This window comes from Streptomyces hokutonensis, from assembly GCF_000376565.1.
GTDB lineage: Bacteria > Actinomycetota > Actinomycetes > Streptomycetales > Streptomycetaceae > Streptomyces > Streptomyces hokutonensis.
The window spans coordinates 224,825-280,390 of the sequence record NZ_BARG01000024.1 but is presented as its reverse complement, the minus strand read 5'-3'; the positions used below and the strand labels follow the sequence as shown (position 1 = coordinate 280,390).

At 70.6% G+C, this 55,566-nt stretch carries 53 protein-coding genes and 1 pseudogene (2 of these 54 only partly in view); 22 read left to right on the top strand and 32 right to left on the bottom strand.

The genetic code is table 11. From position 1 onward, the window contains the following. Window positions 1–828, bottom strand: partial view of a FadR/GntR family transcriptional regulator gene (locus SSP08S_RS13265; protein ID WP_019068087.1) — the 5' portion only. Its footprint begins 645 nt before the window's first position; 828 of the gene's 1,473 nt are visible here — the first part of the coding sequence; it begins with the start codon at window positions 826–828; its stop codon lies off the left edge, out of view. 192 nt (window positions 829–1,020) lie between these two features. Here SSP08S_RS13265 and SSP08S_RS13260 point away from each other — a divergent pair, with 192 nt between their 5' ends. The 3 genes from SSP08S_RS13260 to SSP08S_RS13250 all read left to right on the top strand — a co-directional run bounded on the left by SSP08S_RS13260 (window position 1,021) and on the right by SSP08S_RS13250 (window position 4,073). Beyond that, window positions 1,021–2,220: an acyl-CoA dehydrogenase family protein gene (locus SSP08S_RS13260; RefSeq protein ID WP_019068086.1), complete on the top strand. Its 1,200-nt coding sequence runs from the start codon at window positions 1,021–1,023 to the stop codon at window positions 2,218–2,220. Between the two features lie 137 nt (window positions 2,221–2,357). Beyond that, window positions 2,358–3,599 (top strand): cytochrome P450, encoded by a 1,242-nt coding sequence (locus SSP08S_RS13255; protein WP_019068085.1) that lies wholly within the window; start codon window positions 2,358–2,360, stop codon window positions 3,597–3,599. Window positions 3,600–3,662: 63 nt separating this feature from the next. After that, window positions 3,663–4,073, top strand: a complete 411-nt coding sequence (locus tag SSP08S_RS13250) for a nuclear transport factor 2 family protein (protein WP_019068084.1) — start codon at window positions 3,663–3,665, stop codon at window positions 4,071–4,073. 33 nt (window positions 4,074–4,106) lie between these two features. Here SSP08S_RS13250 and SSP08S_RS13245 read toward each other — a convergent pair whose 3' ends face one another. The 9 genes from SSP08S_RS13245 to SSP08S_RS13205 are packed head-to-tail and all read right to left on the bottom strand — an operon-like array spanning window position 4,107 to window position 14,154. Then, entirely contained in the window at window positions 4,107–5,252 is a 1,146-nt protein-coding gene (locus tag SSP08S_RS13245; RefSeq protein ID WP_019068083.1) for a thiolase family protein, read from the bottom strand. 12 nt (window positions 5,253–5,264) lie between these two features. After that, window positions 5,265–6,416 carry a CaiB/BaiF CoA transferase family protein gene (locus SSP08S_RS55260; RefSeq protein WP_043259406.1) on the bottom strand — a complete coding sequence of 384 codons (1,152 nt, stop codon included), beginning with the start codon at window positions 6,414–6,416 and terminating at the stop codon, window positions 5,265–5,267. Between the two features lie 55 nt (window positions 6,417–6,471). Next, the gene (locus SSP08S_RS13235) at window positions 6,472–7,236 is read right to left on the bottom strand and encodes a crotonase/enoyl-CoA hydratase family protein (RefSeq protein WP_019068081.1); all 765 of its coding nucleotides are present in this window, start codon (window positions 7,234–7,236) and stop codon (window positions 6,472–6,474) included. 33 nt (window positions 7,237–7,269) lie between these two features. After that, entirely contained in the window at window positions 7,270–8,520 is a 1,251-nt protein-coding gene (locus SSP08S_RS13230) for an FAS1-like dehydratase domain-containing protein (protein WP_019068080.1), read from the bottom strand. Next, window positions 8,517–10,046, bottom strand: coding sequence for a class I adenylate-forming enzyme family protein (locus SSP08S_RS13225; protein WP_019068079.1), 1,530 nt, complete (start codon window positions 10,044–10,046; stop codon window positions 8,517–8,519). The genes SSP08S_RS13230 and SSP08S_RS13225 overlap by 4 nt, the downstream gene beginning before the upstream one ends. A gap of 29 nt (window positions 10,047–10,075) precedes the next feature. Then, window positions 10,076–11,206 (bottom strand): acyl-CoA dehydrogenase family protein, encoded by a 1,131-nt coding sequence (locus tag SSP08S_RS13220; protein WP_019068078.1) that lies wholly within the window; start codon window positions 11,204–11,206, stop codon window positions 10,076–10,078. Then, window positions 11,197–11,673 carry a VOC family protein gene (locus SSP08S_RS13215; protein WP_026178451.1) on the bottom strand — a complete coding sequence of 159 codons (477 nt, stop codon included), beginning with the start codon at window positions 11,671–11,673 and terminating at the stop codon, window positions 11,197–11,199. Before SSP08S_RS13215 ends, SSP08S_RS13220 begins: the two co-directional genes overlap by 10 nt. Window positions 11,674–11,681: 8 nt before the next feature. After that, a complete protein-coding gene (locus SSP08S_RS13210; RefSeq protein ID WP_019068076.1) occupies window positions 11,682–12,881 on the bottom strand; it encodes a cytochrome P450 in 1,200 nt (399 codons plus the stop codon). Window positions 12,882–12,921: 40 nt separating this feature from the next. Beyond that, window positions 12,922–14,154: a CaiB/BaiF CoA transferase family protein gene (locus tag SSP08S_RS13205; RefSeq protein WP_026178450.1), complete on the bottom strand. Its 1,233-nt coding sequence runs from the start codon at window positions 14,152–14,154 to the stop codon at window positions 12,922–12,924. Window positions 14,155–14,266: 112 nt separating this feature from the next. Between SSP08S_RS13205 and SSP08S_RS13200 the strand changes: the two genes are divergently transcribed. Then, the gene (locus SSP08S_RS13200) at window positions 14,267–15,586 is read left to right on the top strand and encodes an acyl-CoA dehydrogenase family protein (protein ID WP_019068074.1); all 1,320 of its coding nucleotides are present in this window, start codon (window positions 14,267–14,269) and stop codon (window positions 15,584–15,586) included. After that, window positions 15,583–16,362 carry an SDR family NAD(P)-dependent oxidoreductase gene (locus SSP08S_RS13195; protein ID WP_019068073.1) on the top strand — a complete coding sequence of 260 codons (780 nt, stop codon included), beginning with the start codon at window positions 15,583–15,585 and terminating at the stop codon, window positions 16,360–16,362. Before SSP08S_RS13200 ends, SSP08S_RS13195 begins: the two co-directional genes overlap by 4 nt. A 17-nt stretch (window positions 16,363–16,379) precedes the next feature. On the opposite strand, the gene SSP08S_RS13190 is transcribed toward SSP08S_RS13195, so the two are convergent. Then, window positions 16,380–17,135, bottom strand: coding sequence for an SDR family NAD(P)-dependent oxidoreductase (locus SSP08S_RS13190; RefSeq protein WP_019068072.1), 756 nt, complete (start codon window positions 17,133–17,135; stop codon window positions 16,380–16,382). Between the two features lie 114 nt (window positions 17,136–17,249). Between SSP08S_RS13190 and SSP08S_RS13185 the strand changes: the two genes are divergently transcribed. After that, window positions 17,250–17,897 carry a TetR/AcrR family transcriptional regulator gene (locus tag SSP08S_RS13185; RefSeq protein ID WP_019068071.1) on the top strand — a complete coding sequence of 216 codons (648 nt, stop codon included), beginning with the start codon at window positions 17,250–17,252 and terminating at the stop codon, window positions 17,895–17,897. Here SSP08S_RS13185 and SSP08S_RS13180 read toward each other — a convergent pair. Genes SSP08S_RS13180 through SSP08S_RS13170 form a run of 3 tightly spaced genes read right to left on the bottom strand, consistent with a single transcriptional unit; the run spans window position 17,825 to window position 20,703 of the window. After that, complete coding sequence (locus tag SSP08S_RS13180; protein ID WP_019068070.1) at window positions 17,825–18,865, bottom strand: phosphotransferase family protein; 1,041 nt, start codon at window positions 18,863–18,865, stop codon at window positions 17,825–17,827. The genes SSP08S_RS13185 and SSP08S_RS13180 overlap by 73 nt on opposite strands. Then, window positions 18,862–20,376, bottom strand: a complete 1,515-nt coding sequence (locus tag SSP08S_RS13175; RefSeq protein ID WP_019068069.1) for a class I adenylate-forming enzyme family protein — start codon at window positions 20,374–20,376, stop codon at window positions 18,862–18,864. Before SSP08S_RS13175 ends, SSP08S_RS13180 begins: the two co-directional genes overlap by 4 nt. Before the next feature lie 18 nt (window positions 20,377–20,394). Then, window positions 20,395–20,703, bottom strand: coding sequence for a hypothetical protein (locus tag SSP08S_RS13170; protein WP_026178448.1), 309 nt, complete (start codon window positions 20,701–20,703; stop codon window positions 20,395–20,397). Window positions 20,704–20,820: 117 nt separating this feature from the next. On the opposite strand from SSP08S_RS13170, the gene SSP08S_RS13165 reads away from it, so the two are divergent. Together SSP08S_RS13165 and SSP08S_RS13160 are read left to right on the top strand one after the other, a co-directional pair. Further along, on the top strand, window positions 20,821–21,594 hold the full coding sequence (locus SSP08S_RS13165) for an enoyl-CoA hydratase/isomerase family protein (protein ID WP_019068067.1): 774 nt from the start codon (window positions 20,821–20,823) through the stop codon (window positions 21,592–21,594). 73 nt (window positions 21,595–21,667) lie between these two features. Beyond that, on the top strand, window positions 21,668–22,672 hold the full coding sequence (locus SSP08S_RS13160) for an LLM class flavin-dependent oxidoreductase (RefSeq protein ID WP_019068066.1): 1,005 nt from the start codon (window positions 21,668–21,670) through the stop codon (window positions 22,670–22,672). Between the two features lie 80 nt (window positions 22,673–22,752). Here the strand turns inward: SSP08S_RS13160 and SSP08S_RS13155 are convergent, their stop codons facing one another. Further along, window positions 22,753–24,012: an amidohydrolase family protein gene (locus SSP08S_RS13155; protein WP_019068065.1), complete on the bottom strand. Its 1,260-nt coding sequence runs from the start codon at window positions 24,010–24,012 to the stop codon at window positions 22,753–22,755. A gap of 188 nt (window positions 24,013–24,200) precedes the next feature. Between SSP08S_RS13155 and SSP08S_RS13150 the strand changes: the two genes are divergently transcribed. Beyond that, window positions 24,201–25,679 carry an aldehyde dehydrogenase family protein gene (locus SSP08S_RS13150; RefSeq protein WP_019068064.1) on the top strand — a complete coding sequence of 493 codons (1,479 nt, stop codon included), beginning with the start codon at window positions 24,201–24,203 and terminating at the stop codon, window positions 25,677–25,679. 15 nt (window positions 25,680–25,694) lie between these two features. Here the strand turns inward: SSP08S_RS13150 and SSP08S_RS13145 are convergent, their stop codons facing one another. Then, window positions 25,695–26,867, bottom strand: coding sequence for a thiolase family protein (locus tag SSP08S_RS13145; protein ID WP_019068063.1), 1,173 nt, complete (start codon window positions 26,865–26,867; stop codon window positions 25,695–25,697). 130 nt (window positions 26,868–26,997) lie between these two features. On the opposite strand from SSP08S_RS13145, the gene SSP08S_RS13140 reads away from it, so the two are divergent. The 3 genes from SSP08S_RS13140 to SSP08S_RS13130 are packed head-to-tail and all read left to right on the top strand — an operon-like array spanning window position 26,998 to window position 29,715. After that, on the top strand, window positions 26,998–28,122 hold the full coding sequence (locus SSP08S_RS13140; RefSeq protein WP_019068062.1) for an acyl-CoA dehydrogenase family protein: 1,125 nt from the start codon (window positions 26,998–27,000) through the stop codon (window positions 28,120–28,122). 20 nt (window positions 28,123–28,142) lie between these two features. Then, complete coding sequence (locus SSP08S_RS13135; RefSeq protein ID WP_019068061.1) at window positions 28,143–28,907, top strand: SDR family NAD(P)-dependent oxidoreductase; 765 nt, start codon at window positions 28,143–28,145, stop codon at window positions 28,905–28,907. A 34-nt stretch (window positions 28,908–28,941) separates the two neighbouring features. Continuing rightward, the gene (locus SSP08S_RS13130; protein WP_051105894.1) at window positions 28,942–29,715 is read left to right on the top strand and encodes an SDR family NAD(P)-dependent oxidoreductase; all 774 of its coding nucleotides are present in this window, start codon (window positions 28,942–28,944) and stop codon (window positions 29,713–29,715) included. Between the two features lie 31 nt (window positions 29,716–29,746). Here the strand turns inward: SSP08S_RS13130 and SSP08S_RS13125 are convergent, their stop codons facing one another. Next, the gene (locus tag SSP08S_RS13125; protein WP_019068059.1) at window positions 29,747–30,370 is read right to left on the bottom strand and encodes a TetR/AcrR family transcriptional regulator; all 624 of its coding nucleotides are present in this window, start codon (window positions 30,368–30,370) and stop codon (window positions 29,747–29,749) included. A 204-nt stretch (window positions 30,371–30,574) separates the two neighbouring features. On the opposite strand from SSP08S_RS13125, the gene SSP08S_RS13120 reads away from it, so the two are divergent. Both SSP08S_RS13120 and SSP08S_RS13115 read left to right on the top strand, forming a co-directional pair. Continuing rightward, complete coding sequence (locus tag SSP08S_RS13120; protein ID WP_019068058.1) at window positions 30,575–31,765, top strand: alpha/beta hydrolase; 1,191 nt, start codon at window positions 30,575–30,577, stop codon at window positions 31,763–31,765. A 43-nt stretch (window positions 31,766–31,808) separates the two neighbouring features. Beyond that, window positions 31,809–32,459 (top strand): PASTA domain-containing protein, encoded by a 651-nt coding sequence (locus tag SSP08S_RS13115; RefSeq protein ID WP_019068057.1) that lies wholly within the window; start codon window positions 31,809–31,811, stop codon window positions 32,457–32,459. 15 nt (window positions 32,460–32,474) lie between these two features. On the opposite strand, the gene SSP08S_RS13110 is transcribed toward SSP08S_RS13115, so the two are convergent. Beyond that, window positions 32,475–33,143, bottom strand: coding sequence for a TetR/AcrR family transcriptional regulator (locus tag SSP08S_RS13110; RefSeq protein WP_019068056.1), 669 nt, complete (start codon window positions 33,141–33,143; stop codon window positions 32,475–32,477). Window positions 33,144–33,233: 90 nt separating this feature from the next. Between SSP08S_RS13110 and SSP08S_RS13105 the strand changes: the two genes are divergently transcribed. Then, the gene (locus SSP08S_RS13105) at window positions 33,234–33,653 is read left to right on the top strand and encodes a nitroreductase family deazaflavin-dependent oxidoreductase (RefSeq protein ID WP_019068055.1); all 420 of its coding nucleotides are present in this window, start codon (window positions 33,234–33,236) and stop codon (window positions 33,651–33,653) included. Window positions 33,654–33,660: 7 nt separating this feature from the next. Here the strand turns inward: SSP08S_RS13105 and SSP08S_RS13100 are convergent, their stop codons facing one another. The 9 genes from SSP08S_RS13100 to mftA form a co-directional block, all read right to left on the bottom strand. Continuing rightward, the gene (locus SSP08S_RS13100; protein ID WP_019068054.1) at window positions 33,661–34,404 is read right to left on the bottom strand and encodes a hypothetical protein; all 744 of its coding nucleotides are present in this window, start codon (window positions 34,402–34,404) and stop codon (window positions 33,661–33,663) included. A gap of 46 nt (window positions 34,405–34,450) precedes the next feature. Further along, a complete protein-coding gene (locus tag SSP08S_RS13095) occupies window positions 34,451–34,969 on the bottom strand; it encodes a flavin reductase family protein (RefSeq protein ID WP_019068053.1) in 519 nt (172 codons plus the stop codon). Window positions 34,970–35,005: 36 nt separating this feature from the next. Continuing rightward, window positions 35,006–36,187, bottom strand: coding sequence for an acyl-CoA dehydrogenase family protein (locus SSP08S_RS13090; RefSeq protein WP_019068052.1), 1,182 nt, complete (start codon window positions 36,185–36,187; stop codon window positions 35,006–35,008). 120 nt (window positions 36,188–36,307) lie between these two features. Continuing rightward, window positions 36,308–37,693, bottom strand: a complete 1,386-nt coding sequence (mftF, locus tag SSP08S_RS55255; protein ID WP_019068051.1) for a mycofactocin biosynthesis glycosyltransferase MftF — start codon at window positions 37,691–37,693, stop codon at window positions 36,308–36,310. Beyond that, window positions 37,690–38,409, bottom strand: coding sequence for a mycofactocin biosynthesis peptidyl-dipeptidase MftE (mftE, locus tag SSP08S_RS13080; protein ID WP_019068050.1), 720 nt, complete (start codon window positions 38,407–38,409; stop codon window positions 37,690–37,692). Before mftE ends, mftF begins: the two co-directional genes overlap by 4 nt. Next, window positions 38,406–39,620 carry a pre-mycofactocin synthase MftD gene (gene mftD, locus SSP08S_RS13075; RefSeq protein WP_019068049.1) on the bottom strand — a complete coding sequence of 405 codons (1,215 nt, stop codon included), beginning with the start codon at window positions 39,618–39,620 and terminating at the stop codon, window positions 38,406–38,408. The genes mftE and mftD overlap by 4 nt, the downstream gene beginning before the upstream one ends. Before the next feature lie 24 nt (window positions 39,621–39,644). Further along, window positions 39,645–40,853 (bottom strand): mycofactocin radical SAM maturase, encoded by a 1,209-nt coding sequence (mftC, locus tag SSP08S_RS13070; protein WP_019068048.1) that lies wholly within the window; start codon window positions 40,851–40,853, stop codon window positions 39,645–39,647. Continuing rightward, window positions 40,850–41,125: a mycofactocin biosynthesis chaperone MftB gene (gene mftB, locus SSP08S_RS13065; RefSeq protein ID WP_019068047.1), complete on the bottom strand. Its 276-nt coding sequence runs from the start codon at window positions 41,123–41,125 to the stop codon at window positions 40,850–40,852. The genes mftC and mftB overlap by 4 nt, the downstream gene beginning before the upstream one ends. Window positions 41,126–41,134: 9 nt before the next feature. Next, window positions 41,135–41,272: a mycofactocin precursor MftA gene (gene mftA / locus SSP08S_RS13060; protein ID WP_019068046.1), complete on the bottom strand. Its 138-nt coding sequence runs from the start codon at window positions 41,270–41,272 to the stop codon at window positions 41,135–41,137. Window positions 41,273–41,406: 134 nt separating this feature from the next. On the opposite strand from mftA, the gene mftG reads away from it, so the two are divergent. Next, on the top strand, window positions 41,407–42,951 hold the full coding sequence (mftG, locus tag SSP08S_RS13055; protein ID WP_019068045.1) for a mycofactocin dehydrogenase MftG: 1,545 nt from the start codon (window positions 41,407–41,409) through the stop codon (window positions 42,949–42,951). 14 nt (window positions 42,952–42,965) lie between these two features. On the opposite strand, the gene mftR is transcribed toward mftG, so the two are convergent. The 3 genes from mftR to SSP08S_RS13040 all read right to left on the bottom strand — a co-directional run bounded on the left by mftR (window position 42,966) and on the right by SSP08S_RS13040 (window position 45,672). After that, window positions 42,966–43,595: a mycofactocin system transcriptional regulator MftR gene (gene mftR, locus SSP08S_RS13050; RefSeq protein WP_026178445.1), complete on the bottom strand. Its 630-nt coding sequence runs from the start codon at window positions 43,593–43,595 to the stop codon at window positions 42,966–42,968. 8 nt (window positions 43,596–43,603) lie between these two features. Next, complete coding sequence (locus SSP08S_RS13045) at window positions 43,604–45,007, bottom strand: hypothetical protein (protein WP_026178444.1); 1,404 nt, start codon at window positions 45,005–45,007, stop codon at window positions 43,604–43,606. Window positions 45,008–45,249: 242 nt separating this feature from the next. Further along, window positions 45,250–45,672 carry a hypothetical protein gene (locus SSP08S_RS13040; RefSeq protein WP_019068042.1) on the bottom strand — a complete coding sequence of 141 codons (423 nt, stop codon included), beginning with the start codon at window positions 45,670–45,672 and terminating at the stop codon, window positions 45,250–45,252. 127 nt (window positions 45,673–45,799) lie between these two features. Between SSP08S_RS13040 and SSP08S_RS13035 the strand changes: the two genes are divergently transcribed. From SSP08S_RS13035 to SSP08S_RS62840, 3 genes are read left to right on the top strand one after another with little or no spacing between them, the layout of a single operon-like run. Beyond that, window positions 45,800–47,188 carry a hypothetical protein gene (locus SSP08S_RS13035; protein ID WP_019068041.1) on the top strand — a complete coding sequence of 463 codons (1,389 nt, stop codon included), beginning with the start codon at window positions 45,800–45,802 and terminating at the stop codon, window positions 47,186–47,188. Then, a complete protein-coding gene (locus tag SSP08S_RS13030; RefSeq protein WP_019068040.1) occupies window positions 47,188–48,441 on the top strand; it encodes a hypothetical protein in 1,254 nt (417 codons plus the stop codon). Before SSP08S_RS13035 ends, SSP08S_RS13030 begins: the two co-directional genes overlap by 1 nt. Window positions 48,442–48,444: 3 nt before the next feature. Next, window positions 48,445–51,381: a tetratricopeptide repeat protein gene (locus tag SSP08S_RS62840; RefSeq protein WP_019068039.1), complete on the top strand. Its 2,937-nt coding sequence runs from the start codon at window positions 48,445–48,447 to the stop codon at window positions 51,379–51,381. A gap of 21 nt (window positions 51,382–51,402) precedes the next feature. Here the strand turns inward: SSP08S_RS62840 and SSP08S_RS13020 are convergent, their stop codons facing one another. After that, a complete protein-coding gene (locus SSP08S_RS13020; protein WP_019068038.1) occupies window positions 51,403–52,632 on the bottom strand; it encodes a PP2C family protein-serine/threonine phosphatase in 1,230 nt (409 codons plus the stop codon). A 123-nt stretch (window positions 52,633–52,755) separates the two neighbouring features. Here SSP08S_RS13020 and SSP08S_RS13015 point away from each other — a divergent pair, with 123 nt between their 5' ends. The 3 genes and pseudogenes from SSP08S_RS13015 to SSP08S_RS63360 form a co-directional block, all read left to right on the top strand. After that, the gene (locus SSP08S_RS13015) at window positions 52,756–53,310 is read left to right on the top strand and encodes an AAA family ATPase (protein ID WP_019068037.1); all 555 of its coding nucleotides are present in this window, start codon (window positions 52,756–52,758) and stop codon (window positions 53,308–53,310) included. Next, window positions 53,307–54,170, top strand: a complete 864-nt coding sequence (locus SSP08S_RS13010) for a fructosamine kinase family protein (protein WP_019068036.1) — start codon at window positions 53,307–53,309, stop codon at window positions 54,168–54,170. The genes SSP08S_RS13015 and SSP08S_RS13010 overlap by 4 nt, the downstream gene beginning before the upstream one ends. 559 nt (window positions 54,171–54,729) lie before the next feature. Then, a pseudogene (locus SSP08S_RS63360) lies at window positions 54,730–54,846 on the top strand (fructosamine kinase family protein); the annotation flags it as partial. Between the two features lie 34 nt (window positions 54,847–54,880). Here the strand turns inward: SSP08S_RS63360 and SSP08S_RS13000 are convergent. Continuing rightward, on the bottom strand, window positions 54,881–55,566 hold the 3' end of the coding sequence (locus tag SSP08S_RS13000) for an alkaline phosphatase family protein (protein ID WP_019068035.1). It continues 742 nt past the right edge of the window; only the last 686 of its 1,428 coding nucleotides appear in the window; its start codon lies off the right edge, out of view; its stop codon occupies window positions 54,881–54,883.

Below are 55,566 nucleotides of genomic sequence, written 5' to 3'. Positions count from 1 at the left end.
GCGTGCCGCGACCACCTCGGCGAGTTTGGCGCGCGGCCCCTCGACCAGTTCGGGCTCGACGACATTGCCCGCGATCCGCTGTCCGCGCCGCACCCGGTGCTTCTCGATCCAGCCGGCCACCGACTCCAGATGCGCGGTCAACTCCGTCTGCGCGCGGGCCCCGTCGTCGGCGATCACCGCGTCGACGACGGCTTTGTGCGCGCGGTGCGAGGTGTCCTTCGCCGCGTGCATCTCGGTCTTGGAGACACGGCGTGAGGTGTGCGCGTAGCGGGCGGTGAGCCGCGTGAGTACGTCGACGAAGAGGTGCAGGACCGGGTTGCCCGACAGCTGGGCGAGCACGGGGTGGAGGGGGTCCTGTGAGTGGACGCCGGGGTCGTCCCAGTGGTCGAGTTCGGCGTCGAGTGTGGTGCGGAGGGTGTCGATGCCCTGTTCGGTGATGCGGTCGGCGGCGAGTCCGGCCGCGATCGGCTCCAGCAGGAGGCGGGCCTGGAGCAGGTCGGTGACGCTGGTGCCGATGTATTCGAGGTAGATCACCATGGCGCGGGTGGCCGGTCCCGCGTCGGGTGCGCAGACGATCAGGCCGCCGTTCGGGCCGCGTCGCATCCGGGCCACCTGGTGGTGCTCGACGAGCCGTACCGCCTCGCGCAGCACCGCCCGGCTCACGCCGAGTCGCTCCCGCAGGTCCACCTCGGAGCCCAGCGACTCGCCCACCGGCCAGCCCTGGCGGATCACGGTCGCCTCGATACGGCGCGCGGTCTGCGCGGCCAGCTTGCCGACCGGAATGCCGGTCTCGCCGTCGGCGGGCTCGCGGTCGACGGCAGTCGCCATGGCCAACTCCTCTGGGGCGGATATTGCGGATCCCCAGTCTATTCGTCACCTGGGCAGGAGGCGTGCGGTTCGGGTACCTGGAACCTAGATGAGGCCACTTTTTCTGGTCCCGACCCTTGGCAAGTGGGTGATCGACCTGGTTAGAGTAGCCTCATTTCAGGGCCGCGGCATGAGAACAGGGAGCCGACAGCGATGCGTCTGGAGTCCACGCCCGAGCTCGAAGCGTTCCGGAGGAAGGTGCGCGCCTTCGTCGCCGAGCACGCCCCCGGCATCAAGACCCATACGGGAGTGCGCGCACCGGAGCCGGAACTGATGCCGGCGATCCGGGAGTGGACGGCCAAGCTGTACGAGGCGGGTTTCCTCGGCATCGACTGGCCGGCCGAGTACGGCGGCCGACCCGACGCGCATCCGCTGGAACCGTCCGTCGTGGCCGAGGAGATCGCCCGCGCCCGCACCTGGCAGCCGATCGGCGCCGCCTCGCTGGCCTCGGCCGCGTTGCTGGAGTTCGGCACCGACGAGCAGCGGGCGCGTTTCCTGCCCCGTATCCGTTCCTGCGAGGACGTGTGGTGCCAGCTGTTCAGCGAGCCGGAGGCGGGCAGTGATCTGGCCGCACTGCGGACGCGGGCGGTCCGCGAGGGCGAAGGAGAGGACGCGGCGTTCGTCGTGGACGGTCAGAAGGTGTGGACCACCAACGGCCAGCACGCGGACATGGGTTACCTGCTCGCGCGCACGGACCGCGAGGCGCCGAAGCACAAGGGCATCACCGCGTTCGCCCTCGATCTGCGCAGCCCCGGTGTCGATGTCCGGCCACTGCGGGAGATCACCGGCACGACCGACTTCAACGAGGTCTTCCTCGACGGCGTGCGCATCCCGGCCACGAACGTGATCGGGCGCGTGAACGACGGCTGGCGGGTGGCGATGAGCAGCCTCGGCCACGAGCGTTCCGGTGTCGCGGCGCGCGGCGTCGAACTGGTCGCCGTACTCGACGACTTGCTACGTCTCGCCGCGCACACCTCGGTCAACGGCGGGCCCGCGCTGGACGACACCGCGACCCGGCAGGCGATCGGCGAGCTGGCCACGCGGGTGCAGGTGAACGCCGCGCTGATCGGGCTCGCCCAGTCCAGGATGCTGCACGGCACGGAGGGCCCGACCGACTCCCTCCTCGGCAAGATCTTCTTCAGCGAGCTGAATCACGACCTGGTCGACTTCGGCCTCAGCCTCCAGGGCACGGACGGGCTGCTGATCGAGGGCGACGAGGACGCCGTGGCGGACGGCTGGTGGCAGGACGCGCATCTGTACTCGCGGGCGTACACGATCGCGGGCGGGGCGAACGAAGTGCTGCGGACGCAGGTGGCCGAGCGGGGGCTCGAGATGCCGCGGGAGCCTCGCTGACCCACCCCGCCAGCAAATGGACCATCCGGTCAATAAATGGAGTTCGCATTCCCTGAAGGTTTCCGGGAGATTGATTGTACCGATCGGTCGACGTATGGTTCCGTCAGGTGTGGGGCCGACGAGAGGACGACAGAACCATGACCGAGAGCGTGGCCGGAACCGACGTCTCCGAGGAACTGCCGGAGTACCCTTCGTCCCGATCGGGCGAGTGCCCGTTCGCGCCGCCGCCGGGGCTGCTCAAGCTGCACGACTCGGGCAAGGCCCTGGTGCGGGCGAAGACCTGGGACGGTACGACCCCGTGGGTGGTCACGACGCACGCGGCCCAGCGGCAGTTGCTGACCGATCCCCGGCTCAGCGCGAATATCGGCGCGCCCGGATATCCGCACACGACCGAGGCGATGAAGGCGCACGCGGCGCATATCCAGCCGTCGATCAACAACACCGACGGGGCCGAGCACACGCGGTGGCGGCGGATGCTCACGAGTTCGTTCACCCGGCACCGGATGGAGAAGATCCGCCCGGAGATCCAGCGGATCACCGACGACCTCATCGACAAGATGCTGGACGGTCCCAATCCGACCGAGCTGAACGAGGCCCTGTCGCTCCCGCTGCCCTCACTGATGATCTGCGCGCTGCTCGGGGTGCCGTACGAGGATCATGACTTCTTCCAGGAGCACGCGGGCGTGACCAACGCGCGCTTCAAGACCCCGGAGAAGGCGGCGGAGAGCACGGCGACCGTGCGCCGCTACATCGCCGGGCTCATCGAGGGCAAGATGGACAACCCCGGCGAGGACGTCCTCTCCGACCTCGGCGCGCGCATCAAGGCGGGCGAGCTGTCGATGGAAGAGGCGGCCCCTCTCGGGCACATCCTGCTCGTCGCCGGGCACGACACCAGCGCCAACATGATCACGCTGGGCACCGCGCTGCTGCTGCAGAACCCCACTCAACTCGCGGGCCTGCGCGAGCACTCCGACGACGCGAAGTATGTGACGAGCACGGTGGAGGAGCTGCTGCGCTACCTCACCATCCCGCATCTGCTCGCGCGCCGGGCCGTCGTCGAGGACATCGAGATCGACGGTGAGGTCATCCGCGCGGGCGAGGGCGTGATCGCTTCGCTGCCGGCCGCCAACTGGGACCCGCAGGCGTTCCCCGACCCTGAGAAGCTCGACCTCACCCGCGCCGCGGCCCACCACCACGCGTTCGGCTGGGGCCCGCACCAGTGCGTGGGCCAGCAGCTCGCCCGCATCGAACTCCACGTCGTCTTCAGCACGTTGTTCCGCCGGATCCCGACGCTGCAACTCGCCGTGGACGTCTCGGAGTTGAAGTTCAAGGAGGACTCGCAGGCCTACGGCATCTACGAGTTGCCCGTCAGCTGGTGAGAAATGGGAACGGCAACTCCCGCCGGGCGCCCTAATGTTGGGGCGACCATCAAAGGAGCTGCCTTGCCCGTTGCCACCCCGGCCGACGACCGAGCCGAGATCACCGACCTGTTCGCGCACCTGGCCAACCTGCTGGACGAGTGCCGCCACGACGACGCCGGGTCCGTCTTCCACGCCGACGTCGTGGCGCACTCGCCCCGGGGCGACCTGCACGGCCTCGACGAGCTGACCGCCTTCCTCGGGAAGAGCTGGGTCGAGGGGCAGCGCACCCAGCACATGCACGGTGATGTGCTGGTGCGCCTCGACGGCGACCGCGCGACGGCGACCGCCAACCAGCTCGTGCACTTCTACCGTGACGGCGCGGCGCCCCACCGGACCAGCGGTCTGCGCGTCGCGTGCACGGCCGAACGGACCCCGGTGGGCTGGCGGTTCAGCGAGATGCAGGTGACGCTGGCCTGGACGGACGAGAAGTGACGTGACTCAGGGCGTCGCCGTCGGGGCCGATCGTCACGGAAGCAGCTCGATGATCGTGGCGTTGGCCGTTCCGCCGCCCTCGCACATCGTCTGGAGGCCGTAGCGCAGGTTCCGTTGCCGCATCCGGGCGAGCAGCCGGGTCATCAGGATGGCCCCGGAGCCGCCGAGCGGATGACCGACCGCGATCGCTCCGCCCAGCGGGTTGAGCCGCTCGGGGTCGGCGCCGGTCTCGGCCAGCCACGCCAACGGTACTGGTGCGAAAGCCTCGTTGACCTCGAACACCCCGATGTCCTCGATGGACAGGCCGGACCTGCGCAGGACCTTCTCCGTCGCGGGGATCGGCCCCGTCAGCATCATGATCGGGTCCGCGCCGCTGACCGCGCCCGAGTGGTAGCGGGCGATCGGCTTGAGGCCCAACTCCCTTGCCCGTTCGGGAGTTGTGATGAGCAGTGCGGCGGCGCCGTCGGAGATCTGGGAGGCGTTTCCGGCGTGGATCACACCGTCCTCCTTGAACGACGGCTTGAGTTTGGCGAGGGTCTCGACCGAAGTGCCGCGCCGCAGGCCCTCGTCGACGGTGAACTTGGTGCCGTCGACCTCGATGGGCACGGTGTGGTCGTCGAAGACGCCTGAGTCGATCGCCGCTGCCGCCTTGGCGTGCGACTCGGACGCGAACTCGTCCAGGCGGGTGCGGGTGAGGCCCCACCGCTCGGAGATCAGCTCGGCGCCGACTCCCTGGCTGAACTGGAACCCGTCGTAGCGGGCCAGGACGGCGGGTCCGTACGGCTGTCCGGTGGTCCGGTGCGAGCCCAGCGGGACCCTGGTCATGGTCTCCACTCCCCCGGCGACCACGAGGTCGTACTGGCCGGCCATGACGGCGTGTGCGGCGGAGTCGACGGCCTGCTGGCTGGAACCACAGGCCCGGTTGATGGTCACCCCGGGGACGTGCTCGGGCCAGCCCGCGGCCAGTGCCGCGAAGCGGGCGATGTTGCTCGACTGGTCGCCGATCTGGGTGACGCAGCCCCACATCACGTCGTCCACGGTGCCGGGGTCGATGCCGGTGCGTTCCGCGAGCGCGGTCAGTACATGTGCCGACAGGTCGGCCGCGTGCACGGCGGCCAGGGAGCCGTTGCGCTTGCCGATGGGTGTGCGTACGGCGTCGACGATGACGGCCTCGGGCATGGCAGGGTCCTTTCAGTCAGTGGGGAACTGGACGACGGCGCCGCTGTCGACGAGCTCGTCGGCGTCGGCGATCTCCCAGTCCCGGAGGACGGCACGGGTGTCGGCGCCCACGGGTGGGGCGGCGGGGCCGGGGCTGGACGGTGTCGCCGAGAAGCGGGGTGCCGCGGCGGGCTGGACGACGCCCTCCCGGGTGAACAGGCTGCCTCGCGCGGCCAGTTGGGGGTGCGCCGCCGCCTCGGTGAGACCGAGGACGGGTGCGACGCAGGCGTCGGTGCCCTCGAACAGGGCCGCCCACTCGTCGCGGGTGCGCTCGGCGAAGCGTTCGGCCAGCCGGCGGCGCAGCTCCGGCCAGGTCGACCGGTCGTGCTGGAGGTCGGGATCGACGTCGAGCTTCAGCAGCTCGATCAGCCGCCGGTAGAACTTGGCTTCGAGGGCGCCGACGGCCACATGTCCGCCGCCCTTGGTCTCGTAGACGGCGTAGAAGGGCCAGCCGCCGTCGAGTTGGTTGATGCCCCGCTCGTCGGTCCAGGCCCCGCGCCCGAGTTTGCCGAAGGTGCTCGCGAGGAGATGGGCCGTTCCGTCGACGATGGCCGCGTCGACGACCTGGCCAACTCCCGTACGTCCTACGGCATGCAGGGCGGCGAGCACGCCGATCACCAGGTAGCAGCCGCCGCCCCCGAAGTCGCCGACCAGGTTGAGCGGTATCTGCGGGGGTCCCGCCGCGTCGCCGATCGCACCGAGCGCGCCGGTGAGGGCGATGTAGGTGAGGTCGTGTCCGGCGGCTGCGGCGAGCGGTCCGGTCTGGCCCCAGCCGGTCATCCTGCCGTACACCAGGCGGGGGTTGCGGGCCAGGCACTCGTGGGGTCCGATGCCGAGGCGTTCGGTGACGCCGGGGCGGAATCCCTCGATCAGCACATCGGCACGCTCGGCGAGTTGGAGAAGGGCGGCGGGTCCCGCCGGGTGCTTCAGGTCGAGTACGACCGACCGCTTGCCCCGGTTGAGGACGTCCGCGGGTCCGCCCGCGTCGCGCTCGGCCGCCCGCTCGGGCCGGTCCACCCGGACGACCTCCGCGCCGAGGTCGGCGAGGAGCATCCCGGCGAACGGGCCCGGCCCGATGCCACCGAGTTCGACCACCCGACAGCCGGACAGTGGTCCTGCGCTCACAACACCCTCCCTGGCAGCCTGAGTTGAGGATCCCGATACTTCTCCTACGACGCTGTCAGCGTCCCTTCCACACCGGCGGACGCTTCTCGGCGAACGCTGCGGCGCCCTCCCGCGCGTCCTCGGACGAGAACACCGGCGAGGCGATCTCGGCCTGCCGGATCCAGCCCTCCTCCAGCGTCCAGTCGGCCGCGGACTGCGCGATCTGCTTGGTGGCGGCGACGGCGAGCGGGCCGTTCGCCGCGATGGTCTCGGCGAGTTCCAGCGCGCCGGCGAGCGCGCCGCCCTCGTCGGTGAGCCGGTTGACGAGTCCGACCTCGGCCGCGCGTTCGGCGGTGATGGGCTCGCCGGTCAGCAACAGCTCCAACGCGATCGCGTACGGCACTCGTTGGGGCAGGCGCAGTGCCGCACCGGCCCGGGCGACCAGGGACCGTGTCACCTCCGGTACCCCGACCTTCGCCCCGCGCGACGCCACGACGAGGTCGCAGGCGAGCAGCAGCTCGAAGCCGCCGGCCAGCGCCCAGCCCTCGACCGCCGCGATCAGCGGTTTGCGCGGCGGGGTGATGGTGATCCCGCACAGACCCCGGCCCTCGATCGCGGGGCTCTCACCGCGCAGCCACGCCTTGAGGTCCATGCCCGCCGAGAACGTGCCCCCCGCTCCCGTGAGCACGCCGACCCGCAGTTCGCCCGTCTCGTCCAACTCGTCGACGGCGGCGGCGATTCCGGCGCCCACCCCGGCGTCCAGCGCGTTCTTGACCTTGGGACGGTTGATCGTGATGACCTGGACCGCGCCCCGGCGCTCCACCAGCACTTCGTCCGACACCTTGCCTCCTGAGTTCTCGTTCTCGACTGCCGTTCAGTTGACGGCGAACCGCTCCAGTTCGTGGGCGACCATGCCGTCCAGGTCCCGGGCGGGCGGCTCGGGCAGTTCGACGGCCCGCTCCCTGGTCGGCAGCAGCACAACTGCCCTCCCGGGTGTGGTGACTTCACCGCGCTGGTTCTCGCAGCGCACGTCGACGTGCACCTCGCTGCGGCCGTCCACCTGCCGTTTGTCGACGACCGTGCCGCGCACCCAGGTGGTGTCGCCGAGGTAGTTGAACTTGCGGTGTTCGCAGCGCAGTTGCCACAGCCATCCGTCGTCGCCGATCCAGTCGGTGAGGAGATGGCAGAGCCAGGTCTCGCGCATACCGCCGTAGTCGTAGGGGTTGGGGAGGCCGAGTTCGCGGGCCCGCTCGGGTTCCCAGTGCAGGCGCTGCACGGTGTCGGGGACGCCCAGGCGGTTGGGCGGGTAGAGGCCGGGGGCCTTCCGCCGTACGGCCGCCGCGATGCCGAAGGCGCCGGGCGGGGTGAGCTGCATGCCCCAGCCCAGGTGCCAGACGACCACGTCCGTCGTGGTCAACGGGCCTTTCACGCGGGGTTGCAGTGCCTCGCCGACCTCGACGTCCTCCCAGTAGCGGGGTTCGGCGCCGCGCCTGGTCTCGGCGGCGTACGCGGCGTCGATCTCGGCCAACTGCTCAGGCGGGTACGGCTGTTGTTCGAGCGCTTCCTTGGCGCGCTTCTTGGACGTGTGGCGTTCGGCGTTGATCCAGGTGCCGCGCCGCAGAGCGTGCATCTCGCCGCGTCCGTTGGCGTAGAGGTAGTCACGGACGACATGTGCGGTACGCCCGCCGAAGCTGCTGCGCTTGAGCTCCACGCCGACTTGGGTCTGCAACACCCGGCAGCGGTCGCCGAGTTGGAGGGGCGTCCACCACTCGAACTCCATCACCGCCTGATAGGAACCGAGACCCGCGAAGGGGTCGCCCTTGAGCAGCGCCTTGGTGTCCGGGTCCGGTGCCGGGGCCGCGTCCTCTCCCATCGTGTAGAGGAAGGTCGGCGGTGCGACGAGCGCGCCCCAGCGGGTCTTCGCCGCGTAGTCCGGGTCGCAGTACAGGGGGTTGGCGTCGCCGTAGCCGTAGGCGAAGTGGCGCGAACCGTCCCACGTCACCTCGTAGTTGTGCGGGGGGTTTCGCTGCGGCTGGGGGACGCCCAGGCGGCGCCGTGAGCGCTCGACCGCCTCGTCCGTGAGCATGCCGAACTGCTCGGACGGCTTCTGCTCGGTGTCGCTCACCGGTCAACCTCCTTGCTGGAAAGGGCAGTTACTCCACCGGCGGGTTCGGCGAGCCGGGCCCGTACGAGGTCGAGGAGTTCGACGCGGCTCACCTTGCTCGACGGGGTGCGGGGCAGGTGGTCGAGGACGACGATGTGGGCCGGCACTTCGTAGGGGGTGAGGTGGGTGCGGCACAGGGCGGTGAGCCCGGCTGCGTCCGGTGCCGGCTGCCCCGGTTCCAACTCGACGGCTGCAACGGGTACTTCACCGAGCCGCGGGTCGGGCAGCCCGGCGACAGCCGCCTCGCGTACGGCCGGGTGGGTCTCCAGGACGCGCTTGACGGTCTCCGGCTGCACCTTGAAGCCACCGCGGATGATGGCGTCGTCGGCGCGGCCCTCGATCCACACGAACCGGTCGGCGTCGATCCGGGCCAGGTCGCTGGTCTTCATCCAGGTCCGGCCGCCGTGGGTGCTCTGCTCGGTACGGACCTCCAGGCGGCCCGTCCGACCGGGCGGCAGCTCGGTGCCGTCCTCGCCGGTCACCCTCAACTCGACGCCGGCGAAGGCGCGTCCGGCGCTGCCCGCCTTGCGCTGCCACCAGTGTTCGTGCAGCGGGAGGGTCCAGCCTGCGACGGCTCCGGCGAACTCCGTTGCTCCGTAGGTCATCAGGACCGGGATGCCGTAGGTGCGGAAAAAGGCGTCGGCGAGTTCCGGCGGGCAGGGGGCCGTGCCGGAAGTGACCACCTGGAGGGTGGCGAGGCGTTCCTTCGGGATCCGCGCGTCGAGTACGGCGCGGATCGCGGCCGGGACCAGGCTCGCCGCGCGGAGCCGGTGGCGTTCGACGGCGCTCACCCAGGGTTCGACGGCGAACCTGGGCATCAGAAGCATGCGGCGGCCGGTGGCGAGGCAGGCGAGGGCCCGCCACAGTCCGCCGATGTGCACGAGCGGAGTGGCCACGAGGGACGCCGACTCCGACAGGAGCCGGTCGTCCTTGCGTGTCTGTCCGCCGGAGACGAGGGCCTGGTCGAGTTGACCTATACGCAGGTGTACGCGTTTCGGGGGGCCTGTGGTGCCGGAGGTGAGCATCTCGACGGCGATGCCCGGGCCGGCCGGTGCCCCGGCGGGTGCCGTGCCGCCCGCGGGTCGTAGGGACCCGTCGGTGTCCAGCTCAAGGGCCGCGCCCTGTGCGGTCACGGCGTCCAACACGCCCTCGCGGGCGAGGACTTCGGCGCCGGAGACCACGACGGGTGGGGTGCAGCGGGCGATGTCGGCGGCGAGGCGGGCGGCGGGCTGGAGCGGGCTGAGCATGACCAGGCAGCGGCCGGAGGCGATCACCGCGGCGACCACGGCGACATGCTCGGGCCGGTTCTCCAGGACGACTCCGACGCGGGCACCGGCGGGCAGGCCGAGCGCGTCGAGCGCGTCGCCGAGACCCCGCGCGGTCCGCTGGACCTGTCCCCAGGTCCACCAGTTCCGGTCGTACTCGATCGCCTCGGCAGCCGCGGGCGCTTCCGCCAGCAGGCGGGACAGGCGGTCGCGAATTCCCACGTGATGAACCTTTCGACAGGACGTCGGTCTCAGATTCCGACCAGGTCGGCCAACCGGCTCCGGTGCGCCGTCGGGCCGCCGAACAAGTGCTCCGACGACTTGGCGCGCTTCAGATAGAGGTGGGCGTCGTGCTCCCACGTGTAGCCGATACCGCCGTGGATCTGGATGTTCTCCTTGGCCGCGTGGGCGAAGGCCTGCGCACAGCACGCGGCGGCCAGGGCGGCGGACACCGGCAGCTCGGCGGGCGCCAACTGCTCGGCAGACAGCGGTAGTTCAGAAGCAGCGACGGCCGACGCGTGGTAGGCCGCCGACCGGGCGCCCTCCACGGCGACCAGCAGGTCGGCGCACTTGTGCTTGATCGCCTGGAACGAACCGATGGGACGCCCGAACTGGACCCGGACCTTCGCGTACGCCACGGCCGCGTCGAGGCACGCCTGTGCCCCGCCGACCTGTTCGGCGGCGAGCGCCACCGCCACGAGGTCGAGCACGGTACGCAGATACGCCGTGGCGTCCCCGCCCGGGCCGACCCGCAGCGCGGGCGCGCCGTCGAGGTCGACGCGGGCCAGCCGCCGGGTCGGGTCCAGGGTCTCCAGCCGGGTGCGGGTCACTCCGGGGGCGTCGCCGTCGACGGCGAAGAGCCCAAGTCCCGTGCCGGCACGGGCCATTACGAGAATGAGGTCGGCGGTGTGGCCGTCGACGACGAACATCTTGGCGCCGGAGAGCGTCCCGTTCTCGGCCGAGGTCTCGATGTCCTCCAGCCGCCATGAGCCGCGCTCCTCCGCGAGGGCCAGGGTGGCCGTCAGCGTTCCGTCGGCGATCGCGGGCAGCCAGCGTGCCTTCGCCGCCTCATCGCCCGAAGCCGTGAGGGCTTGGCCGGCGAGTGCCACGGTCGCGAAGTACGGCGACGGCAGCAGCACCCGTCCGGTCTCCTCCAGTACGATCCCCAACTCGACCGGGCCGCCGCCGGATCCGCCGTACTCCTCGGGCAACGCGAGGCCGTGCAGGCCGAGTTGGTCGGCCATCTGTCGCCAGAGCCCGGGATCGTGCCCTTCGGCGGAGTCCATCGCGCGGCGTACCGCGGCGCTCGGCGCCTTGTCGGTGAGGAGGCGCCGTAGTGTCGTACGGAGTTCCTCCTGCTCCTCGGTGAACGTCAGTGCCACGTCGGTGCCTTGGCGCGGAGGTAGGCGTCGAAGTCCGGGATGAGAGTGCGGTCCACGATCTCGATGCGCAGGCCGTACGGGTCGCGGTGGTAGGCGAAGAGTGCCGGGGTGCCGTCGACCAGCGCGCAGGCCTCCAGCGGGAAGCCCGCCTCCTCCAGTTGCTTGGAGGTTGTCTGGAGGTCGTCGCAGAAGTAGCCGAGGTGGTGGACGGACAGGTGCGGGGCCGGGGTCCAGGGTGTTCCCGGGATCTCCTGGACGAGTTCGAGGTGCGGGGCGTCCAGCGAGTACGCGTAGCGCAGCGGGAGCACGCGCTCGCCGTCGGCCGTCCGGACCGGCAGGTCGGCTGCCATCGTCTCGGTCCAGCGGTGGCCCGCGAGTTCGGCCAGCCGGGTCTTCCACGTCTCGATGTCGGGAACCACAATTCCCGTGTGGTACAGGTCCGTTGGGCTGAGTGGGTGCGTCGTCATGGTGTCGTTCACCACTCCAGCCGGAGCTGCTTGATGCCGTACATGTTGCCGTGCTGTTCGAGGTCCTGGCCGGGAGTGATCTCGTAGTCGGGGATGCGCCGGTGCCATTCCTCGACGGCGACGTTGAGTTCGAGGCGGGCGAGGTGGGAGCCCAGGCAGCGGTGGGGTCCCGAGCCGAACGCGATGTGGTTGGTGGTCCTGCGCCGGAGGTCCACTTCGAGGGGCCGGTCGAAGCGCTCGGGGTCGCGGTTGCTGACCGCGAGCGGAAGCATCACCATCTCCCCCGCCCTGACCGGGCAGCCGCCGATCTCGACGTCCTGGGTCGCCTTGCGGGCGGGGACGACGAAGGAGTAGACGCGGAGGATCTCCTCGACCGCCGTGGGGATCAGCGACGGGTCGTCGACGATCGCCCTGCGCTGTTCCGGGTGCGTGGCGAAGTGGTAGAGGGCCCAGCCGATGGAGATGGGGACGGTGTCGAAGCCGGCCTGGAACAGCAGGATGCAGAACGCGTGCATGTCCCGGTCGCTGATCAGCTCGCCGTCGATCGTCCAGGTCATGGCGCGGGACAGCAGGTCGTCGCGGGGTGCCTCGCGGCGGATCGCGATCTGCTGCTCGAAGTACTCCGACACGGCGTTCATGGCGCTCAACTGCCGTTCGCCGTGCGGGTCTTCGCCGTGGGACAGATGCAGCAGGTCGTGGATCCAGTCGAGGAACTGCGGGAGGTCCTGCTCGGGCAGGCCCATCAGGCGCATGAAGATCAGGGTCGGGAAGCGGCGGGCGAACGAGTCGAGGACGTCGGCGGAGCCGCTGTCCTTCAGCTCGTCGATCAGACCGGACGCGACCTCGCGGATCTCCGGTTCCCGGGCGGCGACGGTCTTGGGCGAGAAGGCGCTGCCCAACAGGCGCCGCCACGCGGTGTGTTGGGGCGGGTCGAGCATCTCCGGGATCCACAGGAACCTGGGGTCCGGATCGAGCGCCGTCACGGACTGGTTGGAGAAGGTCCGCCAGTCCTGCAGCGCCTGCTGGACCGCCTCGCCCTCGGTGACGACCCAATATCCGCGCGCGATGGTGCTGCGGAATCCGGAGTGGGTGCGGGCGATCTCGTCCCAGCGTTCCTGATGGCTGAGGACCGGGCCGCCGAGCCGGTTGTCGAAGTGGTAGGCGGGGACGCCCTGGTGGGTCCCGTCGGGTTCGAGTGTCGCGCTCATCACGGCTCCTTCCGTACGGTCTTCGCGTGGTGCACGACGGTCATGTCGCCGCGCCGTCGATCTTCAGCGCGATCAGTTCCTCGTCGGAGAGACCGAGTGAGCGCAGGACCTCGTCGGTGTGTTCCGCGAACTGCGGTGCCCGGGTGAGGTCGACCGGGGTCTCGTCGAACTGGACCGGGCTGGCGACGAGTTCACGGTCGACGCCGTCCGCGTCCACGACGGAGGCGATGAGTCCGTTGGCGCGCAGCGAGGGGTCCTGGCCGACCTCCCAGGCGTTCTGCACCACCGACCACTGGCCCTCGCCGCGGGAGAGGATGTCGATCCATTCCGCGAAGGGGCGGGACGCGATGAGTTCGGCGACGATGCCGGCCGCCTCCCCCGCGTTCGCCATCAACTTCTCGGTGCTGTCGAAGCGTTCGTCGGTGGCGAGTTCGCCGCGTCCGGCGAGCTTGCAGAACTCGGCCCAGTAGCGGCCGGGTTGGAGCATCGACAGCTCGATCCAGCGTCCGTCCGAGGTCAGATACGCCCCGATGAGGGGGTTGGTACGCGAGCCGTGCCGGGGCTGGACGTTCGGCGGCAGCGGGCCGCCGTTCATCAGCGCCATGTTGACCGTGAACTGGGTCGCCCAGGCGCCGACGCCCAGCAACGACACGTCCACCACGGACGGTTCGCCGGTGGTCGCGCGGGAGTAGAGGGCGGCGGCGATGCCGCCGGCGATCGTCATGCCGCCCATCGCGTCGCCGTAGGCACCGGCGGGCATCCGGATCATCCGGTCCGCGCCCGGTGGTGTGACACCGGCGGCGCTGCCGCCGCGCGCCCAGAAGGCCGTGGAGTCGTAGCCGCCCTTCGTGGCCTCGTCGCCGCGCTGGCCGAATCCGCTGCCGCGTACGTAGATGATGTCCGGGTTGATGGCCCGGATGTCCTCCACTTCGATGCGCAGTTTCGCGCGCGCCTCGGGCAGGAAGTTGGTCAGGAACACATCGCTGCGGCGGACCAGTTCCTCGAACGCCTTGCGGGCCGACGGTTTCTCCAGGGCGAGTCCGACACTGCGTTTGCCCCGGTTGGGTCCCTCGACGATCGGGAAGAACGACGACCCCTCGCTGGTGGCGTCGTAGCCGAGGACACGGACCAACCCCCTCTGTCCGTCGCCGCGTTCGGCGTGTTCGATCTTGATCACATCGGCGCCCCAGTCGGCGAGCACGGCACCCGCCGCCGGGACGAAGGTGAACTGGGCTACTTCGAGAACGCGTACGCCCTCCATCGGCCTGCGCATCGACCAACTCCTCATACTCATCTGCCGTCACGCACTCCGAGTATGGACCGAACCTCGCTAAAAAGTATACTGTTTTGCTGTCGCCGACCAACCCGCACCTTCCGGAGGGCCGATGCTGGACTTCTCGATCGAACCCGAGTTCCAGGCCAAACTGGACTGGGCGACGGCCTTCGTACGGGAGGAGGTCGAGCCGCTCGACCTCCTCTTCCCGCACGGCGGCGACCCGTACGACACGCGCAACGAGAAGGCCCGCGCGATCCTCAAGCCGCTCCAGGAGCAGGTCCGCGCCCAGGGCCTGTGGGCCTGCCACCTCGGCGCGGAACTCGGCGGCGCGGGCTACGGCCAGGTGAAGCTCGCGTACCTCAACGAGATCCTCGGCCGCTCCTACTGGGCGCCGACGGTGTTCGGCACCGCCGCACCGGACACCGGCAACGCGGAGATCCTGGCCATGTTCGGCACCGAGGAGCAGAAGGCGCGCTATCTCCAGCCCCTGCTCGACGGGGACATCGTCTCCACCTTCTCGATGACGGAACCGCAGGCCGGAGCCGATCCGAAGGAGTTCGTGTGCCGGGCGCGGCGCGAGGGGGACGAGTGGGTGATCGACGGGGAGAAGTGGTTCTCCTCCAACGCCCGGTACGCCGCCTTCCTCATCGTCATGGCCGTCACCGACCCGGAAGCGCCCCCGCACGCCCGGATGTCGATGTTCATCGTCCCGGCCGAGACACCCGGCATCGAGATCAAGCGCAATGTCGGCACCATGGACGAGCGCGACTCCCTCGACGAGGGCATCCACGCCTATATCCGCTACGACCAGGTGCGGGTCCCGCTCGACGCCATGCTCGGCGGTCCCGGCGAGGGCTTCAAGGTCGCCCAGGCCCGGCTCGGCGGGGGGCGTGTGCACCACGCGATGCGTACGGTCGGCAAGTGCACGCGCGCTTTCGACATGATGTGCGAGCGCGCGCTGTCCCGTCGTACTCAGGGCACTCTTCTTGCCGAGAAGCAGGCCGTGCAGCAGTTCATCGCGGACTCGTGGGTGGAGTTGCAGCAGTTCCGACTGCTGGTGCTGCACACCGCCTGGATCATCGACACCCAGCCGCACGGCGCGGCCCGCACCCAGATCGCGATGTGCAAGGTGCAGACGGCGAAGGTGCTGCACGACGTCATCCAGCGCGCCCTGCATCTGCACGGTTCGCTCGGCACCACCAACGAACTCCCGCTCGCCAAATGGTGGATGGCCGCCCCGAACCTCGCGCTCGCCGACGGCCCCACGGAAGTTCACCGCACCACGATCGCCAAGCAGCTGCTCAAGAACCGCCGTCCGGCCGAGGGTCTGTTCCCCAGCGAGCACATCCCGCCGAAGCTGGAGGCCGCCCGCAAGCGGTACGCCCACATCGTCGAGGACGACAGCCTCAGCGGCCGGGTGCAGGCATGAGCGAGGCACGCGACACCAAGTCCCTTGCTCCGGCGGACCTGTTCGACCTGTCCGGCAAGGTCGCGCTCGTCACGGGCGGCAGCCGGGGTCTGGGGCTCGCGATGGTGCGCGCCTTCGCCACCGCGGGTGCCGACGTCGTGATCGCCAGCCGCAAGCTCGACGCGTGCGAGACGGCGGCGGCCGAGGTCCGCGCCCTGGGCCGCCGCGCGCTGCCCGTCGCCGCCCACGTCGGGCACTGGGACGACCTGGCCCGCCTCGCCGACGCGGCCTACGAGGAGTTCGGCCGGGTCGACGTCCTCGTCAACAACGCCGGCATGTCACCCCTCGCCCCCTCCTCGGCCGACACCAGCGAGGAACTCTTCGACAAGGTGATCGGCGTCAACTTCAAGGGCCCGTTCCGGCTCGCCTCGCTGGTCGGACAGCGGATGGCCGACTCGGAGAACGGGGGCTCGATCATCAACGTCTCGTCGTCCGGTGCGCTGATGCCACAACCGCGCTTCGGCCCGTACGCCGGTGCCAAGGCCGCACTCAACGCGCTCACAACGGTCTTCGCGCTCGAATACGGCCCGACCGTGCGCGTCAACACGATCTCGGCCGGGCCGTTCCTCACCGACATCTCCAAGGCCTGGGCCCCGGAGAAACGGCAGACGACACGCAGCGCGATCGGACGCCCCGGACAGCCCGAGGAGATCGTCAGCACCGCGCTGTACCTCGCGAGCGACGCGTCGAGCTATACGACGGGGGCGCTGATCCGGGTGGACGGCGGGCTGTACTGACCACCAAAGGCATGGTCCTACACCGCCGTGAATCCGCCGTCGACGGTGAGCGTGGCGCCGTGGATCTGGGACGCCTCGTCGCTCGCGAGGAACACGACGGCGGAGGCCACCTCGGCCGGAGTACCGGCACGGCCGGAGGGCATGCGCGCGATGAACGGGGTCAGGCGCTCCCCCATCGCCGCAGCCTTCTCAGTCAGAGTCGGCCCGGGAGCAACCGTGTTGACCCGGACGCCGTGCGGTCCGTACTCCCCGGCCCACGACGTGGTGAGCGAGTGCACGGCGGCCTTGGTCATGTTGTAGAGCGCCGAATGCGCGCTGCCCCGCAGGCCGGCGATGGAGCCCAGGTTGACCACGGCGCCGTTGCCGCGTTCGGCCATGGGCGGTGCGAGCAGGCCGGTCAGGAGGAACACCGACCGCACGCTCACGGCCAGCGCCTCGTCGATGGTCTCCTGCGCGACCTCTGCGGTGGGGGCGGGCGTGAGCAGCATCGCCGCGTTGTTGACGAGCACGTCGATCCGCCCGCCGGCCGCGGTGAGCGCGTCGCCGGCGAAACGGTCGATCGCATCGGCGCCCGCGGACAGGTCCCCCTTGACGAAGGCCGCCGCACCGCCGTCCTTCTCGATGCGTGCCACCACCTCGCCGCCGCGCCGCTCGTCGCGTCCGCTGACGACGACGAACGCTCCCTCGGCGGCGAGGGCCACCGCGACGGCGACGCCGATACCGTTGGTGGAGCCGGTGACCAGGGCTTTCCGCCCGGCAAGTCGCTTGGTCATGATGCTGTGCCTCTCCGAGTCCGATCCGCCGGAAGCTGATCCAACCGGCTGGGAACGGCAAAGTTGCCACTCAGAAAATGGACCCGCAAGTCCAGAAAGTGGCACAGTGATGGCATGGCACCACGACTGACACCGAAGGGCGCGGCCACCCGGCAACGCATCGTCGAGGGAGCCGCGGCGGAGATCCGCGCACGCGGTGTGACCGAGACGACCCTGGACGACATCCGCGCCCGTACGTCCACCAGCAAGAGCCAGCTCTTCCACTACTTCCCCGGCGGCAAGGAGGAGCTCCTCCTTGCCGTGGCCCAGCACGAGGCGGACTGGGTCCTGTCCGACCAGCAGCCCCACCTCAACGCGCTCACCTCGTGGCGGGCCTGGCACGACTGGCGGGACGCGGTCGTCGAGCGCTATCGCCGGCAGGGACAGAAGTGCCCGCTCAACACGCTCATGTCCCAGCTGACCCCCGCCTCACCCGGCGTGCAGGCCGTCACCGGACAGCTCGTCGCCTCGTGGCAGTCCAAGCTCGCCATCGGCATCCGGGCCATGCAGGACCAGGGCGAGACCCCGGCGGAGCTCGACGCGGACCAGGCCGCGGCGGCCCTGCTGGCCGGTATCCAGGGCGGTGTACTGATCATGATGTCCACCGGCTCACTGGCACATCTCGAAGCGGCCCTCGATCTGGGCATCCGTCAACTTCGAGCTGTGCGCAGCAGTTCGGCCGCCTCGTCCAGCAACACCGGGAGCGCGGGCAGCATCCGCTGATGCATGGCGTTCAACTGCCCTGACTTACGGCCCCTTTTGATCAGCAGGGCGGTCGCCGCCGACTCCTTGTACTTGGTGAGCGCCTCGAACCACGCCAGGTCGTGCAGCGGTTCGCCGCGCAACTCCTCGTAGGCGTCGACCAGTTCGGCCTTGCTCGGCATGCCGGTCGGCTCGTCCGACGCGGCGGCGGGGTGGCGGGCCTCGTCGGTGAAGAAGGTCAGCCAGGTCATGTCGACGCGGGGGTCGCCGAGCGACCAGATCTCCCAGTCGATGATCGCCGTGATCGCCCCGTCCGCGCACAGTGTGTTGCCGAGCCGGTAGTCGCCGTGGGTGAACACCGGTGTCATCGCGGCGGGCGCGGTGGCGTGCAGCCGGTCGGCGACCGCCTCGTGCCCGGCGCGCAGGTCGTCGGGGACGGTGCCGAACGCCCGGGTCCAGCGGTCGATCTCGGCGTGGAGCGACACGGCCGGCTCCGCCGCGAGCGCCGTCCTCGCCGGATCCACCCGGTGCAGGTCGGCCAGCATCCTGGCCGCGTCCAGGGCACGGGACCGCACCTCCCCCGGCGCGAGCGTGCCGCGCGGCACCAGCACCGGCTCGACGCACTCCCCCGGCACCAACTCCATGGCCACGAAGGGCTGGACGTCCGGGGGCTTGCCCGCGTCGCAGAACAACACCTTCGGCACCCGCACGCCCGGCTGTCCGGCCAGGGCCGCCATGAGCCGCGCCTGGCGCAGCACGTCCCGGTTGCGGACCGGGGGCAGGCCGGGCGGGGCCACCTTGAGGACGACACGTTCGTAGCCGTCCGGGACACCCGACAGATGGGCGACGTACGTCAGGCTCGACGTGCCGCCAGTGAGCGGTTCAACGCCGTCGACAGTGGCGCCGGGGGTCCAGCCGCCGACGACGGAGGCCGTACGGTCCGTCAACTCCCGGAGCACCGCAGGGCTGTTGGTGGCGACGACGCTCATGTCTGCCCCTTCGTCCCGTTCTCGGGCGCGGTGAGTGCCGCCACGATGTCGCGGCGCACCAGTTTGCCGGTCACCGTGCGCGGGAGTTCGGCCCAGTACGTGATGCGCTCCGGGGTCTTCGAGCCGCGCAGGGTGCCGCGCACGGCGGCGCGCAGCGCTCCGGCGTCGACCTGTGCGCCGTCGCGGGGTACGACCACGGCCTCGATGCGCTGGCCCCACTCCTCGTCGGGGACACCGACCACGACGGCGTCGAGCACGTCGGGGTGGCGCAGCAGAACGTCCTCTATCTCGGCGGGGGCGATGTTCTCCGCGCCGCGGATGATCGTGTCGTCGGTCCTGCCCTCGATGTGGAGGTAGCCGTCGGCGTCGAGGCGGCCCCGGTCGCGGGTGTGGAAGAAGCCGCGCTCGTCGACGGCGGAGCCCTGACCGACGTACTCCCCCGAGACCTGTTCGCCGCGCACCCAGATCTGCCCGGTCTCCCCGGCGTCGAGGGGTTCGCCGGTCACGTCACGGACCTCGATCTCGATGCCCGGCACCGGCAGTCCGGCCGAGCCGAGCCGCGCCCGTACGGCGGGGTCGGCACTGGCGACGGCCGCGCGGTGTTCGGCCGGGCCGAGCACGGAGATGGTGGACGAAGTCTCCGTCAGGCCATAGGCGTTGACGAAGTCCACGTGCGGCCAGGAGCGCAGCGCCGTCTCGATCACGCGCACGGGCATCCTGGCGCCACCGTAGGCGAGTGAGCGCATTGAGGGTACTGATCGGTCCAGGCCGTCCGTGTCCATGATGCGGGCGAGCATGGTGGGGACAACCATGGCGTGGGTGATCCGCTGTTCCCGGACGAGCGCGAGCCAGGCCTCAGGGGTGAACTGGTCGAGGGTGAGGGTGCGTCGGCCCGCGTAGAGGTTCGTCAGCACATTGGAGACGGCGGCTATGTGGTACGGCGGCACACTCGTCAGCGCTGATTCGGCGGGGTCCGCCGCGGCGAACTCCACGGTGCCGAGCACATAGGACACCAGGTTGTGGTGGCGCAGGACCACACCCTTCGGGGCCGAGGTGGTGCCGCTGGTGTAGATCAGTACGGCAGGGGTGTCGGGCGCCGGTGCCGGTTCGGGATCGGCGTCGGCGTTCGCGGCCGCCTCCGCGAGCCATTCGGCCGGGCTGCGTACCGGCAGTCCGGCGCGGCGCGGGGCCGCGTCCTGGTCGGGGGCGGCGATGACCAGGGCGCGCGGGTGGTTCGCGAGCAGGGCGTCCAACTGCTCTTCGCCCAGGCGGTAGTTGACCGGGACCAGCGGGACTCCGGCGTGGGCCGCGGCGAACTGGGCGACGGCGAAGGCGGGGCCGTTGGTGGCCAGGTACACGAGCGCGTCGGCGCCGGCCGCACGGATCAACCGGGCCCCGCCGACGGCCAGTTCGCGCAGTCGTACGGGGGTGAGCCCGTCCTGTGCGCGTCCGATCACGATCCGGTCGCCGAAGCCCTCGGCGGCCATGTCCAGGATCATCGACACGTTCATCGGCGCGCTTCCCTCTTCTCAGTCCGAGGCCGGGAGCGGCTTCGCGGTCTTCACCGGCAGCGGGACGCCGTTCACCGCGAGGGTGCCCGGTCCCTGTTTCGTGCAGAGGAGTTCGAGGCCGAGGTCCTCGTCGGCGTAGCGCTTGCCGAGCAGTGAACCGCCCAACCGGTCCGGGTCCGGGGTGCCGGCGGGGGCCCCGGTCGCGGGCCCCTCGGCCATCGCGGCACCGCCGCAGGTGATGTCCAGCTCGCTGTCGGGGCAGCGCACGACCACCACCGCCGTCGTGTCCACCGTGCTGGCGAGCATCTGTCCCACTCGTGGCCTCATCGCAGGTTCCTCCGCGGATCTTGTTGCCGTTCCGGGCTCCCGAAGACCAGAAAAAAGTATACTACTTACCTCGATCGCGTCGAGATGACGAACCGAGTCGACGAACGGAGTCGCCGGATGGAGCTCAAGACCGTCCTGTTCGAGGTGACCGACCATGTCGCCACCATCACCCTGAACCGACCTCAGGCCATGAACAGCTTCAATCAGGAGATGCTGGAGGAGTTCGCGCTCATCTGGCGGACCGTGAAGGCCGACGACGACGTGCGTGTCGTCGTGCTGCGCGGCTCCGGCGACCGGGCGTTCAGCACCGGCATGGACGTCAAGGAGGGCATCGACCGGCACTCCAACGTCTGGTCGCAGACCGATCCCGGTGAGTTCCTGTCGCCGAAGCTCAACCAGGTGTGGAAACCGCTGGTCTGCGCGGTGCACGGGATGGCAGCCGGTGGCGCCTTCTACTGGCTCAACGAGGCCGACATCCTGATCTGTTCGGACGACGCGACCTTCTTCGACCCGCATGTCAGTTACGGACTCACCGCCGCCCTCGAACCCATCGGGCTGGCCCGCCGCATCCCGCTCGGCGAGACCCTGCGCATCGCGCTGCTCGGCCTGGACGAGCGGGTGTCGGCGGCGCGCGCTCTCCAAATCGGCCTGGTCAGCGAGGTGTTGCCGGGCGGACAGCTCTGGGACCGGGCGGACGAGATCGCGCGCATCATCGCCGCCAAACCGCCGGCCGCGATCCAGGGCACGGTCCGCGCGATCTGGGAGTCCCTGGACTCGACCCGCACCCAGGCCCTGCGCACCGGACTGTCGTACACGCAGATCGGAAATCCCGTCGGAAAGGCCGAGGTGGACCGCACCGCGGTGCCCCGGGGACGGTGGACACTGCGCTGACACTCCCCTACTCTCCATAAAACAGTATCCTTTTTTATGAAGTCTTACGAGGTTCCATGAAGGGCTGGCTCTGATGCGATTCGGCATGCCCTGGCCGGGCCGAGAGGTGGCGCACGAGGCCGAGGAGGCCGGTGCGGGCGCCTTCTGCGCCGGCGAGTTCGTCGACCACGACGCCTACCTCACCCTCGCCGAGATCGTCGCGAACTCCGAACACGCCCTGGCGGGGCCCGCCATCGCCTACGCCTTCGCCCGCACCCCGTACGCGCACGCCACCGCGTTGCGCCAGCTCCACGCCCAGGCGCCGGGTCGGCTCTTCCTCGGCCTGGGCAGCGCCGCGTTCCGCATCAACCGCGACTGGCTCGACGTACCGGCAGACCGTCCGGTGGACCGGATCGCGGAGACCGTCGGCGCCGTCCGCGCCTGGCTGCACGCGGAGAACGGCGAGAAGGTCCACTACTCCGGCGAGTTCTATTCGCTGGACGCCGATGTCCGCGCCCCGGTGCTCGGCCGGCTCGACATCCCTGTGCTGCTCGCCGCGTTCAACACGCGCATGGCCGCCACGGCGGGCCGGGTGGCCGACGGCGTCATCGGGCACGGGCTGTTCACCCGCTCCTGGTGGAACGACGTCGTGCGGCCCTCCGTCGGGCGCGGCACCGCCACCGCCGGACGCACCGAACGGCCGCTGGAACACGGCTGGGTCATCACGGCGGTGGACGACTCCGCGCCCGAACGCGCGGTGGCCGACGCCCGCCGGATGATCGCCTTCTACCTCACGGTGAAGACGTACGACCCGTTCGTCGCCCACCACGGCTGGGAGGCCCCGGTGGCCCAGTTGCGCAAGGCGTTCCGGGCCGGGGACACGGACGCGATGGCCGCCGCCGTCACCGACGAGATGCTGACCTCGATCGCGGTGTGCGGGACGACGGCCGACGCGAAGGACATGCTCGCCGCTCGCGCCGGTTCGCTCCCTCGTGACGTCGGCTATTTCGCACCGCCCAGCTTCCTGGTGAGCCGGCGGCGCCGGGCCGCGTACGCCCGCGCCTCCCTCGCCCTGATCGGCGAGCTGCCCACCGCGTGACAGGAGAAGCGGCGGACGGCACCCTCGGACCGCCCGCCGCTGTCATCGCGTTTCAGTGCCCTGAAACGCCGTTCCGATGGTCAGGCGCTCTCGGTGACCGGCGCCAGCTTCCTGCTCTTGTCGAAGTGCACGACGTCAGCAAGGGTGCCGCCCAGGATGGCCGCGCGGTCCTCGTCGTTCACGCCCTCGAAGTTCTCGGCGATGCACTCGGCGCTGCTGCGGAAGGTGCCCTCCGCGTGCGGGTAGTCGTTGCCCCACATGACCGTGGACAGGCCGGTGATGTGGCGTGCCTTGACCGCCGTGGGGTCGTCCGCGAACTGCACATGGATCTGGCGCTGGACGTACTCGGTGGGCTTGAGCGGGTAGGGCCACTTGTCGTTGATCGCGAACAGCCTGCCCATGGAGGGCTGTTCGGTCGCCGGACGGTTGTCGTCCCAGAAGCCGAGCCACCAGTCGGGGTCCTGGCCGGTGCCCGTCTTCCAGGCCTTGTCCATGTAACCCATGAAGGACACCAGCCAGCCGGCGGTGTACTCGATCAGGTTGAAGTGCAGGTCGGGGAAGCGCTCGCAGACCCCGCCGCCGACCAGGCTGGCGATGATGCCCTGCGGACCGGCCACACCGGCGCCGGCCGCGAAGCCCATGGTGCGGCCCGCCACCATGTCGTCGGTCAGGTTGCCCTTGCCCATGTTCATGGACGTCATCAGGCCCCGGACGGTCTGCGCCGTCCCGGAGATCTGCTCCTTGACCTTCACGCCACCGGTGGCCACGTGGATGAAGACCGGCAGGCCGTGCGCCTGGGCGGCGGACCAGATCGGGTCGTACTCCCGCGCGTAGTACGGCAGCGGCGGAATCTCCGGGAGCAGGATCGCGCCGAGTCCCAGCCTCGCGATCCGCTCGATCTCCGCCACGGCCGCGGGGACGTCCGTGATCGGGATCGCGGCCGTGGGGCGCAGCCGGTCCTTGTAGGGGAGGTACCTCTCGACGAGGTAGTCGTTCCACACGCGCGCGTGGGCCATCGACAGCTCGTGGTCGTCGGTGAACAGGACGAACAGCGAGAGGTTGGGGAACATCACCGAGGCATCGACGCCGTCGAAGTTCATGTCCCGGATGATGTGGTCGGGATCGCCGTCCGGGGTCTCCCCGCCTGTCTGGCGATACTTGGAGATGGTCCAGCCGTCGAACCCGATGGTGTGGAGCTTCTTGAACTCCGTGTGCCCGCCCGGGACGATCGGCTCGTCGAGGGTGAACTCCTCTTCCCACAGGGCGCGTTCGCGGAGCTCCTTGGGCAGGCGGGTCTTGAACAGATCGACCGGCTCGATGATGTGCGAATCGCCGGACACGACAAATTCCTTGAACACAGGCGGTACCTCTTTTCGAACTCCGTCGTTCGTAGCCAGAAGGCCGACCCCCAGATATCTGCGAAGTTAGCTGTACCGACCGGTCGAGTCAATAAAACTCGCACACTCCTGACCCGCTCTCCTTAATTCAGTACACTCAACACGGGACACACTTGATGAGGAGACGGCACATGACGACGACGTACTCGTTCTCTTCGCGGCTCTACATCGACGGACGGCACACCGACGGCACGTCGGACGCGCGGATCGTCGTACGCAATCCGGCGACGGAGGAGACCCTCGCCGAGGTGCCGGACGCCTCGCTCGGGGATGTGCGGCGGGCGGTCGAGGCGGCGCGGCGGGCCTTCGACGAGGGGCCGTGGCCGCGGATGAGGCCGGCCGAGCGGGGCGCCGTACTGCTGCGCATGGCCGAGGAGTTGGAGCGGCGGCTGCCGGAGCTGGTCGCCGTGAACATGGCCGAGGCGGGTTCGGTGCGCGGGCTGGCGGAGACGCTGCAGACCCGGGTGCCGGTGGCTCATCTGCGGGACATGGCCGAGCGGGTGATCCCGGGCTTCGCGTGGGAGCGTCCGATGGATCCCACGATCGCGCCGGGCGCCGGCATCTTCCAAGGGGTGCTGCGCCGCGAGGCGTTCGGGGTGTGCGCGCTGATCTCGGCGTACAACTTCCCCTTCTTCCTCAGCATGATGAAGGTGATCCCCGCCCTCGCAGCGGGCTGCACGGTCGTCCTGAAGCCGGCGCCGCAGACCCCGCTCGACTCGCTGCTGCTCGGCGACTTCGCGGACGCGGCCGGGCTGCCGCCGGGGGTGCTGAACATCGTGACCGGCGATGTGGAGGCGGGCCGGGAGCTGACCACGCACCCGATGGTGGACCTCGTCAGCTTCACCGGGTCGGACACGGTGGGCCGCACGGTGTACGCCCAGGCCGCGGCCTCCATGAAGAAGGTCGTGCTGGAGCTCGGCGGCAAGTCGGCCAACATCGTGCGCGCCAACGGCGACCTCGACGGCGCCGTCCGCTCCGCGTTCTCCGGCATGACCACCCATGCGGGACAGGGCTGTTCGCTGCTGACCCGCACTCTGGTGCACGAGTCCGTCCACGACGAGTTCGTCGACCGGCTGAGCGCGGCCCTCGCCGGGGTCAGGGTCGGTGACCCCGCCGACGCGGCCACCACGATGGGGCCGCTCATCAGCGCCGCCCAGCGGGACAAGGTGGAGAAGCTGATCCGGGTCGGCGAGGAGGAGGGCGCCCGGATCGTGTGCGGTGGCAAGCGGCCGATCGGACTCGACCGGGGCTACTTCGTGGAGCCGACGCTCTTCGCCGCCGTGGACAACGCGATGACCGTCGCCCGGACCGAGTTCTTCGGACCGGTCGGCGTCGTCATCCCGTTCCGCACCGACGAGGAGGCGGTACACATCGCCAACGACAGTCCCTACGGTCTGGGCGGTGCCGTGTGGAGCGCCGACACCGTGGCCGCGTACGACCTGGCGACCCGGCTGCGCACCGGCGGGGTCACGATCAACGGCGGCAGTGCCGGGGTGAGTCCGCGGTCCGCGTTCGGCGGTTACAAGCAGAGCGGACTCGGCCGGGAGTGGGGCGAGTTCGGGCTCGACGAGTATCTGCAGACGAAGACGGTGAGCTGGGCGGCCCGCTGACCCGTGCTCAGCGCGTCACGCGGTGAGCACCATCGCCGATCCAATGCCGCCGCCCGCGCACATCGCGGCGACCGCCGTGCCCCCGCCACGGCGGCGCAGCTCGTGCGCGAGCGTGACGACCATGCGGGCACCGGTGGTCGCGATCGGATGGCCGAGGCTGCACCCGCTGCCGAAGGGGTTCACCCGTTCGGGGTCCAGGCCCAGTTCACGGGTGGCGGCGACGGCGACCGCGGCGAAGGCCTCGTTGATCTCGAACAGGTCGACGTCCTCGATCCGTAGCCCGGCCCGGTCAAGTGCCTTGCGGATGGCGGCGATCGGGGCCAGCCCCGTCTCGACGGGGTCGACGCCGACGCTCGCCCACGACCGCACGGTGGCGAGCGGGGTGAGCCCCTGGCGGGCGGCGACCTCGGAGGAGGCGACGACGACCGCGGCCGAACCGTCGTTCACCCCACTGGAGTTGCCCGCGGTGATGGAGTAGCCCTCTATCTCGGGGCGCAGCACCTTCAGCGCGGCGAGCTTCTCGATGCTGGTGTCGCGGCGCGGGTGTTCGTCGGTGTCGAACACGGAGACCTGGCCGCCGCGGTCGGTGACCTCCACCGGCACGATCTCGTCGGCGAACCGTCCCTCGTCGATCGCCCGCACGGCCCGCTGGTGCGAGCGCAGGGCCCAACTGTCCATGTCCTGACGGGAGATACCGGTCAGCCGGGCCGTGTTCCAGCCGACGAGGGTGGCCATGTCGTCGTTGGGCGCCTCGCGGGTCGGCGCGTGCGAGGGCGACATCCAGGGGTCCTGCCAGTCGTCGGTGCCCGGAATCCGGCGCCGGGCCTGCGGATTGGTGGACGAGGACTGGGTACCGCCGGCGACGACCGCGCGGTCCATACCCGCCATCACCCCCGCCGCCGCGGTCGCCACACTGGCCAGCCCCGAGGCGCAGTGCCGGTTGTGGGCGAGCCCCGGCACATGGGTCAGCCCCGCTTCGAGTGCCGCGTAGCGGGCGATGTCCCCGCCTCCGGCCAGGGTCTCGCCGAGGACGACGTCGTCGATCAGATCGAGCGGCAGCCCCGAGCGTCGCACGGCCTCCCGTACGACGACGGTGGCGAGGTCGAAGGCGCTGGTCTCCCGGAGCGTCCCCCTCCGAGCGGTACCGATCGCGGTGCGGCAGGCGGCGAGCAGAACGGCATCAGTCATGCAATTGATGATACTCAACTTGGCGATACGGACGTAAGAGCGCCGTGAATCAGCACTGGATATCGACCGGCGACACAAAAGAGGATACCTTGTTCGAGGTACTGATCCGCTGCGGACCGGGTGGTGGCTGGTGAACTTCGAGCTCAGCGAAGAGCAGGCCATGCTGCGCGAGGCCTCGCGCGACCTGCTGTCCGACCGGGCCCCGATGGCCGTCGTACGAGCCTCGATGGACCGTTCCGAGGACGTCGACCCCGAGCTGTGGCGCCTGACGGCCGACCTCGGCTGGCCCGGCCTGGCCCTGCCCGAGGAGTACGGCGGATCCGGCCAGGGACTGGTCGAACTCGCCCTGGTCGCCGAGGAGATCGGGCGCGCACTCGGCCGGGGCCCGTTCCTGCCGACGGCGGTCGTCGGCAGAGCCCTCGCCTACGGCGGTTCCGAGCGGCTCCGCTCCGAGGTGCTGTCCGCGCTCGCCACCGGTGATGGCTGGGCCACCTGGGCCTTCGCCGAGCCGCACGCGCCCTGGACGCTGGAGGGGATCCACGCCACCGCACGCACCGACGGCGACGGAGTCGTCCTCGACGGGGTCAAGACCGTGGTGCAGGATGCCGGCGGTGCCCGCTGGCTGCTCGTCACCGCGCTCCACGACGGCGTACCGGCGTCCTTCCTCGTCGACCGGGCGGCTCCTGGCGTCACTGTCCGGCGGCAGCGCGTCCTGGATCCCACGCGCGCCTTCCACGAGGTCCGCCTCGATGCCGTACGCGTGCCGCTCGACGCCCGGCTCGACGGTGGGCCGGACGACATCCAGGCCCTGCTCGACGAGGCGTCCGTCCTGCGGTGCGCCGACGCGCTGGGCGTGATGGAACGGATGCTGGAGCTGACCGTCGAACACACCAAGAACCGGGTGCAGTTCGGGCGGCCGATCGGGAGCTTCCAGGCCGTCAAGCACGCCTGCGCCGACATGGCGCTGCTGGCGCACGGCACCCGTGCCGCGACGTACTACGCGGCGATGGCCGCCGATGCCGGTGCCGCCGACACCGCCCGTGCGGCCTGTGGCGCCGCCTCCTACGCCTCGGCCGGTACCGGTGAAGTCGCCGCGCGGGCCCTGCAGTTGCACGGCGGGATCGGTTTCACCTGGGAGCACGACCTGCACCTCCATCTGCGCCGGGCCAGGGCCGACCGGGTGCTGTACGGGGACGCCGCCGTCCATCGCGACCGGCTCTGCACCCTCCTTCAGCGGTCCGCCAAGTCGGCCTGAGCGAAAGGGAATCGATATCGATGGAGATCAAGGGCAAGAAGGCCGTGGTGTTCGGCGGTGCCTCCGGAATGGGCCGGGCGAGCGCCGAGCTGCTCGCGGCACGCGGCGCCGACGTCGTCGTACTCGACCGTCCGGCGTCGGCCGGTGCCGAGGTCGCGGCGGCGCTGGGCGGGCGTTTCGAGCCGGTCGACGTGACCGACTTCGAGGCGACGGAGAGCGCGCTCGCCGCCGCAGTGGAGGCGCTCGGCGGGCTGCATGTCTCGATCACAACTGCCGGTGGTGGCAAGGCGAAACGGACGCTCGGCCGGAACGGTCCGCACGACCTCGACACCTTCCGCCACGTCCTCGACCTCAACACCGTCGCGACCTTCAACATCAGCCGACTGGCCGCCGCGCACATGAGCCGCAACGAACCCGAGGACCCGGACGGCGAGCGCGGTGTCATCGTCAACACGTCGTCGATCGCGGCCTTCGAGGGGCAGATCGGTCAAGTCGCCTACGGGGCCGCCAAGGCCGCGATCGCCGGCATGTGTCTCACCATGGCGCGCGATCTGGGCCCGTTCGGCATCCGGGTCCTGGCCATCGCGCCCAGCCTGTTCGACACGGGCGCCGTCGAGAAGATCCCGGACGAGGTACGCGCCGAGTTGGTCAAGGACGCGGCGTTCCCCAAACGCCTCGGCCGGCCGGAGGAGTACGCGAAGCTCGCGCTCGCCGTCGTCGACAACCCGATGCTGAACGGCCAGTGCCTGCGGCTCGACGCGGGGCAGCGGTTCGGTCCCAAGTGACCGGTGTCAGGGGCCGGTTGGAGCCAGGACGACGATGGGAGCATCCGCAATGCAGGAACACGACGAGCACCAGGGCAAGGTCGCGTTCATCACCGGGGGCGGGCGTGGGTTCGGCAAGGCGTTCGGCGCCGCACTGTCGGCTCGGGGCGCGCATGTCGTGCTCGCGGACATCGACGGTGACGCGGCGAAGGCCGCCGCGGCCGAACTCACCGCCGCCGGCGGCAGTTTGACGGGCGTGGCCTGTGACGTGGCCGACGAGGCCGCCGTAGAGGCGGTGATGGACGAGGTCGTCGCACGCCACGGCGGTCTCGACATCCTGGTCAACAACGCGGGCCTGCACGCCGCTTACAACCGGCCGTTCACCGAACTCGGGCTCACCAAGGTGCGGCGCGTGCTCGACGTGAACGTCATGGGCGTCGTCATCTGCTCCCTCGCGGCCCAACGTGCCATGCGGGGACGCGCCGGTGCCGCCATCGTGAACATCTCCTCGTCGGCGGCCTACGCCAACCGGAGCATCTACGGCGTCTCCAAACTCGCCGTACGCGGTCTGACGGTGTCCTTCGCGCGGGAGTTCGCCGCCGACGGCATCCGTGTCAACGCGATCGCGCCGGGCCTGATCTTCACGGACACCGTGCGTGCCCAACTGCCCGAGACCGAGGCGAAGCGCGTGTTGGGCGAGCAGATCCTCCAACGGGAGGGCGAGGAACGGGACATCGTCGAGGCGCTGCTGTATCTGGTCTCGTCGAAGGCGTCGTTCGTCACGGGTGAGACGCTGCGGGTGACGGGCGGGTTCGCGCTCTCCGTCTAGCGTCTCGAGTCACCGTGTCCAGCGTCCTGAGTCACAGTGGGTGGGACTTGGGGCCCGGGGGCAGTGGCTCGGTCCCGTCCGGCCGGGTGCGCATGCCGTCCAGCAGTATCCGCAGATAGCGGCGCCACAGGTCGGGTTCTCCGGTCTGGTCGGTGACCGCCCCCACCATGAGCTGGATCATCGGAAGATCCAGCGGCTCCACATCGGCCCGCAGCGCCCCCTGCTCCTTGGCGCGGTCGATCAGCGGATCGACCAGGGGCTTGATCCGTCGGTCGACGAGGGCGCGCCGCTGGGCCGCCTTGCCGGTGCCGAGCATGACCTCGCGCAGCCCGCGATCGTGCGCCTGGAGTTCGCACACCTTCTCCAGGCTGGCCGCCAGCCCGTGCCATGGATCGGGGTCGGCCACGGCTTCGCGCGCGCACGCCTCGACCCGGTCGATCATGTCCTCGAAGACCGCGTCGACCAGCTCCTCCTTGTTGGCGAAGTGCCGGTAGGCGGTCCCCACACCGAGCCCCGCGTGGCGGGCTACGTCGTCGAGGGTCGCGGCCAGACCCCGGTCGCGGAACACCTCACGGGCGGCGGCCAGCAGCCGGCGTCTGTTCAGCTCGGCGTCGCGCCGCAGCGGCGCCCTGCCGGGTTCAGCGGGCTCCGCCATACCGCTCGTCCCGCCTTCCGGGTGATGTCGTCTCGTCCAGCGCATCGTACTGCCGCGAGCTGCGCACCCCTTGATCAGGTTCGATTCCGGGCCGCGACACCACAGACCCAAACGGAGATGGCATCTCCGTTTGATGCTACGGTGAGAGCGAGAAGCGGAGATAGCATCTCCGTTTGCCATCCGGTTGTCGCGGGAGATGAAGACATGCGTGAAGAAGAGAAGACGCGGGCAGGCCGGCGGAGGGGTGTCGCCGGCGTCACGATCAGCGTCGCGGCCGGGCTGGCCCTGGTGGCCTGCTCCTCGGGCGGCAACAGCGCGTCCAGCAGTGCGTCCAGCACCAGTGCCCGCGCCAGGACGGCCGCCTGCCCCACGGGTACGACCGCCTCAAGCTCCGCAGCGCCCAGTGCGGTGCCGTCGAGCAACGCGGGCGGTCTTCCGGTGGCCAAGACCATCAAGAAGTCGGACACCAGCACCAGCATCGTGATCGATCCCAAGGGCGCGCAGATCCAGTGCGCCACCTCGGGGGTCACCACCACGCACGACATCACGTACTCCTCGCCGACCACCAACGGCAAGAAGAGCGACCTGAAGCTCGACATCCAGGTGCCCACGTCCACATCGGGCAAGAAGCCGCTGGTCATCTATCTGACGGGGGGCGGCTTCGTCATGGCGGACCGCACCGCCAACCTGAGTCAGCGCACCTATGTCGCCGACCAGGGCTATGTCGTGGCCAGCCTCCAGTACCGCACCACCAAGGACGGCGCGACGTACAAGGACGCCGTCGCCGATGTGAAGTCCGCGATCCGGTACCTCCGCGCCAACGCCGACAAGTACGACATCGACACCGACCACGTCGCCGTGTGGGGACAGTCCGCCGGCGGCTACCTGGCGGCGATGACCGGCGCGACCAACGGGGAGAAGTCCTTCGACGTCGGCGACAATCTCGACCAGAGCGGTGAAGTCCAGGGCGTGGTCGACGAGTTCGGCCCTGCCGACCTGTCCAAGCTCGCGGCCGACTACGACACGGCGGCACAGAAGTCCAACTACGCGGCGGGCAACAGTGCCGCCCAGTGGGTCTACGGCCCCGGCACCAAGAAGTCGGTCGCGGACCGCACCAGCGAGGTCGCGGCGGCCGACCCGGCGACGCACATCAGCTCCAAGACGGCGCCCTTCGTCCTGTTCCACGGCAGCGCCGACAACCTGGTCTCCCCCAGCGAGACCCTGGACCTGCACACGGCACTGCGCGCCAAGGGGATCGAGAGCACCCGCTACGTCCTCACCGGCGCGGGCCACGGCGACCTGTCCTTCACCGGCGACACCTCGGCCGCGCTGCCCTGGTCCACGCAGGAGACGATGGGGCACATCGTCGACTTCCTGGGGCAGCATCTCAAGTAGGCGCGGATCAGCCCGCGTTGCCGATGACACCAGGGGGCGTACCGTGTCCAACTCCGTAATCCCATGGCCAGGGAAGCGGCGCGGCGGGAAGCTCGTCGTCGGAGCCGTCGCAGGCGTCCTCGTCATCGGCGGCTTCGGAACCGCGTGCAACCCCGACAGCGGGCAAGGGGGCACGGCCTCCGGCGCGAGCGGCAACGCCAAGACAGGTGGCGGGACCAAGACCGTTCCCGCCTTCGTGGGCATGGGTCTCCAGTCCGCCCAGGACACCGCCCAGAAGCAGGGCTTCTACAGCCTCACGTCCCACGACTCGCTCGGTCGCGACCGCCACCAGATCCTCGACCGGGACTGGAAGGTCTGCTCGCAGAACGTGAAGGCCGGCACGCGTGTCGCCACCACCACCCGGCTCGACTTCGGCGCGGTGAAGCTCGCCGAGACCTGCCCCGCGAAGGACCAGTCCGCACCCGCACCGGCCGGCTCGACGATGCCCAACTTCAAGGGAAAGTCGGTGAACACCGCCCGCGCCGCACTCGCGTCCGGGACGTCGATCACGGTCAAGGACGCGTCCGGCAAGGGCCGTTTCATCCTGCTGGCGTCGAACTGGCAGGTGTGCTCGCAGAAACCGTCGGCCGGGACGAAACTGACCGGGCAGCCCGTGGAGTTCAGGGCCGTGAAGTTCGGGGAGTCCTGCCCGTAGCAGTCCGGCGGCAGGTCATCGGTCGGCCGGTGAACTCACCGTCCGTACACCGAACTCGGCCAGCCCCTCCCCGAGGAGGGCGAAGGCCCGCGTGCCCTGTGCGCGGACATCGGCGGCGAGTTGATCCGGCGCCTCGTCGGCGAGAACCCGTCGGCGTACGAGGTCAATGAGCGCCCGGTGGACTCCCATCAGGGCATTGGCGGCCACGTACGCGGTGACCTCGTCGGTCTCGGCCGTACCATCCGGCTCCGCTGCGAGGCGGGCGGCCAGTGCCGTCGTCGCATCGGTGATCGCCTGTTGTTCGCGGGCTCGTAGCGTGGGGCTGTCGGCGATCATGCGGTGCACGGTCCGCAGTCGTACGAGGGCCTCGTCGTCGCCGGCCGCGACCTGGGCGAGGAGCCCGGCCGTCCCGGTCAGGAAGGTCCGTACGGCATCCAGGACCGATGCGCCCGGGGGGCGGGAGTCGACCGCAGTGAGGAGCCGTTCGTCGAAGTCGTCGAGGCGCGAGTAGAGGAGATCTTCTTTCCGCGGGAAGTAGTTGAAGACGGTGGCCTCGGAGACGCGTGCCTCGCGGGCGATCTCGGCGACCCGCACGGCGTCGAACCCCCGGTCGGCGAACAGCCGCCAGGCGATGTCCGCGATCAGTGTCCGCGTCTGCTCCTTCTTCAGCTCGCGCAGTCCCACCGTCACCTCCGTCCGAAAAATACTCTAGGGTGACCCTAGATTTAGGGTCACCCTAGATAGTACTTCACTGTCGTCTCCGAGGAGGTCCCGATGAGCGCCCCCTACCTGCCCCCGCCCTGGGGAGCCCGGGTCATCGGCAACCGGATGGCCAAGCTCTTCGCCCGGTCGGTGCTGAGCACGCTGAGTGTCCGGGGCCGCACCTCGGGCCGCTGGCGCAGTGTGCCGGTGGCCGTCCTCGACCACGACGGGGAGCGCTATCTGATAGCGCCCCGCGGCAACACCGAGTGGTCGCGCAATCTGCGTGCCGCGAAGGGCGGACGGCTCCAACGCAAGGGCCGTGGCGAGGAGTTCGACGCGGTCGAGGTTCCGGTGGCGGAGCGCGCACCGTTGATCCAGGTCTATCTGGAACAGTTCGGCCGCTTCCCCACCGTGGCCGAGACGTTCCGGCAGCTCCCCGACCCCGCCGACCATCCCACGTTCCGCATCGTCGGCTCCCGAGGGCTCGGCTGACGGCCTGTTATGTGCTCGCGAGCGCGGAGGGTTCGGCGGCCTTCGCCTTCGCTTCCTCCTCCTCGGATTTCACGGCGCGCAGCAGCACGATCGGTGTCGCGATCTTCCAGATGAAATACACCAGCGTGGGCAGCATGTTCGCGAGGATTCCGTTCCAGGCGAACGGTCCGGTCTTGGTGAGGAAGACGAAGGCACCCGGAATGAGCAGCACGCCGAGAACCAGGTTGAGATAGCCGAACCAGCGCGGGAAAACCGGCTTGTCTCGGTCGTCGACGAGGGCCGCGTAGCCGATCGACCAGACCTGGAGGACGAATATGCAGGCGTTGCCGACCAGCATGAGCCAGTAGATGTCCGACATCGCGTAGAGCACGTCGGGCGAGTGGCTTTCCGGTCGGTAGGCAGCGGCGGCGAGTATCGCGATCGGGAAGAAGAAGCCGATCGGCGCGACGACACCGGTGGTGAGCTGGACCATGGACAGCAGGCCCCAGCCGCCTTCGATACGGCGCATCTGCATGCTGGTCAGGACGACGAACGGGTACTCGAACGGCACGACGAGGACCATGATCGCGGCACAGGCGAGGATGCCCGTCTGATGGTCGGTGAGGAATTCGACGACGCCTTGCGCGTTCTTGGTCGGGTCCATCGGCGTGATGAGATGGCCGACGGAGAACGCCACGGCGAATCCCAGCAGCAGTACAAATCCGCACCATGCGGAGATGCGTTCCAATCTGAAATGCAGGTCCTGGCGCATCAACGGATCTCCTTCGATATCGCGGCTCTTTGTGTTCTTCGCTCTCTCACCAGCCGACGAGCCTGTCCAGCAGAAGTCCCGCGCTGGACAGATAGTCGCCGTATCCACCGCGGAAGAAGAGCAGTGGGGTCTTCATCGACTCGACGCGGAGCGTGCGGACCCGTCCGACGACGAGTTGGTGGTCGCCGAGTTCGACGATCTTCTCGACCGTGCAGTCGACCCACGCGACGATTCCGGCGAGGACGGGATTGCCGAGCGGGGATTCCTCCCAGTCGGTTCCCTCGAAACGGTTCGGGCCGCCGGCCATCCGCCGGGACAGGCGTTCCTGGTTGCCCGCGAGCGCGTTGGCGCAGAACCGCCCGGCCGTCCGGATCGTCCGCAGGGTGTTGGAGGAACCGTCCACCAGGAACGACACGAGGGGCGGTTCCAGAGATACGGACATGAAGGTTCCGACGATCATTCCCTGGGGTTGCCCGTCGCTGTCCGTCGTGGTGATCGCGACCACGCTGGTGGGGAAGTGCCCCAGCACCTCACGGAAGTAGCGCCCCTCGACCGCGTCCGACACGGCCCCTCCTTGCTCGCTCACTCTCTTGACGTCCCGTCAGATCAGGACGCGCATCGGCTCGGGCAGCTCAAGTCCCATCTGGGCGAGGGCGTTTGCGTGGTACGCCGCTCCCGGGACGTGGATCATGTGCTGGAGCCCCACGTGCGCGTCCCGCCAGAACCGCTGGAGCGGGTTGCCGTGCCGGATCGCGTTGCCGCCGGACCGTACGAAGATCTCGTCCAGGGCGGCGACGGCACGCCATGCGCAACGCACCTGGTTGCGGCGGACGTTGGACCGGTCCTCGACGGTGATGGGCTTTCCGGCCTCGACCTGGTCGTACAACCGGCTGATGCCGTCGATCAGTTGGACCCGGGAGGCGGCGATCTCCGCCGCTGCCTCCCCGGCGGCGTACAGAACGTAGGGATCGTCGCGTACCTGTACCCCGGTCACGGCGACCCGGTCCTTCTGCTGGTCGAGGTGCAGCGCGAGGGCGCCCTCGCAGATCCCGACGACGGCGGCGGTGATCCCGAGCGGGAACATGGAGCTGAAGGGCAGCTTGTACAGGGTGTCGGTGAGTCCGACCGCCTCGGCGGCAGTGCCCTCCTGGACCACTTCCTGCCTGATGGTGCGGTACGTGGGGATGAACGCCTTGTCGACGACGACGTCCTTGCTGCCGGTGCCGGCCAGGCCGATCACGTCCCAGGTGCCGTCGATGATCTCGTAGTCCGAACGCGGCAGGACGACATGGAGCACGGAGATCGGCCCCGCCGGCTTCCCCTTGCCGTCGCCGACGAGTGCACCCAGGAAGTCCCAGCTGCAGTGGTCGCTCCCGGAGGAGAAGGGCCAGCGACCGCTGAGCACATAGCCGCCGTCCACGGGTTCCGCGATTCCGTTGGGCATGTACGGCGAGGCGATCCAGGTGTCCGGGTCCTCGTCCCACACCTCGTGCGCGAGCCGGGGGTCCAACTGGGCCAGTTCCCAAGGGTGTACGCCGACGACACCGGACACCCAGCCTGCCGCCCCGTCGTACCGCGCTACGGCCATCACCGCTTCGGCGAAGTCACGGGGGTGAGCGCTGTAGCCGCCGAACTCCTTGGGCTGCAGGAGTCGTATCACCCCTGCGGAACGCAGGAGTTCGACGGTACGGTCGCTCAACTTGCCCAGTTTCTCGTTCTGTTCGGCGAGTGCGGCCAGTTCGGGCCCGAGTTCCTCGACACGGTTGACCACTTCGTGCGTCACGCCGCACACCTCCTGCTGGCTGATTCCTCGCAAGTGCCGCACACACGCGGCGGGATGGTCCCAGTGTCATTTCCGGAGCCGAGCCCCTGCTGGCCGGTTTCCGCTGACCGGGACTGTGGATCAGCGGGTGATACGAGGCCGCAGCGCGGTGGTGGAACGGCCCCTGAGGGCGGACAGCCAGACGCCGGCCCCGTAGGCGAGGTCGTCGAGGCGGCGGGCGAGGCCGTAGCGGACCGGGTCCAGATTGGACCGGTCCCGTCGGTACTCCAGGGCGATGTCGGCCAGCGCGGCCACCGCCGCGGCCCGACGCACCCTGCGGGAGGCCAGACAGCCGACGACCGTGAGGGGCCACCAGTGCCGGTTGAGGAGTGCCGAGGTCTGGGCCAGGGCGGCCAGCGCGCCGTTGGCCGTGAGCCGCGCGGCGAGCCGATGACGGTCGCGGGTGTCGCCGAGCCTGCGGCCGATCCGGTAGGTGACACCGGCGAGGACGGCCCCGGCGACGGGCGCCGACCAGCGGCGCTGGGCGAGCAGCGCGGTCACGAGTGCCGCACTCCACGGGGCGAACACGGCAGGGGCGATGAACTGTGGGTGGCGTTCGGCGAGGGGGTGGGCCCCGGTGCCGTAGACGGCCTTGCGCAGCAGCCAGTCGTCGACCCTGGTCCGGTGCTCGTGGGCGGCCTCGGCGGCCGGTTCGTAGCGCACCCGTCGGCCCCGCTCGATCAGCCGCCAGCACAGGTCGACGTCCTCGCCGACCCGCATCCCTTCGTCGAAGCCCGCCGCGAGGGCATCGGTTCGCGCCACCAGGCAGGCAGTTGAGGCCCAGGAGACGGGACTACCGGGTCGTACGCCGGCCGGGTGGGCGCCCAGGTCGAGGGAGGAGCGGGCGTTCTCGTAGCGTTCGATCCAGGTGGGGGCGGCCGAGGGCAGTCCGGTGATGCGGGGCACGGCCATGGCGACGGCGGGGTCGGCGAAGTGCCGGAGCAGGGTGGGCAGGGTGTCGGGCGCCAGCACGATGTCGGAGTCGACGAACACCACGAACGGGGTGGTGACGAGCCGCAGTCCGGCGTTGCGGGCGCCGGCCGGGCCGACGTTCGTGGTCAAGGGCAGGAACTTGGCGCCGTGTTGGGCGGCCACGGCGGCCACAGCCCCCGGGTGTCGTGAGGCGTCGTCGACCACGATCACGGGATGGCCACCGCCAACGCTGCCGAGCAGCCTGGCGAGTTGGCGCGGTCGGTCGCGGATCGGTACGACCACCGTGTATCGCGGATCGGCGGGCGGGGGCAGTGCGTCGACGACCGGATTGGCCATGCCGAGGTCGAGAAGTCGGTCCGCGAGCAGCGCGCTTGCCGCGTCCCGCACGTTCAGCGTCCGCCCTGTGAGCAGCCGTTGGGCCCGTGGGGTCAGCCGGATCAGCCGGGTCGGGAAGCCGCCGACGAGGGCCCGGCCGCCGTCCACGATCCGCGTGTGCCGGTCGAGTTCGACCAGGAAGCCGACGGGCAGCCTCATGGTCGTGCGACCTGGCGGGTGGGCTCGGTCAGGCGGCCCCGGTCGTCCACGGTCCAGGCAGTGATCCGGCGTACGGCCGTCGACACCATCGCGTCCATCGTCGTACGGCCCTCCCCCGCCGAGGCGCCGGTCGGGTCGCCGAGGACGCCGGAAGGTGAGACGGCGCGCACGCCGTGTGCCATCAGTTCCGGGAGGAGGACGGACAGCGGGCGGGTGTCGCCGGTGACCGCTGCCTCCAACTGCACGTGTTCTGGGGCGAGATGGAGCATCACCGAGGTTTCCGTGCGGCCGGCGTGTGCGTCGCCTCCGGGTATGGAGCAGCCGGTCCAGGCCACGCCGTGGCCTTCGGCGCGCAACTGGCGGACGGCGGTGGCGAGGGTGGCGGTGTTGCCGCCGTGGCCGTTGACGAGGACGGTCCGTGCGGCCCACAGGGACAGTGAGCGCACCGACTCCACGAGTACCGCGTGCAGTGCTTCGTGGCCGATCGAGACGGTTCCGGGGAAACCCGCGTGCTCGCCACTCGCACCGTACGGCAGGGTCGGTGCAACCAGCGTGCCGGGGAGGGCAGTTGAGGCTCGCCGGGCGACGGCGTGGGCGATGACGCTGTCGGTGTCGAGTGGCAGATGCGGGCCGTGCTGTTCGGTGGAACCGATCGGCAGCAGGACCAGCGCGTCGGACGGCACGTCCGGCCAGGCGGCAGGGGCCAGTTCGGTCACCGTGTCGCCTGGGCGGCCGGAGTGTCATGGCCGGAACGGGCGCCCAGTTCCAGGCGGAAGCCCGGCGGGATCACCAGGTCGTCGGGCGTCAACTCGTGGACGGAGGAGTGCCCGAGGCCCAGCACCGCCGAATCGAGTCCGCCGCGCAGGATGTCGAGGACGTTCTCAACTCCGGCCTGTCCGTTGGCCGCCAGGCCCCAGAGATAGGCGCGGCCGATCAGGACGGCGCGGGCGCCGAGGGCGAGGGCCTTGGCGACATCGCCGCCCCTGCGGACGCCGCCGTCCAGGAGGACCTCGATCTGGTGGCCGACCGCGTCCGCGATGGCGGGGAGGACCCGGATGGTGGCGGGGGTGGTGTCGAGGTTGTTGCCGCCGTGGTTGGAGACGGAGAGCGCGGAGACTCCGGCGTCGACGGCCCGCTTGGCGTCGTCCACGCGGGTGACTCCCTTGAGCAGGAAGGGCCCGCCCCACTCCGTGCGCAGCCATGCCACGTCCTCCCAGGTCGGGGGCGTGGTCTGCATCCACTCTCCGTAGGCGCCGAAGAAGGTGGGGGCCTCGCCGCCCGGGGGCCGCAGGTTGGGGACCGAAAGGTCGGGCAGGCGGCGGGACTTGGCGAATCTGAGCAGCCAACCGGGGTGGGGCAGTACATCGGGGGCGAACCTCAGCATGGTCTTCAGGTCGAGCCGGTCCGGGATGGCGGGGCTCCCCCAGTCCCGGCCGTGGGAGAAGGACCAGTCGAGGGTGACGATGAGCGCCTTGGCGCCGGCTGCCCTGGCCCGGTCCATGCGCTGCACCATGGTGGCCCGGGTGCCGCTCCAGTACAGCTGGTAGAAGAGGTCCGGCTGTGCGTCGGCGACCTCTTCAACCGCCTTGCTGGCAAAGGAACTCAGGCCCATGGCGACACCCCGGTTCGCCGCCGCGCGGGCCACGGCGACCTCGCCCTCGGGATCCACCGCCTGTACCCCGGTCGGCGAGATGAGCACCGGGAAGGAGATGGGTACCCCGAGCACGGTCGTGGACAGGTCCCGCTCCGCGTGGTGGCCAACCACCCTTGGCGCAAAGCCCAGTTCGGCGAAGGCGGCCGTGTTGTCGTCGATCGTGCGGCCGCGTTCCGAGCCCGCGACGAGCGCGCCGTAGACCGTGCTCGGCAGTCGCTTCTTCGCCCGGCGCTGCGCCTCGGCGACCGTCTCGAACCAGGGGTTCCTGCCCATGACGTGTTCTCTTCTCTTGAGGTCCTAGGTGAGGCGCAGGCCGGCCAGGGGGTCTTCGGCGCAGTCGCTGACCGGGGACCGTTCCAGGTCGCGGCGTCGGGTGAGGACCAGGTCCACGGGCCGGCGGCGGGAGTGGTCGCCGGACGGCTTGGGGAGGTCTGTTCCGTCCTTGGCGCGCTGGGCGAGTTGCTGTTCGCCGTAGCCCTGCACGCACTCGGGGTCGGGGCCGTCCAGGGGCAGACCGGTGAAGAACTTGGCGGCCATGCAGCCGCCCTTGCAGGTGTCGTAGAACGCGCAGGAGGCGCAGGCCCCGCCGTGCTGCGGGGTGCGCAGCCGTGCGAAGAGTTCCGAGCCGCGCCACACCTCGGTGAAGCCGCCGGGCGCGCGGACGTTGCCCGCGAGGAACTCGTCGTGGATGGCGAACGGGCAGGCGTAGACGTCGCCGACCGGGTCGATCAGACAGACCACGCGTCCGGCGCCGCACAGGTTGAGGCCGGGAAGCGACTCGCCGTACGCGGAGAGGTGGAAGAAGGAGTCGCCGGTGAGCACCTTGTCTCCGTGCGCCAACAGCCAGTCGTACAGCTCGCGTTGCTGACCCGCCGTCGGGTGGAGTTCGTCCCAGACATCGGCTCCGCGGCCCGACGGGCGCAGGCGGGTCAGGCGGAGTTGGGCGCCGTAGTGGTCGGCGAGGGCCTTGAACTCGTCGAGTTGGGGGATGTTGTGGCGGGTGCAGACGACGGAGAGCTTGAAGTTGCGCATGCCGGCGGCGGAGAGGTGTTCCATGGCCTTGATCGCCGTGGCGTACGAACCCGGGCCGCGTACCGCGTCGTTGACGTCCGCGGTCGCGCCGTCGAGGGAGATCTGTACGTCGACGTAGTCGTTGGCGGCGAGCCTGCGGGCGGCTTCGGGGGTGATGCGGACGCCGTTGGTGGAGAACTTCACGCCGACGTGGTGGGCGGTGGCGTAGTCGAGGAGTTCCCAGAAGTCCGCGCGGACGGTGGGCTCTCCGCCGCCGATGTTGACGTAGAAGACCTGCATGGCCTCCAACTCGTCTATGACCGCCTTGGCTTCGGCGGTGGACAGCTCGCGCGGGTCGCGGCGGCCGGAGCTGGAGAGGCAGTGGGAGCAGGCCAGGTTGCAGGCGTAGGTCAGTTCCCAGGTGAGACAGATCGGCGCGTCGAGTCCGGATTCGAAGAGGTCGACCAGCCGTGTTCCGGCGGCGGTGACGGTCATGGGGTCCTTCCGACGAGCATCGACGACTCGGCGAGGGCTGCCAACGCCCGGTCGTAGCGCGGCAGTTCGACCTCCGGGACACCGGCCGCGAGGCAGGCGGCGCGGGCCGTGGGGGCGTCCGCGAGGGACTCGACTACGGCCAGGAGTCTGCGGTCCTTGAGGAACGTCAGTCTGCGGGTCCCGAAGTGGTAGAGCAGCGCGCCGAACGGTTCGGGGCGTACCGAGACTTGGGGGTGCAGGCCGAGGGCGCGGTCGAGGGTCGGCGCGGTCATGCGGGCGGCTTAGTAGACACCGCACATGCCGTCGATGGAGATCTCCTCGATGAGGTCGTCGGCCTCGATCAACTGCTGTTCCGTGACGGGTTCTTCGGCCCTGTTCTCGTTGGCCGGGACGGTCGGTACGGCGTGGAGCTCGTTCATGCGAATCTCCCTGGCATCCGGCTGGGCATACGGGCGGCTGCGCGGTCGACAATAATGGCACCCGGTGCCGAAAGTGAAGAGGAAGCCACCATGATTCTTTCGACCGGTCGGTCTACATCGGCGCCGAGGTCCGGTTGAGCCGCCCGGACGTCATCGTGGTCGGGGCGGGCGGCAGTGGAGCTCCACTCGCCGCACGGCTGAGCGAGGACTCCGACCGCAGTGTGCTGGTGCTGGAGGCGGGACCCGTGCCGCGCCAACGCCCAGGTTTCACACGTGAGTTGCTGGACGCGCGACTCGTACCGGGTGCACAGCCCGGACATCCCGCCGTCCAGCCGTACGCCGTCCACCTCACACCGGGGCGGCCCTACACGGTCGTGCGGGGGCGTGTTCTCGGCGGGTCGACCACCGTCAACGGCGGCTACTTCGTGCGGGCCCGGCGCGAGGACTTCGAGCGGTGGTCGGCAGTGGGAGGCGCTGCCTGGTCGTACGAGCGAGTGCTTCCGCTGCTGCGTTCCCTGGAGACCGATCTCGACTACGGCGAGGACGAGTCGCACGGCGCCGAGGGTCCGGTACGGATCCGGCGTACGGAGCTGCGGCACCTCGCCGCCGTGGCATTCCGGTCCGCCGCACGGCAGTTGGGCTTTCCCGAGGAGCCCGACAAGAACGCCCAGGGCACGCCCGGGTTCGGGCCGGTGCCGTCCAACTCCGTGGACGGGATACGGGTCAACACCGGTGCCGGCTATCTGCTGCGCGCGCTCGGTCGCCCCAACCTGACGGTGATGGGCGGCAGTTCGGCGACTCGGGTGGTCATCGAGCGAGGTCGGGCGACCGGTGTCGTCGTCGAGCGCGACGGGCGTCGTACGACGGTGGAGTGCGGCGAAGTCGTGCTGTGCACCGGGGCGTTCGGCTCCGCGCAGCTGCTGCATCTGTCGGGGATCGGGCCGGGTGAGGAGTTGGCGCGCGTCGGCATTCCGGTGACCGTCAACTCCCCCGCTGTAGGAGCCCGGTTCGGCGATCATCCGCAGCTGGTGCTGGAGTGGCTGCCCCGGCGGCCGCTGCCCGCGCCCGACGACTCCTGGCTCGGCGGGTGTCTCCATCTGTCCGCGACGGACGGCGAGTACGCGGGCGACCTGGAGATCCTTCAGTCGCTCGTGCCGATGACGGGTCTGACCGGTGGCATCGCGTCCGTCCCCAGCGCGCCCCTCGCGTTCCTGGCGTCCGCGCTGTCGCCCCGGCTCGGCGGTCGACTGCGCACGTTGTCCGGCGACGCGGCCACTCCCCCTCGTATCGACTACGGCTATCTGGAGACCGGCGAGGACCGGCGGCGGCTGCGCGAAGTGGCCCGTGCCACGGCCGAGTTGGTCGCCACCGACGCGTTCGAGGAGGTGTCGCGCGGGCTCGTGGAGCCGGGGCCAGAGGTGCTGGCGGACGACGGGCTGCTCGACCGGTGGATAGAGGCGCGGCTCGGCACCTCGCACCACACTTGCGGCACGGTTCCCATGGGACAGGCCGGTGATCCCGGGGCGGCCGTCGACCAGTACGGGCGGGTGCACGGTGTCGTGGGCCTCCGCGTCGCGGACACGTCGATCCTGCCGACTCCACCCCTGCGCGGTCCGGCGGCCACCGCCGTGCTCATCGGCGAACTCGTCGCCGACGCCATGCGGCGCGACCTGCCGTGACATGGATCAACGGATCAGGCGAGGACCGGGGCCGGGCCCTCGAAACCGGCCGCGAGTTGCCGGAGTCCCTGGTCCAACAGGTCGGCCAGGCTTGCCTGTTCGTCGGTCAGCCAGTGTTCGTAGGCGGCGATGCACGCGGCGAGGACGGTGTGGCCGATCAGCCGGGGCAGCAGGTCCGAGGGCGCCCGGCCGGTGCGTCGGGCGGCGAACTCCGTGACGAGTGTCCGCCACGACGCGTACCGCACGGTCGAGTCGGCCTGCAGCGTCGGCACCCGCAGGATGAGCGCCATGCGCTGCCGGTGCCAGGGCACCACCGCCGGGTCGAAGCGGTTGAACTCCACGACCGCGCCGCGCAGCGCGTCCATCATCGGGGCGGCCGGATCGGTGGCCGCCAACAGGGCGTCGAGCTTGACCAGTTCGGCCGCGAAGTCGCCCCACACCAGGTCGTTCTTGGAGGCGAAGTAGCGGAAGAAGGTGCGGCGGCCGATGCCTGCGGCGGCGGCGATGTCCTCGACGGTCGTACGGTCGAAGCCGCGCCGCGCGAACAGCTCGAAGCCCACCCGTTCGAGGACGGCTCGCGAGGTCGCGGGCGGTCGGCCCGTTCGGGTCGGTCGCTGTCCGCTGTCGTCGTTCGCACCATCCACAGCGCACATCATGCACAGGTGCGGGGTTCTGTGTGGTCCTGGACCACCCGCGTCACCATGCCCGCCACTGCACGAAGGCGGCGCTTGCGGAGGTCGAGGACGGGCGTCGTGACCGACAGGCCCTGGGACGCCAGCAGGTTCATCAGCGCCCAGATGAGCTCGGGGCGTCCCGCCACCGGGAGTTCCCTGCCGTCCGGGGCGATGACCCTGGCCTCGGTGACACCCGCGAGGAGGTTGGTGCGGGCCCAGTCGACCACGTACGAGCGGCCGTTCGGGCTGACGGCGAGGACAACCTCCTTCGTCCGGTGGAGCACGGCCAGATAGTCCATCGGGACCGTCAGCCGCCGGGCCGCGTCGAACGGGGGTGTGCCGTCCGCCGGTTGGATGCGCAGGACCGTGTCGAGGACCGGGCCGTGGTCCTGGAAGGTGGTCGTGCTGCGCATCTCCAGGAAGCGGGCGCGCACCAACACCCCACCGCGCCGCGACCAACGGCGGCCGACCCATCCGAACTCGCCTTTCTCACCCGGAAGTCGGTCCGCCAGCCAGCGTGTCTCCTCGCCCGGCTCGCTCACCGGCGCCTGGTCCTCGGGGCGGTCCCGGTAACGGTCGGCCAGGGCTGCGTAGCGTGCCGCCGTGTACGGGTCCAGCTTCCGCAGGTCGATCGTGTCGCCGGTCATGACGACGCCTCCGGCCTCCCGAGAGATCCGCATCTGCTGGAGCTGGCGGCCCGAGCGCCGGGTCAACTCGGCCGAGCGGCCTTCGAGATCGATCAACCGGGAGGTTCTCGTGCCCGCGAGCAGAGCGCTGCGCGGCCATTCGGGTGTGACGGCTCGCTGCGCCCCCGGAGCGGCCGGCTCGACGAGGACGACCAGACGGCCCGCCGTGACCGCCGACAGGCAGACGGACGGCACCCGCCACTCGCCGGTGACCTCGAACTCCGCCCTCTCGTCGGTGCCTTCGCTGTCGTGCACCCGCAGTCTCAGTTCGATCAGCGGTGTGAACTCATTGGGGGTGTAGTTGCCGACGTGAGTGGTGAAGGTCGACTCGCCGTCCGGGTTGTACCGGACCAGGGATGCCTCCAGTACGTCCGCCCGCATCAACCGTGCCTGTGGCGAGCCCTGTTGGGACCGGGGCGCCAGCAGCACGAAGGTGTCGTCCCGGTACGGGAAGCCCCCGCCCTTCAGTCGGTCCCTTCCCGTGATCCCGGGAAACTCCTTCCGCGTCGACCTGATCGCGAAGACGGGGATCATGAGCGTGATGGCCGCCCCGGCCGCCGCTACGGCCGCCGGCCAGCCCCAACCGGGGTCGTCGTTCCAGGCGGAGTAACCGATGGCGAGGAAGATCGGGCCCGTACAACAGCAGAGCGCGGCGAACAGCAGATTCCCGATGAACACACCGGCACGGCTACGCATGGCCTGTCCTCCGTTCCTGTCTTCTGTGGACTCGCTTGGTCGACCAGGGACATCGGCACCGCATCGGCGCCGCCCCCGTCGTCGGTCAGGTCCGCGCTCCGGGGCTTGGGGCCGGCTCCGGCCCAGCAGGTCCCAGACGTGGTACCGCGCCGCGTCGGCGTAGCCGAACACCTCCAGCCCCCTGCCGTCGAAGGAGAGCAGCGCGGACTCGGTCACCGGCGCGTCGTACGGCAGGGTCGGCGTCACGGGGTCGTACCGTCCCCGGCGTAGAGGTAGGAACCGGGGCGGGCCGGGTCGGCGACCAGCAGCACCTCGTCGCCGGTTCGGGGGATCCGCAGCTTGGAGACGACGGCCCGCAGGGTGATCCGGTCCGCGCCGCCGGACGGCTGCACGACGAGGTCGACGACCGGGTCGTAGTTGATCAGCTGGCCGGTGTCGGCGATGGACACGACGACGGCCGACGTGGTCGGCGCTCCCGCAGCGAGCAACTGCTGCACTCCGAGGCCTGAGTTGTACGCGCCCATCGACTCCTGGACCCTGGCGTAGTCCTCCTTGCCGAGAAAGGCGCGGGTGGTGCGGCCGTAGAAGCCCTTGCCTCCGGCCACCTGTGCCGCGATCTCCGCGGCCCGCTCCTCGCGGCTCTTGCGACGTCCGAAGAGTCCCATGACGGCTCCTCCTTCTGATCGGGTTGGTGTCCCGTGGTTCCCGCTGTCCCTGTGGACGCTACGAGGCCCCGTTCGCCTACCGATCCCAGGTTCGACCGCCCGATCTCGGACGACGTACCCTCCTGACATGCCGCTTCCGAGCCAGCCGACCGACGCGCGCCGTCCGCGCGCCATGGTCATCGACGGCTCCTGGCGCGCTCTTGGACCGGGTCTCGAACCGCTGAGCGGGCCCGGCGGCGCCCCGCTGACCCGGACCGTCAAGCTGATCCTGCTGCCGTTGGTCGTCCGGCCCGCGCTGCACCCGGAACTCGCCGCCGACTTCCTCGCGCCGGAGCGGGCCGCCCAACTCGACGCGCTGATAAGGGAGTCCGGTGAGCGGCTCCTCGCGACGGCACAGTGGTTCACCCTCCTCAAGCGGACCCGCCGGGCGCTGGGCGTAGTGGCGGGCAACCCCCAGGACCTGTATTTCCAACGGTGCTTCGAACTCGCCGCCGAGCACGGAGCGCCCGCCGCGGGTGCGGGTGCGTTGGCCAGGGCCGTCGTCGAGGATGTGGCCGACGCGGACGGCGGCCGTACGGTGGACGCGCTCAAGCGCCATCTGGCCGACGACGCCCAACGCTCCCTTATCGAGAGGGAGTTGGCCCTCGCGTGGGAAGGCCGCCGACCTGCTAGGGCCGTTGATACGACCGCGGTGGTCGTGCGAGCGGCCCAGGTGCTCGAGGCCTGCGGCGGGCCGGACGGGCCGCGGAACCCACCGGAGTTCGGAGTCATGGTCGAGGCGGGAGACGGTGACCTGCTCGGCCGCGCCCTGTGGGCGGACACGGCCGGGGTCTGGGGCCGTTCGGATGTACCGGTCCATCTGGGGCTGACGGAACGGCAGTTGCCGCCGCGTCCGCAGGTCGGCCGGGGTGCCTCGACGGCCACACTGCCCGCACCGCTGGACCGCACGCTCTTCGAGCGGCTCTTCGTCGTGCTCCAGTCCTCCACCCGGCGCGAGGAACTGCCGACGATCCCGGAACTCGTCCGGCGCGAGGTCGGCCGTAGTTGCGCTCCGCTCGGTCTGTACGACGAGAGTCTGCGCGTCGCCGTCGTACTCGGCGGCCGGCTCGCCGTCGGCCTGGATCCGCTGGGCACCGGAGAATCCGCGCCGGGGCGGACCTCGGCGCACCGGGCGGTCAACAACCGTTGGCGGCGGGAGGCCTCGGTCCTGCGCGCCCGCCGGATGACCGTCTCACCCCGCCCCGATCCGGACGGAGGCGTGCTGGACGCCCTCGCCCAGGACCTTCGTACGCCCTGGGCCGCCTACATGCGGCGGTTGTGGGTGCGACTGCACGGACGGGACGTCCGCGACGCGCCACTGGCGGACGCGGAGGCCGCCTGGGCGGTGCTCGACGGGGTCGCCCGCTCGGTGATGATGGACCACCGGGCCAGGGTCCGGTCGGCGCTCCGCGCGCTGTCGACACCTACGGCACCACCGACCGCCGTACCCGAAGCGGCCGAGTCGAGGAGTGCGTGATGGCGCAGCCTCCCGTGGATGTCCGCGTCACGCGGGACAACGACGGCATCGTCCGGGTCGCCGCCGGCGGTGCCGGTCCCGACTTCACCCTGGCGGTGCTCGATGTCGCCGGAGCTGTGCTGTCCTGGTCCGTCATCGAGGAACCGGGACCGCCGACGGCCGAGATCCACGACGTGCGGCGGGCACAGCAGTGGCTGTGGGCAGTCTACGGCGAGCGCGTCGCCGCCGCCGCGCACGCCTGCGCGACGGGCGAGCAGCCGGCCGGGGCACGGGTGCCGGTGGACCCGACCGCGCTCGCGGCCGACGCCGCCCGGCTCGGTTTCGGGCACTGGGCGGCCCGCTGGTGGCCCGCCTCGCATCTGGACGGCATACCGGCGCTCCAACCCGACCTACTCGGGCTAGAGTTGGCGGCGCTGACCCATCAGTGCCAGCAGCTGTTCGACGGGACTGCCGACGACTTCGATGACCAGCCCGACGACTGCGCGGCCGAGTTGATCGAGGACCACTGGGCCGCCCTCGACCCGCTGATCCAGTGGTGGCACGCCGCGTCTACGGGCCCGGCGCATCAGGTGGAACGCGTGCTGCGGCTGATCGACGACGCGGCGGACGGCGCCGGTCTGGACGGCCCTGAACTGCGCCGACTGCGCTCGCTCCCGGACCGGTCCAGTCCGGCCGCCACCACTCCCCTGAACCCCGGCGCGCTGTTCGCCCGGTCCGACGGCTACGCCCTCGCGGCGGGCGAACTGCTCGTCACCGGCGGCCGGTTGATCGCCCGGGGCGCGGGAACCAACGACTGGCGCCGCTACCCGCCCGGGCTCGTCGACGCCTCCGAGAGCGCGGTGTCCTGGACCGCCCGCGCACTCGGCGCGCGACGGCAGTTCGAGGTCGAGGTCGTCGCGCACAGCGCGGCACCCACGACCGGCGCACCCCTCACGGCGGAGGTCCGGGTGAACGACGGCCCGCGGAAACGGGTCGCCCTCGCCAGGCGGGACGACATGTGGACCGGCCGCACGGACCTGGACCTGCCGCCCGGCGAGACCCGCCCGCGCGTCGAACTCGGCGTGCTGCTTCCCGGTTTCGACCCGGGGCCGGGTCCGGAAACCGGTGCCGAACGCGACGCGATCCGCGCACTGGTCCGGCGGCGCCTCACGGCGGCGGCACAGCCTGACGCCAACGACTCGGCACCGCACGGCAGTTCCTCCGCACCGTTCCTCGCCGAGATCGCCGCCGCCGCCACCGATGAGGACTACTGACGGATGCCGGACCAGGAAGACGACCCGACGGACGGCATCGGCGCGGTGACGCCGCTCTACGGCGAACCGTTCGACAGCGGTCTGGCCCGGGCCGAGGAGCATCACCTCAACGCCGAAGTCGCCGCCGCGGTCGCCGTCTACGAGGAGTTGCTCACGCTGGCCGAGTCCCTCGAGGACTCCCCCGACGTACGGTTCCTGCGCGCGCACCTGCTGGCGAACGTCGCGAGTGTCCAGCTCGCCGCCACGGACTTGGTGGCGGCGCAGGATGCCTTGGACCGGTCCCAGGCCCTGCTCGACGGGATCGCGTCGGCGCCGATGGGACCGCGCGGCCGTCAGCTGTGGCTGGAGCTGGTGCTGCGGACGCTGATCGCCAGGGCCGATCTGCTGCGCAGGACCGGGCACCTGGACGAGGCGCTGGTCTGTCTCGACGAGGCGGCGCTCAGACTGCCGGAGTTCGAGGACCCCGAGGGACTGCGCACCGCCGAACTCGGCCTGAACCGGGTGCACTTGCTCATGGACCGGGGCGCCTGGGGAGCCGCCGAGGAACAGGCGTCCGCGCTGCTGTCGACCACCCCGGAGACGGCGGTGGAGACCATCCCGCGACTGCTGGTCGCCCTCGGTCTGATCTGCTCCTCGACCGGACGCTTCGACGCGGCCGAGGACCATTTCGCGCGCGCCGAGGAGCGCTTCCGGTTGCTGGGGGACACCGGTGAGCAGCAGACGCTGCTGGCGCACCGGGCGTACGCCGCGATGTGCCGGGGCGAACTCGACCTCGCGGAGCGGTTGTTCGCGGAGGCGTCCGCGTTCTTCGAGCGGCAGGGGTGGTTCGGCGACCTCGCGGTCTGCGAACAGGCGCGTGCGTTCCTCGCCGACCGGCGCGGCGACGACAGCGGCGCGGAGGGTCTGTTGGCGGCGAGCCTGGAACGGTTCGAACGGCTCGGTGCCTCGATCGCCGCCGCCGACAGCATGCTGCTGGGCGCCCAACACGCCTACGACCGGGGCGACATCGACGAGATGAAGCGGCTGGCCCAGGAAGCCCGGGACGTGTACCAGGAGCGGGAGGTGTACGAGCGGTGCGCGCAGGTCGACCTCATGCTCGCGCGCACCCTCGAGGACAACCTGAACCGGACCGACCACGGCGACCGGGAGCGCGAGTCCATCGACAACGCGCTCTCTTTCGCGCTGCCCGCCGCGCTGGCCCTGGAGGCGGCGCGCTACGACTTCGCCACCGCCCACGCGCGCAGTGAGTGGCTGCGGCTCGCCGAGGACGCCGTACAGCTGGTGTTCCGTCTGGTGATGCGCCGGCAGGACCAGGGGCTGCTCTTCGAACTGGCCGAACACCGTTGCGCGGGCGCGACGTTGGCCCTGAATCCGAGCAGCACCGCCACCACCCCGGTTGGGGACCGCGCTTCCGTCTTCCCGAACGCGGCCATGAAGACGTACTGGCACGACGCGAACGACGATGACGGGCACGCGAACGGCACGATGACCCTCGGTGGGGTGGCCGCCGAGGCCGCCGCCTCCGCCGGACTGCGGGTCTCGCCGCCGCCGAAGGTGCGGATGTCGGCGCAGCCGGGCCCGGGACGTGTCGCGCTCCAGGAGTACATCGAGGCGGCAGAGTTCCGTTACGGCCGGCGGATCGTGGACGCGGAGGAGGTGCCGTTCTGGATCACCGACGACATGACGAGCCGCCCGGTGGTCCAGATCCGGCTGGCCGACGCCGGTGATCTGTTCATGACCTGGACCTGGGCCGGCGGGGTCCGGGGGTTCGGTACCGGTCACGGCCCCGGCGAGGAGATCGACCGGGCCGTCCGCGCTCTCACCGATGCCCTGCCGGGGGCAGGCGACGGGGCGGAGGGCATGCGGCGGGCGTTCACGGGCGCACTTGCCGACCACGACAGCGAGCGCCGGCTCGCGCGGACACTGGCCGAGGCCCTGTGGCCGGAGGGGCTGACGGCGCAGATACGTCAGGTGTCGGAGCGCGCGGGCCGTCCGCTGGTACGGATCCAGCCGTCGCCCCGGGTCGCCCAGGTCCCCTGGGAACTGCTCGCCCTCGACGACAACGACGTCCGGCTCATCGACCTGGCCGACGTGGTGACCACGGCACCGGCGTCACTTCGGCCACGAAATCCGCCGACAGCAGCAACACAGAGCGCGGACACGGACACTGTCGTCCTCGTCCTCGACCCCCGTGTCCCCGGCTTCCGCGCCGACTCCCCGCTCGGCTCGGTGCTGGGGCCACCCGGCTCCGACCCCGAGCTGCTGTCACTGGTCCGGCGCCATCTCGACGCGGGTGCCGTCGTACCGTCCGTCGCCACCCCGGCGGAGGCCTTCCGCCGTTCCGACCTGGACCGGGACTGGCTGAGCGGTGCGCTCCGCAAGGGCGCCCGCAGGCTGCTCTACGTCGGGCACGTCAGCGGTGCGCCGGTCGAGGGCGGCCAGAGCGAGGACGGCACGCTGCACCTGTCCTGCGCCGCGGAGACCGTCGGTCTGACCGAGCCGGTACGCACGCATCGGCCGCTGTCGGCCAAGGACCTGCTGCTGGGAACGCTCCCGCTGCGCGCGGACGGCGAGCCGGGCGCGCGGATCTGGCCGGCGCCTGCCCGGGTCGCGCTCATCGGCTGTGAGAGCGGCGGTGATCTGCGGTTCGCCGAGTCGTTCGGGCCCGCGACGGCGATGCTGCACAACGGTGCCGAGTTGGTCACCGCGACCCGCTGGGTGCTGCCGACCAGCTTCGCCTTCCATCGGCTGGCTCAACTGCCGGAGTCCGTACGCCCGTTGTCGGAGGCGATCGTCGCCGTCGACGCGGCGCACGAGCACGAGGACCCCGTGCACCGGCTCGGCCGCTGGCAGCGCGAGCAGCTCGACCGCTGGCGCACGGACGGCCGGATCGAGCACTCGCCCCTGCTGTGGGCGGCGCTGACCTGCATCGTCGTATGACCGAAAGCGCCGTACGGCCGCTCAGAGTCGGACGATGATCAGGGCCGTGTCGTCGGTGGCGCCGCCGTGCGGGAGGAGTTCGAGGAGTACGGCGTCCGCGAGGGCCTCGGGGTCGGTGTTCCGGTGGCGGACGAGGGAGTCGGCGAGGCGGACCAGGCCCCTGTCGATGTCCTCGTGGCGGCGTTCGATCAGGCCGTCGGTGTAGAGGGCCAGGGTGGCACCGGGTGAGAACGCGATGCCGGCCTGTGGCCTGGGTATCGGGGCGGGACGGGCGTCGAGGGGCGGATCTGTGGCCCGGTCCAAGAACTCCACGCGGCCGTCGGGATGGACCAGGACGGGCGGCGGATGTCCGGCGCTGCTGTAGGTGATGGTGTGGTTGTCGAAGTCGACGAAGGTGGTGACCACGGTGGCGGATTCGGCGCCGTCGACGACATGGGCGTAGCGGCCCAGGACGTCGAGGGCCTGGGCGGGGCCGTCCGCGACCCGGGAGGTGGCGGTCAGGGCGCTGCGCAGCTGGCCCATGACGCCGGCGGCGGCCAGGCCGTGGCCGACGACGTCCCCCACCGAGACGCCGATGCGGTTGCCGCCGACCAGGTCGACGACGTCGTACCAGTCCCCGCACACGTTCAGGGAGCCGACGGCGGGCCGGTAGCGTACGGCGATCTGGTGGCTCGCGCCCTGTCGGCGGGTGGGCAGCATCGCCTCCTGGAGGGCGAGGGCGACCTCGCGTTCGCGGGCGTGGGCGCCGCGCAGGCGTTCGTTGACCTCCTGCAGTTCGCGGGCGCGGGTGTACAGCTCGGCCTCCAGTACCCGGGTGCGACCGCCGCCGGAGCGGCCGCGGGCCCGGATCAGCTCGGTGACCTCCTCGACGCGGTGGACCAGCAGGACGACCTTGCCGTCCGGGTCGAGGAGCGGCGTGTTGACCGGGCTCCAGTAGCGCTCCTCCCACTGTCCCGGGCAGGCCGCGGACTCGACGTCGTACCGCTGGAGGGCCATGGTGTCGCGCTCGCCGGTGGCGACGACGCGGCGCAGCGAGGTCTCCAGGTTGCGCATGCCGGTGGCGGCGGGGTCGTTCGGGTTGTCGGGGAAGACGTCGAAGAGGAAACGCCCGACGACCTGCTCGCGGGTGCGGCCGGACATCCGCAGGAACTCCTCGTTGGCGTCCGCGTACACCAGGTCGGGTGTCAGCAGCGCCACCATCCCGGGCAGCCCCTGGAACACCGCCGCGTAGTCGATCGTCGCGTCCGTCATGGCCCTGCCACCAATCACCGCTGTCACACCATTTTCTCACGATATAAGCAGAGTGAGCGGGCCCCGGGGGACGCGTTGTGCCCACTCGGTCACTCGGCGACACAGGACCGGTAGGGTGCCCCGGTGACCACGCCGCCCTCCTCCCCCACCCGGCTGATCGTGCTGCGCGGCAACAGCGCCTCCGGCAAGAGCACGGTGGCCACCGCCCTGCGCGAGCGGTACGGCCGCGGTATCGCACTGGTGCGCCAGGACGTCCTGCGCCGCGAGGTGCTGCGCGAGCGCGACGTCCCCGGCGGCGCGAACATCGGGCTGATCGACCTGACCGTGCGCCACGCTCTGGCGCACGGTTTCCACACCGTGCTGGAAGGCCTGCTCTACGCCTCCCACTACGGCGAGATGCTGGCCGGGCTGCTCGCCGACCATCCGGGCCGCGCGCACTGTTACTGCCTCGACGTACCGTTCGAGGAGACCTTGGCCCGGCACGCCACGAAGCCCATCGCGAACGAGGTGAGCGAGCACCAACTCCGCGAGTGGTACCGGCCGTTGGACGTACTCCCCGGCGGCGTCGAGACGGTCGTCCCGGCGACGAGTCCGCTGGAGGAGACGGTCGACCGGGTCCTGCGCGAGTCCGGCCTGTGGGCAGGGAGCTCGTTGACCGGTCCTACGCTGTCCCCGTGATCGAGAGCGAGACCCCGAGCGCGGCGGCGGCCCGGCTCACCGGGTGTGCGGTGACCGGTGAGCGTCCGTTGTCCGGGGCGGTCACCGAAGTCACGCTCGACAGTGGGCAGTTGGTGATCGTCAAGGGCGATACGGCCCCTGGCGCGGTGCGCGCCGAGGCGGCGGGGCTGCGCTGGCTGGGCGACGCTGGAACGGTCCATGTTCCTGCCGTGCGTGGTCTGGACGAGCGATGGCTGATCACCGATCGCGTCCGCACCGGGCCGCCGAGCGCGACAGCGGCGGTCCGTTTCGGCCGGGAGCTGGCCGCCCTGCACGCCTCAGGGGCACCGGCGTTCGGCGCGCCGCCGCCCGGCGGGCCCACGGAGGCGTACATCGGCCTCGCCCCGATGCGCAACGTTCCCGCCACCGACTGGCCCAACTGGTATGCCGGGCAACGGGTGTTGCCCTACCTGCGCGGCGCGGTCGACACAGGCACCCTGAAGCACGCCGAGGCCGCGGTGGTGGAGCGGGTCTGCGAACGGCTCCCCGAACTCGCCGGTCCCGCCGAGCCGCCCGCCCGCCTCCACGGCGATCTGTGGAACGGCAACGTGCTGTGGGGCGCCGACGGACACGTCCGCCTGATCGACCCGGCCGCCCACGGCGGACACCGGGAGACCGACCTGGCGATGCTGCGTCTCTTCGGCTGCCCGTATCTGGCGGAAGTGCTGGCCGGCTACGACGAGGCCGCGCCGCTCGCCCCCGGCTGGACCGACCGCGTCGCACTGCATCAGCTGTTTCCGCTGCTGGTGCATGTGGTGCTGTTCGGGCGCGGCTATGCCGGGCAGGCGCTGTCGGCGGCGCGGGCTGCCCTGGCCGCGTGACACCGGGCGAGCGCGCCTGTCGCTACGGCCCAGGTCAGACGCCGCCGACCCACGCGCCGCGATCGACTGCGGCTACGCCAAACAGACCAACTCAACCGCACCAGCGGCCCCGGCCGAATAACACCAGGCGAGCGCACCCGCCGCTACGGCCCAGATCGGACGCTGCCGACCCACGTACCGCAGATCGACTGCGGCTACGCCAAACAGACCAACTCAACCGCACCAGCGGCCCCGGCCGAATAACACCAGGCGAGCGCACCCGCCGCTACGGCCCAGGTCAGACGCTGCCGACCCACGTACCGCAGATCGACTGCGGCTACGCCAAACAGACCAACTCAACCGCACGAGCGGCCCCGGCCGAATAACACCGGGCGACGGCGCCCGCCGCTACGGCCCAGGTCGGACGCTGCCGACCCACGCGCCGCGATCGACTGCGGCTTCGCCAAACAGACCATCCCAGCCGCGCGGGCGGCCCCGGCCGTATGACACCCGCCAGGGCCTCCCGTGACGAGGTGGTCCAGGTCAGACGTATGGGCGGCGGCCCCGCCCGCCCCGGGATTGGACCGACCGTGTCGGACGGCACCAGCTGTCTCCCCTACTGGCGCATGCGGTGCTGTTCGGACGCGGCTACGCACACCACGCCCTGACGGCGGCGCGAACGGCCCTGGCCGAGTGATACCGGCCGGAGCCGCCCGCGGCCGTGGACGCGGTCAGACGTGCGGGCGGCGGCCTCGCTCCTGGTGCGGGAACTTCTGGTCCGCGCCCGGCAGCGTGGGCTTCGGCAACGTTGCCACTTCCTCCTTCGCCTTCTCCAGCTGCTCCGCCGTGTCGTCGGGCAGTCGGGGCGAGCGCGGGCGGGCGTCGCGGAAGCGGAACGCGGTGGTGAGGTCGCCGAAGGTTTCGCGGCGCCAGTCGGAGACGTTCGGTTCCTCGACGCCGGTGAACCGCTCCAGGAACTGGAGTGCCGACGTGTGGTCGAAGGCCTCCGAGGCAACCCAACCGCCCACGGTCCAGGGCGAGATGATGATGGCGGGGACACGGAAGCCACCGCCGATGGGCAGGCCCTGGATGAACTCGTCCTTCGTGCCGGCCGGCGGCGTCGGCGGGACGACGTGGTCGAACAGGCCGTCGTTCTCGTCGTAGTTGAGGATGAACGCGGTCTTGCGCCACACCTTGGGGTTGGACGCGATGGCCTCGATCTTCGAGGCCACGTAGTCGGCGCCCGCCGCCGGGAGGTAGTCCGGGTGCTCCGACTGGTAGCTCGTGGGGCAGATCCACGACACCGTCGGCAGCCGGTCGTTGCGCGCGTCGTCCTCGAACGTGCCGTGCGCCTGCGGCCGTACACCCCGCTCGTACAGGTCGGAGCCGGGCTGGGCGTTCTTGAAGGAGGCGAACT

What these genes read in the sequence shown, in the direction of transcription:
- SSP08S_RS13260 (WP_019068086.1), top strand. Translation starts at nt 1,021, where the DNA reads ATGCGTCTGGAGTCCACGCCCGAGCTCGAAGCGTTCCGGAGGAAGGTG.
- SSP08S_RS13255 (WP_019068085.1), top strand. Translation starts at nt 2,358, where the DNA reads ATGACCGAGAGCGTGGCCGGAACCGACGTCTCCGAGGAACTGCCGGAG.
- SSP08S_RS13245 (WP_019068083.1), bottom strand. Translation starts at nt 5,252, where the DNA reads ATGCCCGAGGCCGTCATCGTCGACGCCGTACGCACACCCATCGGCAAG.
- SSP08S_RS13215 (WP_026178451.1), bottom strand. Translation starts at nt 11,673, where the DNA reads ATGACGACGCACCCACTCAGCCCAACGGACCTGTACCACACGGGAATT.
- SSP08S_RS13210 (WP_019068076.1), bottom strand. Translation starts at nt 12,881, where the DNA reads ATGAGCGCGACACTCGAACCCGACGGGACCCACCAGGGCGTCCCCGCC.
- SSP08S_RS13205 (WP_026178450.1), bottom strand. Translation starts at nt 14,154, where the DNA reads ATGCGCAGGCCGATGGAGGGCGTACGCGTTCTCGAAGTAGCCCAGTTC.
- SSP08S_RS13200 (WP_019068074.1), top strand. Translation starts at nt 14,267, where the DNA reads ATGCTGGACTTCTCGATCGAACCCGAGTTCCAGGCCAAACTGGACTGG.
- SSP08S_RS13195 (WP_019068073.1), top strand. Translation starts at nt 15,583, where the DNA reads ATGAGCGAGGCACGCGACACCAAGTCCCTTGCTCCGGCGGACCTGTTC.
- SSP08S_RS13190 (WP_019068072.1), bottom strand. Translation starts at nt 17,135, where the DNA reads ATGACCAAGCGACTTGCCGGGCGGAAAGCCCTGGTCACCGGCTCCACC.
- SSP08S_RS13185 (WP_019068071.1), top strand. Translation starts at nt 17,250, where the DNA reads ATGGCACCACGACTGACACCGAAGGGCGCGGCCACCCGGCAACGCATC.
- SSP08S_RS13180 (WP_019068070.1), bottom strand. Translation starts at nt 18,865, where the DNA reads ATGAGCGTCGTCGCCACCAACAGCCCTGCGGTGCTCCGGGAGTTGACG.
- SSP08S_RS13175 (WP_019068069.1), bottom strand. Translation starts at nt 20,376, where the DNA reads ATGAACGTGTCGATGATCCTGGACATGGCCGCCGAGGGCTTCGGCGAC.
- SSP08S_RS13170 (WP_026178448.1), bottom strand. Translation starts at nt 20,703, where the DNA reads ATGAGGCCACGAGTGGGACAGATGCTCGCCAGCACGGTGGACACGACG.
- SSP08S_RS13165 (WP_019068067.1), top strand. Translation starts at nt 20,821, where the DNA reads ATGGAGCTCAAGACCGTCCTGTTCGAGGTGACCGACCATGTCGCCACC.
- SSP08S_RS13160 (WP_019068066.1), top strand. Translation starts at nt 21,668, where the DNA reads ATGCGATTCGGCATGCCCTGGCCGGGCCGAGAGGTGGCGCACGAGGCC.
- SSP08S_RS13150 (WP_019068064.1), top strand. Translation starts at nt 24,201, where the DNA reads ATGACGACGACGTACTCGTTCTCTTCGCGGCTCTACATCGACGGACGG.
- SSP08S_RS13145 (WP_019068063.1), bottom strand. Translation starts at nt 26,867, where the DNA reads ATGACTGATGCCGTTCTGCTCGCCGCCTGCCGCACCGCGATCGGTACC.
- SSP08S_RS13135 (WP_019068061.1), top strand. Translation starts at nt 28,143, where the DNA reads ATGGAGATCAAGGGCAAGAAGGCCGTGGTGTTCGGCGGTGCCTCCGGA.
- SSP08S_RS13130 (WP_051105894.1), top strand. Translation starts at nt 28,942, where the DNA reads ATGGGAGCATCCGCAATGCAGGAACACGACGAGCACCAGGGCAAGGTC.
- SSP08S_RS13125 (WP_019068059.1), bottom strand. Translation starts at nt 30,370, where the DNA reads ATGGCGGAGCCCGCTGAACCCGGCAGGGCGCCGCTGCGGCGCGACGCC.
- SSP08S_RS13120 (WP_019068058.1), top strand. Translation starts at nt 30,575, where the DNA reads ATGCGTGAAGAAGAGAAGACGCGGGCAGGCCGGCGGAGGGGTGTCGCC.
- SSP08S_RS13105 (WP_019068055.1), top strand. Translation starts at nt 33,234, where the DNA reads ATGAGCGCCCCCTACCTGCCCCCGCCCTGGGGAGCCCGGGTCATCGGC.
- SSP08S_RS13100 (WP_019068054.1), bottom strand. Translation starts at nt 34,404, where the DNA reads ATGCGCCAGGACCTGCATTTCAGATTGGAACGCATCTCCGCATGGTGC.
- mftF (WP_019068051.1), bottom strand. Translation starts at nt 37,693, where the DNA reads ATGAGGCTGCCCGTCGGCTTCCTGGTCGAACTCGACCGGCACACGCGG.
- mftD (WP_019068049.1), bottom strand. Translation starts at nt 39,620, where the DNA reads ATGGGCAGGAACCCCTGGTTCGAGACGGTCGCCGAGGCGCAGCGCCGG.
- mftC (WP_019068048.1), bottom strand. Translation starts at nt 40,853, where the DNA reads ATGACCGTCACCGCCGCCGGAACACGGCTGGTCGACCTCTTCGAATCC.
- mftB (WP_019068047.1), bottom strand. Translation starts at nt 41,125, where the DNA reads ATGACCGCGCCGACCCTCGACCGCGCCCTCGGCCTGCACCCCCAAGTC.
- mftA (WP_019068046.1), bottom strand. Translation starts at nt 41,272, where the DNA reads ATGAACGAGCTCCACGCCGTACCGACCGTCCCGGCCAACGAGAACAGG.
- SSP08S_RS13045 (WP_026178444.1), bottom strand. Translation starts at nt 45,007, where the DNA reads ATGCGTAGCCGTGCCGGTGTGTTCATCGGGAATCTGCTGTTCGCCGCG.
- SSP08S_RS13040 (WP_019068042.1), bottom strand. Translation starts at nt 45,672, where the DNA reads ATGGGACTCTTCGGACGTCGCAAGAGCCGCGAGGAGCGGGCCGCGGAG.
- SSP08S_RS13035 (WP_019068041.1), top strand. Translation starts at nt 45,800, where the DNA reads ATGCCGCTTCCGAGCCAGCCGACCGACGCGCGCCGTCCGCGCGCCATG.
- SSP08S_RS13030 (WP_019068040.1), top strand. Translation starts at nt 47,188, where the DNA reads ATGGCGCAGCCTCCCGTGGATGTCCGCGTCACGCGGGACAACGACGGC.
- SSP08S_RS62840 (WP_019068039.1), top strand. Translation starts at nt 48,445, where the DNA reads ATGCCGGACCAGGAAGACGACCCGACGGACGGCATCGGCGCGGTGACG.
- SSP08S_RS13020 (WP_019068038.1), bottom strand. Translation starts at nt 52,632, where the DNA reads ATGACGGACGCGACGATCGACTACGCGGCGGTGTTCCAGGGGCTGCCC.